Here is a 56,605-nt window from a genome sequence, read left to right on the forward strand (position 1 = left end):
CGCCCCCCCCCCCCCCCGCCCCCCCCCCCCGCGGGGGGGGGGGGGGGCCGCCCCCCCCCCCCCCCCCCCCCCCCCCCCCCCCCCCGCCCCGGTATTTATTTGCGAATGATGTTGTGCTCCGGGCCATACGGGAACCGGGTGATGTTCTCGGCCCCGTGCTCGTTGACGATCAGGATGTCATGCTCGCGGTAGCCCCCTGCCCCCGGCCGCCCTTCGGGCAGCATGATCATCGGCTCGATCGATACCACCATGCCCGGTTCCAGCACCGTGTCGATGTCCTCGCGCAATTCCAGACCGGCTTCGCGCCCGTAGTAGTGGCTCAAGGTGCCGAACGAGTGGCCATAGCCGAAGGTGCGGAACTGCAGCAGGTCATGACGCAGGAAGATCTCGTTCAGTTCGCGGGCGATGTCGCAGCAACGCATGCCCGGGCGTACCAGCTTGAGCCCCGCCTCATGCACCTCGACGTTGGCCTGCCACAGGCGCAGGTACGCATCCGGGCAGTGGTCGAGGAACAGCGTGCGCTCCAGCGCCGTGTAGTACCCGGCGATCATCGGGAAGCAGTTGAGGCTGAGGATCTCGCCCTTGCCGACCTTGCGGCTGGTCACCGGGTTGTGCGCGCCATCGGTGTTGAGCCCGGACTGGAACCAGGTCCAGGTGTCCATCAGTTCGCCGTCGGGGAAGCTGCGGGCAATCTCGCGGACCATCGCCTGGGTGGCATGCAGCGCCACCTCGTACTCCGGCACCTGGTCACGCAATGCTTCGACCACCGCCGCGCCGCCGATATCCGCCACCCGTGCGCCGTGGCGGATCAGCGCCTGCTCCTCGGCCGACTTGATCATGCGCAGGCGCATGCAGGGTGCGCCGATGTCCAGCAGTTCGGCCTTGGGGTAGCAAGCCGCGAGCTTGGCGTGGTTCTGCAGGTTGAGATGGTCGTACTCGACGCCGATACGCGAGGCCAGCGGCAGTGCCTGCTGGATGGCGACGAAGTAGTTGTCGCGCTGCCAGTCGGTGTAGACGATGTTGTCGGTGCCGACGGTGCGACGCCAGGGCTGGCCACCGTCGATGTTGGCACTGATGGTCACCACCTTTTCCTGGGTCACCACCAGGGCGTAGGGGCGGCCGAACGAGCAGTAGAGGAAGTCGCTGTAGTAGTTGACGTTGTGGTACGAAGTGAAGACCGCCGCCTCGATGTCCTGCTCGGCCATGTAGGCGCGCAGGCGGGCATGGCGAGCGGCGTACTCCTGCGCGGAGAAGGTCGGCTTGACCTTGTCGCCGTTGCGGATCTTCAGGGTCTGGGGCATTTGCATGGTCGGTGTTCCTTGTCGTTGTGAGCACGCTTTCAGGCCGGTTGCCTGAGATGCATTGCAGCAGAACGAACGAGGACGCTTTTGTATCTATCCGACCTGGAATTGGCGATATCGCCATTGGGCCGGGGGCTGCTCTGCAGCCCTTTCGCGACACGAGGCCGCTCCTACAGGGCCGCGCCGCATCTGAATGCGGTGATGGCCTGTAGGAGCGGCCTCGTGTCGCGAAAGGGGCGCAAAGCGCCCCCCGCTGCAACCACCGTTACTTCAAATCAAACCTGTCGAGCTCCATGACTTTCTCCCAAGCCGCAACGAAGTCCCTGACGAACTTGTCGTTGCCATCACTGCTGCCATACACCTCGCTCAACGCCCGCAGCTGGGCATGGGAGCCGAACACCAGGTCGACCCGGGTGCCGGTCCACTTCACTTGCCCGGTCTTGCGGTCGCGGCCTTCGAAGGCTTCGTTGTCGGCCGAGGTCGCCTTCCATTCCACGCCCATGTCCAGCAGGTTGCGGAAGAAGTCGTTGCTCAGGGTGCCGGGCTTGTCGGTGAATACGCCGTGCTTGCTGCCACCATGGTTGGCGCCCAGCACGCGCAGGCCGCCGATCAGCACGGTCAGCTCCGGCGCGGTCAAGGTCAGCAGCTGGGCCTTGTCCAGCAGCAGTTTCTCGGCCTTGACGCTATAGCGGGCCTTGCTGAAGTTGCGGAAGCCATCGGCCAGCGGTTCCAGCACGGCGAACGACTCGACGTCGGTCTGCGCCTGGGAGGCATCGACACGCCCCGGGCGGAAGCCCACGCTGACGTTGTGCCCTGCATCCTTGGCGGCCTTCTCGACGGCGGCGGAGCCGGCGAGGACGATCAGGTCGGCCAGGGAGATGTGCTTGCCATTGTTCTTGAAGTCGCCCTGGATCTGCTCCAGCGCCTTGAGCACCTTGTCGGTCCCCTGGTTCGCCGCCCAGTCCTTCTGCGGTGCCAGGCGCAGGCGGCCACCATTGGCCCCGCCGCGCTTGTCGGAACCGCGGAACGTCGACGCTGCGGCCCAGGCGGTGGACACCAGCTCGGCGACGCTCAGGCCCGCAGCCAGCACCTTGGCCTTCAGCGCGGCGATGTCCTGCTCCCCTGCCAGCGGCTGATCGGCCTTGGGCAGCGGGTCTTGCCACAGCAGCTCTTCGTTGGGCATTTCCGGGCCCAGGTAGCGTGCCAGCGGGCCCATGTCGCGGTGGATCAGCTTGTACCAGGCACGGGCGAAGGCATCCGCCAGCTGCTCGGGGTTGTCCTTGAAGCGCCGGGCAATCGGCTCGTAGGCCGGGTCGAAGCGCAGCGCCAGGTCGGAAGTGAGCATCGACGGGGCATGGCGCTTGCCGGCGTCGTGGGCATCGGGCACGGTGCCCGCGCCCTTGCCGTCCTTGGGCCGCCATTGATGGGCGCCGGCCGGGCTCTTGGTCAGTTCCCACTCGAAGTTGAACAGGTTGTTGAGGTATTCGTTGCTCCACTTCGTCGGGGTCGAGGTCCAGATCACTTCCAGGCCGCTGGTGATCGCGTCGCCACCCTTGCCGGTGCCGAACTTGTTGTGCCAGCCCAGGCCCTGCAGCTCCAGGCCCGCCGCTTCCGGCTCGGCGCCGACGTTGTCGGCAGGGCCGGCGCCGTGGGTCTTGCCGAAGGCGTGGCCACCGGCGATCAGGGCCACGGTTTCCTCGTCGTTCATGGCCATGCGGCCGAAGGTTTCACGGATGTCCCTGCCGGAAGCCACCGGGTCGGGGTTGCCTTCGGGGCCTTCCGGGTTCACGTAGATCAGGCCCATCTGCACCGCGGCCAGCGGGTTTTCCAGGTTGCGTTCGGCGCTGAGCTGACGGTTCTGTTCCTCCCCATGCTTGGCCGGCTCGGCCACCAGGTCACCCTGGCCTGGCGGCTGGGCCTTGACCTGGTCTTTGCCGTAGCGGGTATCGCCACCCAGCCAGACTTTTTCCGAACCCCAGTACACGTCTTCATCGGGCTCCCATACATCGGCGCGCCCGCCAGAGAAACCGAAGGTCTTGAAGCCCATGGATTCCAGCGCGACGTTGCCGGTGAGCACGATCAGGTCGGCCCAGGAGATCTTGTTGCCGTACTTCTGCTTGATCGGCCACAGCAGGCGCCGGGCCTTGTCCAGGCTGACGTTGTCGGGCCAGCTGTTGAGCGGGGCGAAGCGCTGCTGGCCGGAGCCGGCGCCGCCGCGGCCGTCACCGATGCGGTAGGTGCCGGCGCTGTGCCAGGCCATGCGGATAAACAGCGGGCCATAGTGGCCGAAGTCGGCCGGCCACCAGTCCTGGGAATCGGTCATCAGGGCGGTCAGGTCTTTTTTCAGGGCCTGGAAATCGAGGCTCTTGAACGCCTTGGCGTAGTCGAAGTCCGGGTCGGGGCTGGACTTGGACGAATGTTGATGGAGAATCCTGAGGTTGAGCTGGTCAGGCCACCAGTCACGGTTGGTGGTGCCGCCACCTGCGGTTTGATGGAACGGGCATTTCGATTCGTTCGACATCTGCTGTTACCTTTTGGGTCGGTTATCCAGATTTCCGGTCTATGCCAGGTGTTCTTTCAGCCGAGCACTGGGCTCATGCCTACCCCTCATCAGGTCAGGTCGGTCTTGTGCCGACACGGGGCTTGCGAAGCTGTCACGCTTGCGGCGACGTGGTCTTGCACGCAGGTGCTGGCACGCCGCCCGCGCGCGGAATTCGCGGGGCCAGGGGAAAGACTAGCCGAGCTTGGGCAGAGGTCTAATAGAGGCAGTATTGATCGGCGATAGGTTGGCTCTTTCAGGCCTCCTGTGCCGGCCCCTTCGCGGGTAAACCCGCTCCCACAGGGGACCGCGATCCCTGTGGGAGCGGGTTTACCCGCGAAGGGGCCGGCACATCCATACAAGGCAACCAGGCCAGCACCGTGCTTCAATACACCGCCAACCCTTCAGCCCCGGAACTCGCCCGCCCATGAACCGCAACGACCTGCGCCGCGTCGACATGAACCTGCTGGTGCTCTTCGAAGCCCTGATGATCGAACGCAACCTGACCCGCGTCGGCGAGAAGCTGTTCATCACCCAGTCCACCGTCAGCGCCGCCCTCGCCCGCCTGCGCGAGCTGTTCGACGACCCGCTGCTGATCCGCAGCGGCCGGGCCATGGAGCCGACGCCACGGGCCATGCAGATCTTCGCCGAACTGGGCCCGGCGATGGACGTGATCTCCTCGGCCATCAGCCGCGCCCGCGAGTTCGACCCGGCCAGCAGTTGCAACCAGTTCCGCCTGGGCCTGTCGGACGATGCCGAATTCGGCCTGTTCCCCGCCCTGCTCCAGGCCCTGCGCGAGGAAGCGCCGGACATCAGCGTGGTGGTGCGGCGGGCCAACTTCCTGCTGATGCCGGGCCTGCTGGCCAGCGGCGAGATCTCGGTGGGGGTGAGCTACACCACCGACCTGCCCGCCACCGCCAAGCGCCGCAAGCTGCGCGACATCGGTGTGCGGGTGCTGCGCGCCGACGACCGCCCCGGCCCGCTGAGCCTCGACGAATACTGCGCCCGGCCCCATGTGATGGTGTCGTTCTCCGGCGACATGAGCGGCAACATCGACCTCGATCTGGCGCGCATCGGTCGCTGTCGCAAGGTAGTGCTGGCGGTGCCGCAGTTCGGCAGCCTGCGTGCCCTGCTGCGCAACACCGAACTGATCGCCACCGTGCCGGACTACGCCGCCTGCGCCCTGGCCGACGACGGCAGCCTGCGCGCCGACCCGGCACCGTTCGAGATCAGCGAGGCCGAGCTGTCGATGGTCTGGAGCGGCGCCCAGGACAACGACCCGGCCGAGCGCTGGCTGCGCGAGCGCATCCTGCAGTTCATGGCCACCCAGTGATGCATCGATCGCGTCGATAACCATCATGAAAGCCATCAAGTTCCGCCCGGGGCCACCCAGGCGGAAGATGACGGCATTCACTGATCGACGAGGCGCCACCCATGAAATCCGCAATGATCGCTGCCCTGCTTGCCCTGTTCGCTGCCCTCGGCGGATGCGCGGCGCCGGCCAGTCATTCGGCAGCCCAAGGCCACTTCTACTCGGCCACGGCCCTTTCCGAGGTGTCGCTGGCACCGGGGCAGCATGTCGCCGTACTGCTCGGGCGCAACAGCGACGCGACGCTGGACTACCTGCAGCGCCACCGTGCTGAAGCGGGCAGCAAGCCTGCCAACGGCAAAGTGCCGGTGGCGACCCTCAATGGCGGCAGCCAGGCCTACGACTGGCTGGCCCGTTCGCTGGCGCAGCAGTTCGCCGACGTGACCTTCTACGACGACCTCGACACCCTGCTGGCCGACCACCCGGATGTGATCGTGCTGCTGGACACCGAGAGCCGGCTGGCCAGTGCCGATATCGAGAGCCGGGTGGTGGCGCGGTTCTTCGATGACCAGCTGACCTACATCGGCCGGGCTGAAGGGCGGGCACACAAGCCGCTGAGCGATGTGGCCAGGGTGGTGGAGGATGAACAGGCGGCGCAGGCCGATGCCTTGCGGGATTTCGATCAATCGTTGCTGGGGCTGCTCAAGGGTAAGGTTTGAGGGCCTCTTCGAGGCGTCGAACCGCCGCGAAGAAGCCGACACCGAACTCACTTCTTGCGCTGCATCCAGGCCGCCCCCAGCCCGCTCAGGCAGATGATGGCAATCCCCAGCAAGCTCGCATCGTCCGGCACCTGCCGGTAGATCACCAACCCGAGCAACCCGGCAAACACGATCTGGCAGTAGCTGAACGGCGCCAGCAACGCCGGCGCGGCATGGCGGAAGGCCTGGGTCAGCAGCAGGTGCGCGCTCATGCCGAAGCCGCCCAGGGCCAGCATCAACAGCGCGTGATCCCAGCGCGGCACCTCCCAGAAGAACGGCACCAGCACGCTCATCACCAGCGTGTTGCACAACCCGGCGTAGAAGTTGCTGGTGGTCGGGCTGTCATAGGCCGACAGGATGCGCGTCAGCAGTTGGTAGAAGCAGAAGCCCAGCGCCGAGCCGAACGGGTACAGGATCGCCGGGGTGAACATCGAGCCGCCCGGGTGCACCACCACCAGCACGCCGATGAAACCCAGCACCACCGCCACCCACTGCCCGGTCGTGACGCGCTCCTTGAGCAACGGCGCCGACAGCGCGGTGACCAGCACCGGGGCCAGGAAGTTGACCGAGGTCGCCTCGGCCAATGGCAGGTACTGCAGGCCGGTGGTGAACAGCAGGCTGGTGCTCAGCAGGCTCAGCGCACGCAGGGTCTGCAGCAGCGGGCGGCGGGTGCGCAGCACGGCGAGGCCTGACTTGGGCAGGAAGATGCCCGCCATCAGCAAGGTGTGCACCACGTAGCGTGCCCACACCACCATGACGATCGGGTACAGCCCACCGAGGAACTTGGACAGGGCGTCGTGGCTGGCGAACAGGAACGTCGCCACCACCACCAGGGCAATGCCACGCAGGGGGTGATTGACTCCGGACAGCGGTGTGCTGGAACTCATGGCGGTCTCGATGGTGGCGCGGCAAAAGGCTGCGCCAAGGGGCAGGTGCGACAGGCGGAATTCTAGAAGAGATACGACGACTTAAGGAAGATCAATTACCCAAGTTCCGTAAGACGTTTCGCTTTCCGTTCGCTGATCGACCACTATTCCCCCTCCCCGCATGGCCCCTGCCTGGCAAAGCGCGCACCATCGGCTACGGACCCTCGACCCCGAACAAGGAGTTTTCATGCAAAGGCTCACCACCCGCAACGGCCTGGACCTGCCCTGCATCGGCCTGGGCACCTGGCCGATGACCGGCGCCGAGTGCACCCGTGCCGTGCACCAGGCCCTGGAGCTGGGCTATCGCCACATCGACACCGCCACCGCCTACAACAACGAGGACGCCGTCGGCCAAGCCCTGCGCGACAGCAGCGTGCCCCGCGAGCAGATCCACCTGACCACCAAGGTCTGGTGGGACCGCCTCGCCCCCGAAGCCCTGCGCCAGTCGCTGGAAGACAGCCTGCGCACCCTGGGCACCGAGCAGGTCGACCTGTTCCATATCCACTGGCCCGGCAAGGACTGGGACCTGGCCCGCAGCATCGAGACCCTGGTAGCCCTGCGCGACGAAGGCAAGGCGCGCAGCATCGGCGTGGCCAACTTTCCGCTCGGCCTGCTGCGCCGGGTGATCGAGGAGCTGGGCGCGCCGTTGTCGGCGATCCAGGTGGAATATCACGTGCTGCTGGGGCAGCAGCCGCTGCTCGACTATGCGCGCCAGCATGACCTGCTGCTCACCGCCTACACCCCGCTGGCCCGTGGGCGTGCGGCCGAACGGCCGGAGATCCAGGCGATTGCGCGCAAGCATGGAGTGTTGCCGAGCCAGGTGGCGTTGAAGTGGTTGCTCGACCAGGATGGCGTGGCGGTGATTCCCAAGGCCAGCAGCCGGGAGAACCAGTTGGCCAACCTGGCGGCGCTTGAGGTGCGGCTGGATGATGAAGACCGGGCGGTGATTGCCGGGTTGCCGAAGGATCAGCGGGTGGTCAGCCCGGACTTTGCTCCGGACTGGAACAGCTGAGAACTGTGCGGGCCCATTCGCGGGTAAACCCGCTCCCACAGGGCCCGCACATTTTTCAGAACTTGCGCCATACCTGTGGGAGCGGGTTTACCCGCGAATGGGCTGCGCAGCAGCCCCCAGGGCCGTCAGCCAGGCACCGCCACCACCTGCATCAAGCGCTCGCTGGCCGGCGCCGGCCGCCCATACAGATACCCCTGGAAGTGCGAGCACCCCTCGGCCCGCAACCGCTGCATCTGCTCCTCCGACTCCACCCCCTCCGCCGTGGTCTTGATCATCAGGCTGTTGGACAGCTCGGTGATCGCGCGGATGATCGACATCGCCTCGCGGCTCTCGCACATGTCGTGCACAAACGACTTGTCGATCTTGATCCGGTCGAACGGGAACGAGCGCAGGTAGCCCAGCGACGAATACCCGGTGCCAAAGTCGTCGAGGGAAATCGACACGCCCAGGTCCTTCAACGCGCGCAAGGTGCGCACGTTCTCCTCGCTGTTGCCGAGCAGCACCGATTCGGTGATTTCCAGCTCCAGGCGCTGCGCCGGCAGGCCCGAATCGGCCAGGGCCAGGGTCACGGTGTGGACCAGGTTGGCGTTCTTGAACTGCACCGGCGACAGGTTCACCGACACGGTCTGCTCGGTGCCCCAGCTGGCCGCCTCCTGGCACGCCAGGTTCAGCGCGCGGGTGCCGAGTTCATGGATCAGCCCGGTCTCCTCGGCGATGGGAATGAAGTCCATCGGCATGACCATGCCGCGGGTCGGGTGCTCCCAGCGCAGCAGCGCCTCGTAGCCGGTCACGCTGCTGGTCAGCTGGTCCACCACCGGCTGGTAGTGCAGCTGCAACTGGCCCAGGTGCAGCGCGGTGCGCAGGTCGGTCTCCACCAGGCGGCGCTGGCGCGCGGCGACATCCAGCTCGACATGGAAGCACTCGTAGCGGTTGCGACCGTTGCGCTTGGCCTCGTACAGGGCCATGTCGGCATAGCTGAGCAATTGCTCGGCGTGGTCGTGGTCGTCCGGGGCAATGGCGATGCCGATGCTCACCCCCACCGAACACTGGTGGCCTTCGATCTGGAACGGCGGGCAGATCGCGGCGATCAGGCGCTGGGCGGTGTTGCAGGCTGCGTCGCGGCTGTCGAGGTGAGTCAGGACCACGGCGAACTCGTCGCCTCCCAGGCGCGCCAAGGTGTCGTGCTCGCGCAGTTCGCGGCGCAGGCGCTTGCCCAGGGCGCGCAGCAGCTTGTCGCCGAAGGCATGGCCCAGCGAGTCGTTGATGTTCTTGAAGTTGTCCAGGTCCAGGCACAGCGCGGCGGTGAGCTTGTCGTGGTCGTCGCCGCGCACCAGGGCCTGCTTGAGGCGCTCGTTGAACAGGGTGCGGTTGGGCAGCCCGGTGAGCGCGTCGTGGTGCGCCATGTGGTGGATCTGCGCATGGGCGGCCAGTTCTTCGGTGGCATCCTCGGCGACGAACAGCACGTAGTCGGCCTGGCCTTCGCAGTGCTGGCTGAGCAAGGCGCGGCTGCGCAGGGTGCGCGGGCCGCAGGCGGTGTCGACGTGGGTTTCGGCGGCAAAGCCCTTGCTGCTGCGGGCGCCGCGGCTGAGCTGGGTTTCCAGGTAGTCGGCGGCGGCGGCCGACAGACACTCGTTCGGTGTGTGGCCGATCATCGGCTTGCCACGCCCGCCGAACAGGCGCTCGGCCTGCTGGTTGGCGAGCAGGATGCGCTGGCTCTGCAGGTCCTGGACGATGACGCTGGCGGGGATGTTGGCGATCACCGAGTCGAGGAACTGCGACAGGTTGCTCATTTCCTGACTGTACTGCTCGGCCAGTTCCTTGGCCTGCAGCAACTCCCGCTCCTGCTGGCGGCGCTCGCTGATGTCGCGAGTGACCTTGGCGAAGCCCACCAGGTGGCCGTTGTCGTCATGCACCGCCTCGATCACCACATGGGCATGGAACGCCGTGCCGTCCTTGCGCAGGCGCGCGCCGACTTCTTCGAAACGTCCGGTACTGCGGGCCTGCTCCAGGTTCTGCTGAGGCAGCCCGGCGGCGCGCTCGGCCTCGCTGTAGAACAACGAGTAGTGCTGGCCGACGATCTCGTCGGCGAGGTAACCCTTGGCCCGCTGGGCGCCTGGGTTCCAGTTGGCGACGATACCGTCGGGGGTGAGCAGGTAGATGGCATAGTCCACCACGCTCTGGATCAACAGCCGGTACATGATGTCGGGGCTTGCGACTAGCGACATGAAAATTACCTGAACCTGCGACGCGCACGAGTAGGAAACCCCGGCCAGGGCGGCCGAGCCTGAAGAAGCAGTGCTGGCATTATGCCGCGCGAGCGCGTTTTGTGAAGTGGTTCACATAATTTTACTGGCACGTCAGTGCAGGGCCGAGCTGACCCGGTAGGTGAGCAGCTGCGGATCGTCGTCGAGCACCACCTGCTGCACCGGGCGTTGCAGGTCGGCCACGGCGGCCCGGCAGAAGGCCACGGCGACCGCGTCCTGGGTATGGCAGCGCAGCAGCCAGTCGCCGGGGCTGGACAGCAGCTGTTCGGCGACGGCGCGGCCGATGCCCTGGCGGCGGTAGCGTTTGAGGATGAACAGGTCGGCCAGCTCCAGTGCCTCGATGCCGGGCAGCTCACAGCCCTCGACCAGCACGAAACCGGCGATGAAGCCGTCCACCAGCACCAGGCTGGCGCTCCAGCCAGGGGACTGCCAGTAGCGTTGCAGGTGCTCTTCGTGGATGTAGAAACGGCCGTCGACCTCGACGTCTTCCTGCTCCCAGTCGGAGGAATCGTAGGCATAGAACTGGTAGAGGTTGCGGATCAGGTTGGCCTGGTCGGGGGTCGTTTGCAGCAGCTCGATGGGGGGCATGGGGTGGCTCGGGAAAAGGGCCATTCTATGGCTTTTGGGGTGGTTTTGATGGCCCTTTCGCGGCGGTTAGACGCCTCGATAAACCCGCTCCCACACTGCGAAAAGGCCGGTCCTGACTAAAACGATACTAGATGTAGGAGTTTTCACCAGATCCGCCTGCCGCCCTCAACACCCCGTTCCTGGGCGCAGGCGATGCGGCCCGCTTAAAGTGCGACTTCCGGCACGGAGGCCAGTCACCGACTGTCAAGGAGCTGTCATGAGCAAGTCCTATTCCTTCCAACTCGCCTACACCATCAGCCCACTCACCGACGCCGATGAGCCGCACGCCGAAAAAGCGCGCCATCACATGCGCACCAAAATGGGCTGGGAGACCATCGAACACCTGCAGACCACCCTGCTCGGCGAGCTCAGCCTGCAGCCGGGCGACATCGATGCCAAGCGCCGCGAAGCCCGCAGCCTGGTGCGCAACGGCATCCGCAAGGCCTTCCGCGAACTCGAGGTGGACAAACGCATCACCTTCGAGAGCAGCCTGTTCGTCAACGGCCTGGCGCCGGCCATGGAACTGAACATCCCCGACTGACGCCAGCGCGCCCCAGGCACCTGCGGCCTGGGGCTCGCCGTTTCATTTTTCCTGCAGCACGTGGCGGCCCTTCACCGCCCGCGGCCCGCGCCAGACCCAGAACAGCAACCCGGGAAACGGCGCATAGACCACGAACACGATCCACAGCATCTTGCGCTCGGCCCGCCGCTCGCTGCCGATGATGTGCCAGATGGCGAAAATCTCCAGCAGGATGACCACGGCTGCGACAATGATCCAGATCGTTCCGATTTCCATGAGCACTCTCCCGTTGGCATGTAAGGGTTTGGGTTACCGCCAACGGTGAGGGTTCATTCGGATTTGCTACCGGTGCAGGGCCTGGGACACTGCGTTGACGAAGACTGCCTGCTCGTCATACAGCGAACTCGGGGTTTCGGCGTTCTTCCAGGTCGACCATTGCACCATCACCAGCTTCTCGGCCGGATTGATCGCGATTGTCTGGCCGTAGATGCCCAGGGCCCAGAAGGTCTGCGCGCTGGTCGCGGTGTGCTTGGGCTCGAGCTTGGCATCCGGGGCCGGCGCGTTGTACCACCACTGGTAGCCGTACTGGCCGTTCGGCGCCGCCGCCGTCACCGAACCCTTGGCCTGGGTCCAGTGGGTGGAGCGGGCGATCCAGTCCTCCGGCAGCAGCTTCTCGCCAGTGGGCAACTGCCCGCCACTCATGACGAACTGGCCAAAGCGGCCCCAGTCGCGCAGGGTGGCGTTGAAACCGTGGCCGCCCATGTCGACCTTGCCCGGCACCAGCGCATGCCAGACGCCGTCCTGCTGCATGCCGTAGCGGCTCCAGACCTGCGATTCGAGGTTCTTGGCCAGGGTCATGCCAGTGGCGTTTTCCAGCACCCGGCCGACCAGCCAGGCGCCGCCGGTGTTGTATGACCAGACTTCGCCGGGCTTCACCCCGGGCTTGCGCTTCACCGACTTCACCAGGTTGAACACGCAGGTATATGGATCCGGCGTGGCTTCACACTGGGTCATGTGGGAGAAGTCGGAATCCTTCGAGGCATAGTTCTCGTCCCAGACCACGCCCGAGGTGTGCTGCAGCAGCTGGTGCAGGGTCACATCCTGCCAGGCGGTGCCCTGGAGTTCCGGTATGTAGCGGGTGATCTTGTCATCCACCGAATGGATCTTGCCCTGCTTGATCGCCACCCCGACCAGCACGCTGACCACGGATTTGGCCACCGAGCGTGAGGTCCACAGGGATTGCGCGGTGTTGCCCTGGGCGTAATGCTCGTAGGCGATCTTGCCGTCCTTGAGAATCAGCAGGCCGGTGACGCTCTGGTTGCGCTGGTAGTCGGCGATCCCCTGCGGCTTGCCGTCCAGGGTGTAGTGCACCTCGGTCAGCGGCTGGGCGGCTTGCGCCAGCGGGAACGGCTTGGCGCCGTGGCTGCTGAACACATCGCCGCCGTACAGGCGGTAGGTGTTGCGGAAACCGACCACACGGGTCGCCTGGTCCCAGCTGAGCATGTCCTTGGCGGCCGGCAGCGTCTTGTCGAAGGGTTGCGGGCAGGTCTTCAGCCCGGCAACGCCACAGGGCCCCTGGTCACCCTCGGCGTGAGCCACGCCGGTCATGGCGGCCACGATGGCCAAGGCGCTCAGGGAAGTTCTTATTGTAGGTAATGCCGGCATGGGGCCGCTCCTCGCAAGGTAGGGAAGTACGCCCCAGCGAGTCTGGCGAGGTTGCCTGGCCTGGAAAAGCACAATAAATTTGCAGCCACTGTTAAAAAAACTAACAAATGCAGGCCTCCCCATGTCGATCGACCGGCTCCCTCCCCTGAACGCCGTGCGCGCCTTCGAAGCCGCCGCCCGCCTGGGCAGCTACGTCGCCGCCGCCCAGGCCCTGCATGTCACCCAGCCCGCCATCGGCCGGCACGTGAAGATCCTCGAGGACTGGCTGGGCGTGCGCCTGCTCGATCGCTCGTCGCGGGGAGTGCGCCTGACCCCGGAGGGCGCCTACTACTACCAGTGCGTGTCGCAAGCCCTGAAGATGCTGGCCCATGCCGACCAGGTGGTCAGCCGCCGCGCCCCGGAGCGCTGGCTGCGCATCCTCTGCGTGCCGGCCTTCGCCTCGCGCTGGCTGACCCCGCGCATCGAAGCGCTGAAGGCCATCCGCCCCGAACTGAAGATCGCCATCGAGCCCAACGCCACCTTCACCAGCGTCGACGCCCGCCAGGCGGACCTGGCCATCGCCTATGGCCTGCCAGGTGAATTGTCCGGCGTGCACGAAGTGCTGATTCGCCCCGAGGTGTTCGCCGTGTGTTCGCCCGCGTTCAGGGCCACGCTGCCGTTGGCGCTGGAGGTCGCCGACCTGCTGCGCTGCAGGCTGATCCACGTCGACAGTGGCGGCTGGTGGAACAGCTGGTTCGCCGCCCAGGGCGTGCGCCAGTGCGTGCAGGCGGACACGTCGCACGTCAGCAACGACATTGTCCTGAACCTGGCCAAGGCCGGCCATGGCATCGCCCTGGCCACCGAGGTACTGGTGGCCAACGAGCTGGCCGAGGGTAGCCTGGTGCGCTGCGTGGCCCGCGGCGTAGCGCTGGAAAGCTACCAGGTGCTCACCCCCACCCAAGCGCCCGGCGAGGATGCCCTGTGGTTCATCGCCTGGCTACGGGAGCAACTGCGCACAGGCTACCCGGACGCTGCCTGGCAAAGCCCGACAGGTGGCGTGCAGACGGCTAAAAATTGCCTATCTTAAAAGTCTCCACCGGACGAAGAGTGGCTTGCCATGGATATCTCTACGCTGTTTGCAGAGTTGCACAGTCTCCCCAGCATTCCCCAGGTCGCCCTGGAACTGGTGCAGCAGTTCGACAACCCCCACGAAAGCCTGGAAAAAGTCGCCCGCAACATCGAACGTGACCCGGTGATCGCCGCCAAGGTGCTGCGCCTGGCCAACTCGGCGCGTTTCAAGGGCGCCCGCGAGTCGTCCAGCATCGAGGACGCGGCCATGCGCCTGGGCATCAACGTGCTGCGCACCCTGGTGCTGGCCTCGGCGGTGACCGGCGCCTTCAAGTCGGCGCCAGGCTTCAACCTCAAGCAGTTCTGGGGCCGCAGCTTCCAGGTCGCCAGCATCAGCCGCCTGCTGGCCCGCCAGGCCCTGCTGGACGGTGAGGTGGCGTTCACCTGCGGGGTGATGCACGACATCGGCGAGCTGCTGATCCAGACCGGCGCACCGGACTATGCCGCACGCATCAAGGGCGCCAGTGGCACCGCCAGCCGCGCGGCCAGCGAAAACCAGCAACTGGGTTTCGGCTACCCGGAGGTCGGCGCGGAGCTGGCCAAGCGCTGGAACCTGCCGCTGACCATCCAGTCGGCCATCCTGTATCAGGCCCAGCCTCACAAAGCTCCGGATGGGCAGCCTTATGCGCGGGTGATTGCCCAGGCGATGGAGATCTTCGATGCGCTGGAGCAGCATGGCGGGCCGACCGGCGAGGCGCGGGACGCGCTGGGGGGGCCGCTGTTCGAAGGCGTCGACCTGGATTTGCTGTTCGAGAAACTGCCGTTCGTGCTGGAGCAGGACAAGGCGTTCGCTGATTTCCTGGCCTGACCGCACCGGCCTCTTCGCGGCGTCGAACCGCCGCGAAGAGGCCCGTCCAGGCAACCTCGATGCCTCGGCACCTGCGCCAGAGCAGCCTGCATCGAAGCTCTCCATGACAGGCTCACCAGCTTACCCGACTTGCCTCTACACGACCTGCAACACGACACGCGCCCACTGGAGATTGTCTTTCCCGCCACCGCCCGCCACACTCTGCGGGCCAGCCAGGAAGCGGAGTCAAGAGTGCCCACCCCACGTCAGTTCAGCAAGAAGACCAGCACCAGCAACATGCTGCGGCTCAAGGCCAACGCCGGCAGCCCCGAGGCGCCGTACCGGGTCGATTTCATCCTGCTCGAGCACTTCTCGATGGCCAGCTTCACCGTGGCCATGGACGTGCTGGTCACCGCCAACCTGCTGCGTGCCGACAGCTTCCGCTTCACCCCGCTGTCGCTCGACGGCGACCGCGTGCTCAGCGACCTGGGCCTGGAGCTGGTGGCCACCGAGCTGTCGGCCGAGGAGCTCAAGGAACTCGACCTGCTGATCGTCTGTGGTGGCCTGCGCACGCCGCTCAAATACCCCGAGCTCGACCGCCTGCTGGACGACTGCGCCGCCCACGGCATGGCCCTGGGCGGCCTGTGGAACGGCGCCTGGTTCCTCGGCCGCGCCGGCGTGCTCGACGACTACGGCTGCAGCATCCACCCCGAGCAGCGCGCCAGCCTCTCCGAACGCAGCCCGCAAACCCGCATCACCCCGGCCAGCTTCACCCTCGACCGCGACCGCCTCAGCGCCGCCAGCCCGAATGGCGCCATGGAGCTGATGCTTGGCCTGGTCCGTCGCCTGTATGGCGACGGCCTGGCCGAAGGCGTGGAGGAAATCCTCTCGTTCTCCGGCGCCCGCTACCGCCAGGTCGGCCCCGGCGCGAAAAAGTCCATGAGCCTGCACCTGCGCACCATCGTCGAGCTGATGGAGAACAACCTCGAAGAGACCCTGAGCCTCGACCAGCTGGCGTCCTACAGCGGCCGCTCGCGCCGCCAGATCGACCGCCTGTTCCAGGCCCAGCTCGGCACCTCGCCGCGGCGCTACTACATGGAGCTGCGCATCACCAAGAGCCGCCGCCTGCTGCAGTATTCCGACCTGTCGGTGATGGAAGTGGCGGTGGCCTGCGGCTTCGTCTCGGTGTCGCACTTCAGCAAGTGCTATGCGGCCTACTTCGGCTACCCGCCGTCGCGCGAGCAACGGCTGGGCGAGTGAGGGGGATCAGGCGCGGATGTAGCTGAGCACCACGTCGCAGATCATCTGCCGGTGGCGTTGCTTGACCTCGTCGGCGGCCAGGTCGATCTGGAAGATGTCGCCAAAGGTGTGGCGGTTGGACACCCGGTAGAAGCAGAACGAGCTCATCAGCATGTGCAGGTCGATGACCTCGATGCCCGGGCGGAACACCCCCGCCTCCACGCCGCGCTTGAGGGTGCTGCCCAGTGCGTCCAGCACCAGGCTGCTCATCTCGCGGATGGCCGGGGACTTCTTCACGTACTCGCCGTAGTGGATGTTCTCGGTGCAGACCATGCGCACGAAATCGACATTGCGGTCGTGGTGGTCGAAGGTGAACTCGGCCAGGCGGCAGATCGCCTGCTCGGCCGGCAGCGATTCCAGGTCCAGGCTCTGCTCGGTCTTGCGGATGTCGCCGTAGAGCTTGACCAGACACTCGACGTAGAGCTGCTCCTTGCTGCCGAAGTAGTAGTAGATCATGCGCTTGGAGGTGGCCGTGCGCTCGGCGATGGCATCCACGCGCGCGCCGGCCAGGCCTTGCTGGACGAACTCGTTGATCGCGGCCTGGAGGATGTCCTCGCGGGTCTTCTCGGGGTTGTTCTTGCGCGGTTGGCGCGTAGCCGAGGATTCAGGCGGGCTGAGGGGGGCTACGGGGTTGCTCATGGGGGCTCACGGGGTATTTTTTGGGATTTGGGGGGGATTATCCGTGAGTGACGGGGGGCTGGGAAGCAGGCTTTTGGTTTAGGCCGACTCAGCGTGCTGGAAATGGCGGCAATACACCGCCTCAAGACCAGCACGGTACCTGTAGGTAGGAGCGGCTTTAGCCGCGAAAGGGCCGTGTCAGGTTTAAGATAATTCAAAGGGCTGTGCGTAATGGCCACCCGGTGTACGGCGACAGGTTTGCAGCGCCTGTGAGATCGAGCGCCGCCCGCGCGGCGCATCGCGACCAAGGTCGCTCCTACATTTGTTGCAACGTGGCCACGCTTGGGGGGCCATGGTTGCCCGCCTTGGCGCCTGGCGGCAGAATGTGGCGCGGCTGCCAGGGGCTCTAACCTGGGTCTTTTATCGATTGCGCTGATGATTACTATCGAACGGCTTGCCTGTCGATGGCGCAGCAGCGACTTTTATAATCGCCTGCAAATTCTCCCCCCGCTCCTTTCGCCTGCTTCAGGCGCCATCTCCTTTGGAACCCAAACCATGCCAAGCGGCCAGTCCGACCCCAATCAACGCAGCGTGCTCCAGCAATGGCTCGCCATCCTCTCCGTCGCCGTGGGCGCGTTCGCCCTGGTCACCAGTGAATTCCTCCCGGTCGGCGTGCTCAACGACGTCGCCAGCGACCTGGGCATCAGCGCCGGCCAGGCCGGGCTGATGGTCACCCTGCCGGGCATCATGGCCGCGCTCGCTGCGCCGTTGCTGTCGGTCGGCATCGGCGCCATGGACCGGCGCTACCTGCTGGTCGGCCTGACGCTGATCATGATCGTCGCCAACGCCGTGGTGGCCTATGCCAGCGACTTCAGCCTGCTGCTGTTCGGGCGTGTACTGCTGGGCATCAGCATCGGCGGCTTCTGGGCCACGGCCATCGCCCTCAGCGGCCGGCTGGCGCCCAAGGGCGTGGGTGTGGCACAGGCGACGTCGATCATCATGGTCGGCGTGACCCTGGCCACCGTGCTCGGGGTGCCGGTCGGCACCTGGCTGAGCAACCTGATGGGCTGGCGCATGACCTTCCTGGTCACCGCGATCGTCGGCGTGCCGGTGTTGCTGGCGCAGGTGTTCCTGCTGCCACGGCTGGACCCGGACAAGGCCATCCGCGTCAGTGACCTGCCGGCGCTGTTCATCAACCCGCAGGCGCGGGTCGGGCTGATCGCCGTGCTGCTGATCGGTCTCGCGCACTTCGCCGCGTACACCTATGTGGCACCGTTCTTCAAGGAACGCTCCGGCTTCGATGGGCCGACCATCGGCTCGTTGCTGCTGCTCTACGGCATCGCCGGTGTGGCCGGCAACCTGTTCGCCGGTTTCGCCGCCAACCGCAGCGTGCGCCACACGCTGATGCTGGTGGCGCTGATGATCGCCATCAGCACCGCGCTGTTCCCCTACTTCGCCACCCACCTGACGGGCGCGGCGATGCTGATCGGCCTCTGGGGCTTCGCCTTCGGCGCCTTCCCGGCCTGCTCCAGCATCTGGATGTTCGTGGTCGCGCCCAAGGATGTGGAGCGCGGCATGCCGCTGTTCGTCGCCATGTTCCAGGTCATCATCGCCCTGGGCTCGTTCTTCGGCGGGCGCATCGTCGACCAGATGGGCAGCGCGGTACTGATGAGCCTGGCCACGGCGCTGGTGGGCTGTGGCTTCGTCACCGTGCTGGTGCTGGGGCGCAACGTCAGCAACCGCCTGGCGGCGCAGCTCGGCTAAGCGCCTGCGGCGCGGCAAACCCTGGTTTGCCGCGCCGTGTCGACGACTACAACAGCGCAGCAAGCCTGTCAGGTTTTTCCCGGCGTCAACCCCTCTCCGTCAGTGTTCCCCTCATGGTGTGAACGCCCGTCCATCAGTAAAATTTCGCCTTCACGGACCACCTGGGACCTCCTGTCCCTTGCCTAAGGAAGGCTATTTCTGATGACCGCTGTACCCTCCGATTCCGCGCCCAGCGAGCGCGAAGTCCAGATCGCTGTCGCCCCGCTCGACACCCTGCTCAGCGAAGACCTCGGCGCCGCTGCCGCCAACAATCGGTCGGCCCGCTGTTTGAGGTAACAACCAGCACACACAGGGCTGCAAAAGGTCGCGGACGAGAAGCCTTGCACCCGCACGGAAATAAGAAAAACCCAGACTTCCCTGTTGATCGCGACGCTTTTGACATTGACCGAGGCCAATATTGGAAAGATCGTGCGACAGAAGCAAACAAATCGAGAAAAGGAGGCTGCAGCATATGATTCCGGTGGAAGTTACAAAATACTTAGGTAAATACACTGGCGACATTACCAGAACAGACTCCAACAGGGCAGCATCGGCGCTTCAGCGCTTAGGAGTCTCAACAGACTCTCAATTCGGTGAGTTCTACCTTAATTATCAAGGTAGTTTCATAAGCCCTCGACCTATCGCTGAACTGCTTGATATTGAAGGCCCTGACATCCCTGCAATCCCAGATCAAACCGATTATGTCTGGGATAGATACGAGATACCCACACATTACCTGGCCATAACTTGCGACGAAAGCGAAGGGATGTACCTATACAACATAAACAATGGCGCCGTTTACGACCTTGACATCAGAGACTTAGACAAATTCATAACAGGAGAGCTCCCTGCCCGCTGGGAAAATTTCAACCAATTTCTAATCTGGTACTTCGAACCACCCATTTAAACCGCAGGCACGACCACTCCATCGAGCCGGGCCTTAAGTTAGCGATCGCTACAACAACTGTGGTGATCGCGCTTGAGCTAAACCTTACACGCCAATTTCCCGACACAAGCACGAGTGCAGGGCTATTAAGATTTACATTGAGGGACGTAAAAAGACTGGAAGGTCACGACAGAGGCCTGCAACTGCCCTTAAGTCCAGAATGAGCGAAATGCAGAACTTCGAAGAACTCTTCATAACCTTACAGGCCGCCACTGGGAAAAAAGTCAGAAAAGAAGCATCCAAATTAACAGATGAGTACGAACATATGCTCACAATCTACGAGGGCACTTGCGAAGACTCAGTAGAGTTTCTGCTCTCAGTTTTTCGCGATAAAGACCTATGCGACAAGCCAGGAGTAGACATGTTCGCAATGATGGCAGGAAACGAACTATTCCTAATGTCAGACGCTCAGAAGAAATCAATTTACAGCACGCTACGCAACATGTATCAAAATTACAATAATCTAGATTTTTGTTGGGTTGTGGGCGATTTGATTGCAAGAAACTATGAACGAAAGGAAGCGATGGACTTTTTTTCCAGCGAATTCCCAAAGTCGACCCACAATGGCAAGGAAGGGATTGCATTAGGCTTGGACATTATTGCTCGCCAAGAGGGACGTAGCGCCGAAGTCAATAAAATGATAGATCGCATTTTGAAAACTTGACCGCTCACTCGGAAATTATTGATACCCAAGGGGTGCTGATCAACCTATGCCTGACGAGTCAATAGTCGCAGCATCCTTAGGCAGCGTGCAAAAGCCAAAACCCAGGCTAATGGACATGCGCGCCCAAAGCAATGTCCACTGGAACACGAAAACCTGTATCGAACCACAAATTAAAATCTCAACGCATTTGGATTGTTTTCACGGACATTCGCAGCAGGAAATGCACCGAGCACAATAGGCTGAGCCTGGAAGCGGGTGATGTAAAAGTCCAAAACGAAAAACCCCAAGACTAAGTAGGCATGGCCGGACGCAACTATTCAACTCAAAAGGCAAAGCAAACTACAAAAGCGAGTGCAATTGTGAAACCTGACGCGTATCGAAGAGAAATATTGTTCAGACGCTTGGAGGGCAAGCAGATCATAAACCAATTCAAATCTCAAATAGAGGCGCTTACTGAGGAAAATTTCGATGAAAGCAAGAGGCTCAGCCGGAGGACAGTGACAAACTTATCGACCTCGACATGAATCTGCTCTACACCCTTGAATTCCCTTCATTCGCCGCATGCCTCGACGAACTGGCGCAAGAAGAGGGAGGAAGCGCGTGCTATCTATTAATTAGCGAAGGCTGGCAAGCCTGCGGCGCGTACCTAACAAATCCGCACCATCTAAACAAAAATTTCAGCTTCCATACCACACAAATACATGCAATTAGGCTTATATACCCAGAATGGGACCACGAAATCTGGATTGATTTACTCCTTGATCGCCAAGGTGATTATTTTGAGTATCAAAAATACAAAAGAAGCGTTATCGCTGGAGCATAATAAAGCAATTCTTCGGCCATGATGGAAACGGCAAGCTTATCCAGGCCGTCAACGCCGGCAGTAAATTGCAGTGGTTCCATGACGATGCGGGTAATCTCACGCATGAGCACCAGCATTACCTGAACACCGGCAAACCGATGGTTGCCGTGTGGCAGCATGCGTACGACGTGCTTAACCAGCGTATCTCGACAGTGCGCCCGGACGGGCACAAGGTCAGCTGGATGACCTATGGCAGCGGTCACTTGCTGGGCATGACGCTCGATCACGAGATGCTCGCCTGTGAGCGCGACGACTTGCACCGCGAAGTGATCCGTCATCAGGGCAACAAGCTCATGCAGACCCAGGCCTTCAACCCTGCTGGCAACCTGCTCGACCAGAAAACCCAAGAGCTGAACCGCCCACTGCAGGCGAACCCACGTCGTAACAAGTTGATGGACAACCTGCTGCGAAAATTATCTCTCAAGATCCAATCGGCTACTTAGGAGGCCGAAACTTCTATCAGTACGCCCCTAACCCAATATTGTGGACAGACCCACTTGGGCTAGCTCGTGACCTATCAGGTTGTGACAAATCAAACCGTCCATTAGGCAGCAGCCAATACTCTGTGCTTTATGAAGTACAACTTGCGCCAGGGCAACAAGTAGGAAGCGCCCCCTCTCATTTCAGAGAGCCCAATCGACAGTTGGATACAGCAATGAGGAGCGACCCACAACTCAAGGATATGATGGACCAGCACTACCCAGGTATTGGCGACCATGTTGCTTCCGGTCCAAGAGGAGGTTACAAGTCAAGTGCACCAACTGGCTTCTCCTGGCATCATCACCCCTGCCGTAAGGGAGTTCTGCAATTGGTACCAATGCCTCAGCATCAAGCACCGGGGCCCGTTCAGGGTGTACTGCACCCAGGTGGACAGGGTGGTAAAAAAATTGGGGTGGAGGACGTACAAGGTAATGAAAATCGAAACGCTTGAAACAATACTGAACAGCATAAAAAATCAGCCCTGGGATTTCGCAATTTATATGCCCCATGGAGTTCCATGGAATGAGCACACCAAGTGCGCAGTGCTAGACCCTGATGACTTCGAAAATGAAGAAGACCCTGAAAGACCAAAATTTGCAACTGAGAACAATTTACATTACGCGCTAGGCATAGAATTGACTAAAAGCATCATCGAATACGCGCTAGCACAGAAACCGCAGGCCACCGCACATCAGCTAGCAAGCGCCTTTACCTATTACTATGACAATGATGCGTACCTTGACTGGGCAAAAACAGAATGATCTGAAAAAGACAAACAGAAGACATGCATGAGCACAAAGATAGTTTGCGCAGGAATGTCTTTTACAGACCTCTTGATCATCGACCCAAGTACAGACAAATAGGCATAACACCTCAAAAGTCGAGTCCCCTTGAACGGTCGTTCTATAAGGACGAGCAACCAGTGGCCAGTGGCCCCTGGGAAAGTCTGGAGGGTCATCCGGGGGTCTGCAAACGATATAGAGAACCTAAAGAAACAAATTGCAAATGCCATGCAACATCTTTAATCGATCCTGCAGGGCCAGCAGCCAGCGCCGCTCACCCCGCCCCAGCGCAAAATCTCAGAACGCCGGCACCACGTCGCCGTGATAACGGTCCAGGATGAACTGCTTCACCTGCGCCGAATTCAACAACGCACCGAGCTTCTGCACGGCCGGGTCGTTTGCTTTATCCCTGCGCACGTACAGGTAGTTGGCGTAAGGCGATTCCGAACTTTCGATGAACAGCGCATCCTTGTGCGGCTCCAGCTTGGCCTCCAGCGCGTAGTTGGCGTTGATCAGGGCCATGTCCACCTGGCCGAGCACACGCGGCAGCATGGCCGCTTCCAGCTCCTTGAACTTCAGGTGCTTGGGGTTGCTGGTGATGTCGGCCGCGGTCGCCATGATATTGCTGGGGTCCTTGAGGGTGATCAGCCCCTGCTTGGCGATCAGCAACAGGGCACGCCCGGAGTTGGTGGGGTCGTTGGGGATCGCGATGGTGGCGCCGTCCTTGAGTTCGGCCACCGACTTGATCTTGCTGGAGTAGGCGCCAAAGGGCTCGATGTGCACCGCCACCACGGGCACCTGGTCGCTGCTCGGGCGATCTTTCTGGTACGCCTCGTAGTACGGCTTGCTCTGGAAGTAGTTGGCGTCCAGCCGGCCTTCGTCGACCTGGCGATCGGGCTGGATGTAGTCGGTGAAGACTTTCACCTCCAGCTCGACGCCCTGCTTGGCCAGTTCAGGCTTGAGGAACTCCAGGATCTCGGCATGGGGCACCGGCACAACGGCGATCTTGAGCGTTTCAGCCTGGGCTGTAGCGATCGAGGCCGCCAGCAGGGCAACGGAGAGTGCAATGCGTTTCACAGGTATTTTCCTTTGAATCGTTCAAGGGTGAAGGCGGACAGGTCCAGGTCGGTGGTGCCTCGGGTGCACCATTGCGCGAAGGCCTCGCCCAGTGCGGCGGAGTGCTTGAAACCGTGGCCCGAGCAGGCTGACACCACCAGGGTGTGCTTGAGGGAGGGGTGCGCGTCGATGATGAAATGCCGGTCCGGGGTGACGGTGTAGGCGCAGACCGCCGACTTGAGGACTTTGCCAGTCACCCCAGCGATACGGCCCTGCACTTGCTGGGCATACATCTCGCGCTCTTCGCCAGCGGAAACCGTGCGGTCCAGCTGGTCGGGCAGCGACGCGGTGTGGTATTGGGCCGTGGCGATCTTCAGGCTGCCCTCACCGGGTAGCGCCGGGAAACCGTAGTTGATCTTGTCGTCACCCCGCCCGTGGGTGAGGATGAAGGTGGGCGAGGCACCGACCAGGCCGGCATCCGGCTCGAGTTCGAACCAGAACAGCTTCTGCCGGTACACGCTCAGCAAGCGGTCGAACGGCTCGCCCAGCAACCCGCCAGCCCAGTTGCCAGCGCTGAACACCAGCTTGCCGGCCCGCACCGTGCGCCGGTCGGTGGTGAGCGTGACGCCATGCTCGTCGGAATCGATCTGGGTGACCGTTTCGCCCGTGTGCAAGGTCGCGCCATGCTGCACCGCCAGGCGCAACTGCACCTCGATGCAACGCTCGGGGCGCACGAAGCCGCCACCTGGCTCGAAATAGCCGATGGCATCGTCGCGCACCTGGGCAAATTGCGCGAAGCGCTGGCGGATCTGCTCGGCATCGAGCACCTCGTGTTCAATGCCGTAGGTCTGCGCCAGGCCGATGGTGCGCAGGGTGAAGTCGCTTTTGTCCTGCGGGTCGAAATCGGGGCTGGAGGTGAGCGCGAGCAAGCCGGACTGCTCGAACAACGACTCACCGGACAGCCCTTCCAGTTCCCGCCAGATCTGCTGGGCGCGTTTCACGATAGGGACGTACTGCGCACCCTCCCCCACCGAAAGCCGGGTGATCCGCGTGTCACCATGGCTCGAACCCAAGGTGTGCGGTGGATGGTAGCGGTCGATGCCCACCACATCGACGCCCGCCTTGGCCAATTGATAGGTGGTCGCGGCGCCCATGGCGCCCAGCCCTACGACGACTACTTCACAGTGCTCCACTGCAGACGCTCGCTCAAAAAAAGCGATAGTTGAAAGTAAGTCATGCCCGGACACAAAGAACTAAAGCGCATAACCATATGCCCGTCAGGCCCGGCGTTCGGTGGCAGTGATCGAGGGCAAATCCCAGGTGCTTGTCAGACGCCGAAATTGAACGCGATGGAGACGCGGGGCCGCGTTCCGTTGTATCGCTGCACAGCGTGCATCAGCCACGAGGGAAACATGATGAAGGTGCCGGTCGCGGGCGCCACGGTGGTGCTGTAGCCCGCGGTCAGGCAACCCTCGATGCGCATTCGCAGCTCCGGGTTGTAGAGCGAGGGCATCATCCCGCGCGGGTCGGGGAACTCTAGGTCGCCGCCGACCTCCGGGTTTTCCTGGCGCCCGCCGTCGTCCACCCAGTACACCCCGGACCAGAACGCGCCCGGGTGGCCGTGCAGGTGGTTGGCATGGCCCGGGAAATTCACGTTCGCCCACGCGGTATGGCGCCACGCGAAGGCTGGCTCGATCAGGCCATGTTCGGCGCTGTGCACGGCAGTCAACTGGTTGGCGAAAGCACGGCCGAACTCCAGCAGGCGCTGCGCCGCCTCACCGCCCCACTCGGTGAAGTCGGTCGCCGATTGCCACCCGCCCTCGTTGCTGTGGGTGGTTCCCGGGTCCATCTGCATCCGCTGGGCAATGGCCGCCTGAAGCTGTGCATTGAGGGACTCGGCATCCGGGTGGACGATGCGCGCGACGGGCGTGGCGAAGAAGTTGTGGATCTGGATGGCGTCGGGGTTCAGATCGGGCTTGGGCGGCGTGGATTCACTCATCGGATCCCTCGTGGAGTCGGTCAGGCGCAGCCATGGACCCGCTGCAGCGAACTGCGAAATTAACCGCAGAATGTGCAGAAACGATGGAGTTGGTCGGGCGTGCCTTCAGAGCAGGATGTAGTCGCTGCGGGCCACCGTGTCTGCATGCTCACCGTGCACCAGGTGCACATGCAGGCCCGCGACCTGGTCGATCGCCAGGCAATCGTCGACATCGAGCACGGCATCGGTGTGCGGTTTCAGCCAGCCGCGCTGCATGCGCTGCTTGCCCATGGCCTTGGCTTGCACCTTGTTGGCGGCGGCGACCAGCAGGTAGCGGTGCGCTTCGCCGAAGACGTTCGGTTCGTAGCCCCCGAGGTTGATGAAATACAGGCGCAGCGCATCCTTGGCCGGCGACGCTGGTTGCAGCGTCACGCGATAGCCGTCCACGCCGTGGACCTCCAGCCAGGAATCGATATGCAGGCCCTTGGCCGCCCCGAACCAGGCGCTGCGCAATTGCGGGTAGGCCTGTTCGAGCGTGTCGGCGTGGGCGAACACCACATCGTGTACTTCGATCTTGGCGGCCGGGTGGCGGCCGCCGAGCATGACGACGTAAAGCATCAACGGTCTCTGAATGAACGGTTTGCGTGGCTACCTTACACTAACGTGCGCCGGCCTGCGGCGTGTGGCATTTCGCGGCGCGGCGACACCTCTCGGAACAGTAGCGCACCTCGCCCCAACAGCGCGCCCAGCGTTTGCGCCAGGTGAATGGCAGGCCACAGACGACGCAGACCTTGCTCGGCAGGTGTTGCTTGTTCATGGCAGCAGATCACGGCGTGCCTTGCGGCATGCGGCGGAAGAACAAGGTGATCTGCCCGACCTCGACACCGAGCTTGCTCATGCGCGTGCGGTTGATCAGGGTGTCCTCGTCCATCAGGTACATCCAGTCATCCATGTCCATGGTCCAGTGCCGGCCATCGACCGGCAGGTCCAGCTGGTAGCGCCATTGCAGGGCGTTGCCCGCCACCACGCCGGTGGCCTCGCCGATCACGTCGCCGGCCGTGCCGCGCCAGCGGTTCGGGCCTTCGGGGGTGAGTGTCCAGGTGCGCTGCTGGCGGGTGCCGTCGCTGTAGACGAAACGTTCGTCGAGGATCAGCCGCTCGCCGTCACGGCGGCTGTCGATACGCACGTGGAAGCGCTTGACCACCTCGCCCGAGCGCTTCTGGAACATGCCCCAGGCCTGCACCGGCTGGGAGAAATACGCCACCAGGTCCAGGCGCGGTCGTTCCTGGGCGTAGTGCTCGACCCCGACCTTGCAACTGCCCAGCAGCAGGCAGGTGATCAGCAGCAGTGCCTTGTACATGTTTCAGCCTCCTCGGTCGCGCCCGGCCTGCCCGATCAGACGCTCGCGCAACTGCGCATCGCGGGACCGGGGGTCCAGCCAGATGGAAAAGAACGCGCGGGCGAAGGCCGGGTCGGGCTCTGCCTGGGTCAGCTGGCCATCGACATAGAAGCGGCTACCTTGCCCGGGCAGGTACAGGCCGGTGATGCGCATGCCAGGGCGCACGTCGACGAAGGCCTGGGCCAGGGAAGTGGACCATTGTCGGACGGTGTCGGCGGGCAAGGGGCGGTTCGCCAGGCGTTGTATTTCATCGATGCTGGCTTGCACCAGGGTGTTCCGCGACAGCGACCGGTGGTAGGTCAGCTCGAGGGCAAAGGGGGCGTCCCAGCTCCAGGGGCCATCGGCGCACCACAGGCGGGCGGTGTAGAGGCGCAGGCCGAACCAGGTGAAATCGCCGCTGCCGGAGAGCTGGGCGCTGGGCAGGCTGGAGCGCCAGTCAGCGGCTGCGGGCTGGGCCAGGGTGATCAGGGTGGCCAGGGCGAATGCGTTGATGGCCGAGGATATGCGTGCCACGGGCGCTGCACCGTGAGGGAGGGATACTGTACAAGAATAGTTTTATGTACAGTTTTTGGAAGGCGCCTGGCACGGGCTTCGCCCGTGTTCGCGGGTAAACCCGCTCCCACAGGGCCTGGGCTGCCCCCAAGAAGTTGGATACCCATCCAACCGCTGTGGGAGCGGGTTCACCCGCGAACACCGGCGAAGCCGGTGCCACGCGGGCCGCGATCGATGGTTACAGCACCGGCTTGCGCGCCGCCCCGCTACGCCGCTTGGCCATCGCCGCCAGGCGCACCGCCACGTTCGCCGCGCCATACCCGGCATAGCCGCCCTTGCGCTGGATGATCTCGAAGAAGAAACGCTCCTCGAAGGGCTCGGTGTACACGTGGAACAGCTCGCCACCCTGGGCATCGCGGTCGTACAGCACGTTGTAGTACGCCAGCTCGCTGAGGAACTCGTCGTTGAAATCGAAGCGCGCCGCCAGATCGTCGTAGTAGTTCAGCGGGATCTCCAGCAATGGCACACCCGACTCTTTCGCCCGCGCCACTTCGGCGAAGATGTCCGCGCAATCGAAGGCGATATGGTGCACGCCCGAGCCTCGATAGCTCGACAGTGCGTGGGCGATGGCGGTGTTGCGGTTTTCCGAGATGTTCAGCGGCAGGCGCAGGCTGCCACACTGGCTGCGCAGCGCGCGGCTCTTGACCAGGCCGTAGGGGTCCGGCAGCACCACTTCGTCATCCGCCTCGAAGTCGAACAGGCTCTTGTAGAACAGCACCCAGCTGTCCAGCGATTCGGCCGGCAGCGCCAGGGCCATGTGGTCGATGCGCTGCAGGCCGCCGCGGGCGCTGGCGGCCGGGTCCAGGCGGAAGTCGGTGTCGTACAGCGATGGGCCTTCCTTGCCCTGCTCCACCAGGTAGAGCAGGCTGCCATCGGGCGCACGCACGGCCGGCACTTCGCATTCGTTGGGCCCGACCAGGCCGCGGAACGGCTGGCCACGATAATCGGTGGCACGCTGCAGCGCGGCGTGCTCGTCCTTGACCCGCAGGGCGGTGGCGCACAGCGACGGGCCGTGGGCCTCGAAGAAGTTGTGGCCGAACGAGTACGGCTCGGCATTGAGCACGATGTTGATGTCGTTCTGGCGCAGCAGGCGCACGTCCTTGCTGCGGTGCTTGCCGGCTTCGGCAAAGCCCAGGCGCGTGAGCCAGCTGCCCAGGCGCGCGCCGACAGCTTCGTCGACGGCGAATTCGAGGAACTCCACGCCCTCATAGGTGCTGGCCGCGGGCGGCGTGAACAGCACGCCCGGCTCGATGGCGGTGCCCTCCTGCTCCAGGCGCAGGCGGGTCTGCTCTTCGAGGTACAGCAGCGAGCGCAGGCCGTCGGCAGCGTTCTGCCGAGGCGGCGCGGCGCGGAAGCCGTCGTTGAAGATTTCCAGCGACAGCGGGCCGCGGTAGCCGGTGGCGAGGATCGGCGCGAGGAACCCGGCCAGGTCCATTTCGCCCTGGCCCGGGAAGTTGCGGAAATGCCGGCTCCACTCCAGCACGTCCATGTTCAGGATCGGCGCGTCGGCCATCTGCACGAAGAAGATCTTGTCGCCGGGAATGTCGCGGATGGCGGCCGGGTCGCCCTTGAGCGACAGGGTGTGGAAGCTGTCGAGGATCACCCCCAGGGCCGCGTGGTCGGCCTGGCGCACCAGGTTCCAGACTTGCTGGTAGGTGTTGACGTGGCGGCCCCAGGCCAGGGCTTCGTAGCCGATGCGCAGGCCGCGTTTGCCGGCGTGCTCGGCAAGCAGGCGCAGGTCGTCGACCAGGATCCGTTCATCGCCCAGGGCGTCGGCCTGGACATTGCTGCACACCAGCACCAGGTCGGTGCCCAGCTCTTGCATCAGGTCGAACTTGCGCTCGGCGCGGTCGAGGTTTTTCTGCAGGCGGTCGCGGCGGCAGCCTTCGAAATCGCGGAACGGCTGGAACAAGGTGATGGCAATGCCTAGGTCGGCGCACATCTGCCGCACTTCGCGGGGGCTGCCGGCATAGTAGAGCAAGTCGTTCTCGAAGATCTCGACGCCGTCGAAACCGGCGGCGGCGATGGCTTCGAGCTTTTCCGGCAGGGTGCCGCTCAAGGACACGGTGGCTATCGAACGCTGCATGGGGAAGTTCCTTGTTATTGGACGGACGACGGGCCGAAAAACCTGATGGGTTTCTGGCACGTTCGATTATTCGCAGGTAGAGTCGACCCGGCAATCTGTTTGTACGAAATGGTTAGTTTTGCGTTCGATTACCGCACAAAACCGATTTCGACGAATTGATTCAGTGCCGACCCTGGGCAAACATGAACCCAGACGCAGGCCAACCGATCGCCCTTTCTGCCCCAGGCCATTCGGCGCAACCTGCGTAGAAATACCCAACGTCACACCATAATAAGTTCAATAAATTCGGGTACCGACCTATGCACACCTCCTTCGCCTTGCTATCCGCACCTTCTCGTTCGTCCATTGCTTGCAGACACCGCCTGCCCGTGCACGCGCCATAACCTACGCCCTACTTCCGTAAAGCGCCTGCACAGCCTCTGGCCGCCCCTGGGCGACGCCAGCCGTGCGGTGACCAACAAGAACAACGGAGACAACGATGGCTCACTCCAGCTCTCAAGCCAAGAAAGCGACCGCCAGCGGTTGGATCGGCTCGGCACTCGAATACTACGATTTCTTCATCTATGCCCAGGCTGCGGCACTGATCTTCCCGCAGATCTTCTTCCCCAATACTGACCCGAAAATGGCCATCATCGCCTCGCTGGCGACCTACGGCGTGGGCTACCTGGCGCGCCCGATCGGTGCCTGCGTGCTGGGCCACTGGGGTGACACCCGCGGGCGCAAGAACGTGCTGCTGCTGTGCATGTTCCTGATGGGCCTGTCGACCATGGCCGTGGGCCTGCTGCCGACCTACCACGACATCGGCCTGCTCGCCCCGGCGCTGCTGGTGGTGCTGCGCCTGGTCCAGGGCTTTGCCGTGGCCGGCGAGATCTCCGGCGCCAGTTCGATGATCATGGAGCACGCCCCGCTGGGCCGGCGCGGCTACTACGCCAGCTTCACCCTGCAAGGCGTGCAGGCCGGCCAGGTACTGGCGGCGGCGGTGTTCCTGCCCCTGGCCTACTTCATGCCGAGCGAAGCCTTCAACGACTGGGGCTGGCGGATTCCGTTCCTGATGAGCGCCGTGGTGCTGATCGCCGGTTTCATCATCCGCAAGGAAGTCCACGAGACCCCGGCCTTCGTCAAGGAAGAGAAGCAGGACAAAGTGGCCAAGTCGCCGATCAGCGAGGCCTTCCGCCACAGCTGGAAGCACATGGTGCTGGTAATGTTCATGGCCCTGATGAACGTGATCCCGGTGGTCGCCACCATCTTCGGCGCGGCCTACGCGGTGCAGCCGGCCTACGGCATCGGCTTCGACAAGAGCGTGTACCTGTGGATCCCGGTGGTGGGCAACATCGTCGCGGTGCTGGTGATTCCGTTCGTGGGCAACCTGTCCGACAAGATCGGCCGTCGCCCGACCATGATCGCGGGCTGCCTGGGCTCGGGCCTGCTGGCCTTCGTCTACCTGTATGCGATCAGCATCCAGAACGTGCCGCTGGCCTTCGCCGCCTCGATCGTCATGTGGGGCATGGTCTACCAGGGCTACAACGCGGTGTTCCCAAGCTTCTACCCGGAGCTGTTCCACACCCGCTATCGCGTGTCGGCCATGGCCATCGCGCAGAACGTCGGCACCATGCTGACCGCCATGCTGCCAGCGCTGTTCGCCCTGGTGGCGCCACCGGGTTCGGAGAACATTCCGCTGGTGGTGGGCGGCCTGGCGTTCTTCATCACCTGCGTGTGTGCACTGGCGGCCTACATTGCGCCAGAGACGCACCGCATGGCGATGGAAGACCTGGGCAATCCAGATGCCAAGCCGATGGAGAAGGAAGCCTTCGAGGCCAGCCGTAAAGGCAGCGTTCAGGCGGTGAGTCACTGATAGATTGGATGGGGCTGCTTTGCAGCCCCAACCATTTCAGCCTTTAACCACTTCCTGCAATTCCACCCAAAGCTTCTCCACATGCTCCCGCTCGGTCGGCAGAGCCCCCACCGACACCCGCACCATCCATCGCCCGTCCAGCGTCGCCGGCGTCACATACGCCACCCCGGACGCATTCAACCGCTCGGCCCAGGCCCGGGTATGTGCATCCAGCGCCTCCCCCTCCAGCCCCGCAGGCTGGTGGCGAATGCACAAGGTCTGCAGCTGCACCGGCGCCAGCACTTCCCACCCCACCGCCGCCTCGACCTGCGCCGCCAGCCAGCGGGCATTGTCCAGGTCCCGGCGCAGGCGCTGCTGCAATGCCTCGACCCCTTCGCTGCGCAGCATGAACCACAGCTTCAACGCGCGGAACCGGCGCCCCAGCGGGATGCCCCAGTCACGCAGGTTCTTCACCTCGCCATCCACCGCCGATTGCAGGTAGCTCGGGTTGGTGCTCATCACCCGGATCAGGTGCTGTGGGTCGCGCACGTAGTAGATCGAGCAGTCGAAGGCCACCCCCAGCCACTTGTGCGCGTTGACCACCAGCGAATCGGCCAGCTCGATGCCGTCCCACATCCAGCGGCATTCCGGGAGGATCATCGCCGAGCCGGCCATGGCCGAATCCACATGCAGCCACAGGCCGTTGGCCTGGGCGATCTCGCCGATCGGGCGCAATGGGTCGAGCGCCGTGGTGGTGGTGGTGCCGGTGGTGGCGACCACCACGCACGGCCGGTTGCCGGCCGCCAGGTCCTGCTCGATGGCCGTCTGCAGCGCCTGCGGGCACATGGCGTAGCGTTCGTCGGTGGCGATCAGGCGAATGTTGGCCCGACCGAACCCGGCCAGCAGCGCGGCCTTGTCCACCGAGCTGTGGGCATGGGCGCTGACGTAGACGATCAACGGCCTGGCTTCGGCCTGCAAGCCACCGCGTACCAGCGCGTAGTCGGTGGCGCGCTCGCGGGCGCTGATCAAGGCGACCAGGGTGCTGCTGGACGCGGTGTCCTGGATCACCCCACTCCACTGGGCCGACAGGCCAAGCAGCTGGCGCAGCCAGTCAAGGGTGGTTTCCTCCAGCTCGCTCAGCGCCGGGCTGGATTGCCACGACAGGCCCAGCACCCCCAGGCCAGTGCTGAGGAAGTCGCCGAGTACCGATGACAGGGTGCCGTTGGACGGGAAGTAGCCGTAGAAATCCGGGTGCTGCCAGTGCGACAGGCCCGGCATGACCAGCTGGTTGACGTCGGCGAGGATGGCCTCGAACGGCTCGCCCTGCTGCGGAGCGCCCTGGGGCAATTGGGCCTTGAGGTAGCCGGGCTCGACCTGGGCCATGACCGGGCGTTCGCCGACGGATTGGCGGTAGTCGGCGATCAGGTCGATCAGCTGGTGGCCGTACTGGCGGAATTGTTCTGGGGTCACGCGCGGCTCTCCTGTGGGTATTCATTCGCCTGTACCGGCCCTTTCGCGGGTAAACCCGCTCCCACAGCGATCCCACAAAGCTAAAGACCTGCAGAGAACCCTGTGGGAGCGGGTTTACCCGCGAAAGGGCCGGTACAAGCGACACGATGCCCCCAGTCTAGGCGCCCAGGCCCAGGCGAATAAGCCCCGCTTCACGCATACCTGCTATGGCAAACCCGCAACCCCGCCCTGCACCCCGAACTGCGACTGCCGCCACAGCTCGAACACCCGGTTGCGCAACCACCTGTGCTCCGCCGACGCCTGCAAGCGCTGGTGCCACACCACCCAATAGCGCTGGGTATGCTCGACAAACCCCAACGGCCGCCATGCCAGCCCATGCAAGCGGCACAACTGCCGGGCGATATGCTCGGGGACGGTGGCCAGCGCCTGGCTGTTGCCGATCACCTGCACGGTCGCCGAGAAGAACGGCACCTCCAGGCTGACCCGCCGCTGCAGGCCCTGGCCGCGCAGGTGGCGGTCGATGAAGCTGTCCTTGTCGCCGCCACCCGAGATGCGCACGTGCTTGCAGGCCAGGTAATCGTCCTGCCCCAGCACTTGCAGGGCCGTCAGCGGATGGTCGGCGCGCATCAGGCACACCGCCCGGTCCTCACCCAGCAGGCGCCCGTGCAGGTTGGGTGGCGATTCGTCGAACAGCGTGGTCGCCAGGTCGATCTCGCCACTGGCCAGCAACGCATACTGCCCGGCCTGCCAGGTGCGGTACTCGATGGACACGCCCGGCGCCTCCTGCTCCAGCGCCGCCACCAGCAACGGCAGCATGTGCTCGGCCACGTAGTCGGAGGCGGCCAGGCAGAAGCGCCGCTCGCAGCGGGCCGGGTCGAAGGCGGCGGGTTGGCGCAGGGCCTGCAGTTCCTCGAGCACCTGGCGCAGGGGCTCGACCAGTGCTTCGGCGTACTCACTGAGCACGTAGCCGCGGCCCTGGCGCACCAGCAGCGGGTCGTCGAAGGCTTCGCGCAGGTGGGCCAGCTGGCGGCTCAGGGCCGATTGGCTGACACCCAGGCGCTCGGCGGCGTGGCTGAGGTTCTTGAGCTGCAGGAGGTAGTCGAGGGTGCGCAGGTGGGCGAGGCTGAGGGAGGCGAAAGCGGGGTTCATGCAGGCTCCCTTCTGTAGATTTTGCTGGCCTATTCGCGGGTAAACCCGCTCCCACAGGGATCTCCACAAGGCTCGAGTCCTGTGGAGATCCGTGTGGGAGCGGGTTTACCCGCGAATGGGCCGCAAAGCGGCCCCAGCTTTTTAGGCGGTCAGGCCAACGTAGACGTTCTGCACGTCATCGTTCTCGTCGATCGCCTCAAGGAATGCCTCAACCTCAGCCAACGCTTCGGCACTCAGGCTGGCCGCACTCACCGGATTCTTCGGGGTGTAACCGATCTTCGCCGAGGTGACGGTAAAGCCCTGCTCCGGCAGCGCCTTCTGCACGGCGTCCAGGTCGGTGGTGTCGGTAATGAACAGGGTCGAACCCTCTTCCTCACCTTCCTCGAAGTCCTGGGCACCGGCTTCGATGGCGGCCATTTCCGCGTCGGCATCGCCTTCCGGAGTGGCTTCGATCAGGCCGACATGGTTGAAGTCCCAGGCCACCGAACCGCTGGCACCCAGCTGGCCCTTGCGGAACAGCACGCGGATCTGCGCCACGGTGCGGTTGACGTTGTCGGTCAGGCACTCGACGATCAGCGGCACCTGGTGCGGAGCGAAACCTTCGTAGCTGACGGCATGGTACTGCACCGCCTCGCCGTCCAGGCCAGCGCCTTTCTTGATCGCACGCTCCAGGGTCTCGCGGGTCATCGAGGCTTTCTTGGCCTGGAGAATGGCCAGGCGCAGGCGCGGGTTCATGTCCGGGTCGGCGCCGGACTTGGCGGCGATCTGGATTTCCTTGGCCAGCTTGCCCATGATCTTGCCCTTGGCATTGGCAGCTGTTTCTCTATGTTTGGCTTTCCACTGTGCGCCCATGTCGACTCTCTTTGTTTCAGCGGCCGGTTCAGGAAGCGACCGGCCAAAAGTGGGTGCAGTTTATACGCCCTCGGGCGGTGGATCGACAAGTAATCTCACGCTTTGTCGGCCTTGCCGGCCGCCGCCGCGAAGCGCGCCAGCCGCACATCCAGGTGGCGCGGCCGCAGGCCGCGGTCTTCGGCGCGCTCCTTGCGGCGGATGGCATTGCGCACCATCAGCGAACCCAGGTAGCGGATCGGCTCGGGCGGGAACAGCCCCAGCGGCCCCTTGACCAGCGGCGAGCGGGTCCACGGGTTGTCCATCCCCAATGCCAGCGACGAAAGGATCTGCCCACCCATGTGGCACGGCCCCACCCCGCTGCCGGAATAGCCGAAGCCGTAGAACACGTTGCCCTGCCCGTCCAGCTTGCCGAAGAACGGCAGCCCGGTCACCGAGCGGTCCGACGGGCCGTTCCAGCTGGCCGCCAACGGCACCTCGGCCAACGCCGGGAAGAACCCGCCCAGGCTTTCGCGCAGCAGCGGCCGGTAAGGCGATGGCTGATCGAACACCGGCAGCATGCGCCCGCCATAGGCGAAGGTGTTGCCGCCCTTGCCGAGCATCAGTCGGCCATCGGAGGTGTTGTGGTAGTAGTGCACGAAAATCCGCGAATCGAGCACGCTGACGCCGCTGTCGAGGCCGATCTCGCGCAGCAGCTGCGGGCACGGTTCGGTGATCACCATGTCGCTGGAGACAATCGCCACGCTGCGCTCGAACTGCGGGAAGGCCCGCGCCATCCAGGCATTCAGGCCCAGCACCACGCGGTCGGCACGCACGACACCCTGGGCCGTGCGCACCTGAACCGGTGCCCCGTGCTCGAGGCCGGTCATGGCCGTCCCTTCATGGATACGCACGCCGCGCTGCAGAGCCACCCGGCGCAGGCCGCGCACCAGCTTGCCCGGCTGCACCGTGGCGGCGGCCGGCGAGAACCAGCCCTCCAGGTGCCGCGTCGAACCGGCCAGGCGCTGCACCTGGTCCAATGGCAGGCGCTCGAACGAATTGATCCCCTTCTGCTGCAACGCCGCGATCACCGCATCGGTGCCGCCGACCTGGGCCTGGTTGGTGGCGGTGTACAAGGTGCCATCCAGGCGGAAGTCGCAGTCGATGCCATTGGCCGTGCAGAAATCGCCGATGGCCGCGATGCTGCGCTCCGACTCACGTACCAGGCGCACCGCCTCGGCCACGCCGAACAGGCGTTCCAGGGTGAAGTACTTGGCCGACCACGACAACGCGCAACCGCCGTTGCGGCCACTGGCACCGGCGCCGCAGATATCGGCCTCGATCAGCAGCACATCCAGCGCCGGCACCGCCTCCTTGAGCATCAACGCGGTCCACAGCCCGGTGTAGCCGCCGCCGACGATGCACACGTCGCAGCGGGCGTCGCCTGGCAGCGGCGGGCATACCGCGTCCTGTTCCGCTTCCAGGGCCTGTTGCAGCCAAAAGGGTCTCATTCGCTCGCTTTCCTTCAGGTACGCAGTGGCTTGATCGCCATGCTGGTGTTGGGTGCCAGGTCATTGGCCTGGGGCGTGCCGGCCGGGCGGCTGTTCCAGTGCGGCAGCAGCACCAGGGCCGAGAACAGCGCGCAGCCGGCGAACACGATGAACACCGTGACGCTGTCGAAGTAGCCCGGCAGCAGGCCGCCGAGCACCGCGCCCACCGAGCCGCAGCCGTTGACGAAGCCCGCCGCCGTGGCGCCGGCCTTGGCCGTGCCGAAGTCGATCGCCGCCGCGCCACTGATCATCGAGTCCGGGCCGTACAGGGTCAGGCCCATGCAGAACAACAGCGCCACCACCAGCACGATGCTGCCGCTGTGCATGGCGGCCATGAACGCGGCCAGGGTCACGGTCAGCAGCACCAGGCTGATCACGCAGGCCGGCATGCGCCGGGCACCGAACAGCTTGTCCGAGGCCAGGCCGATGATGATCGGGCCCAATAGCCCGGCCAGCTCGAAGGCGGTGGGGATGATCGCCGCGCCGACCTTGCCCACCGAGGGCATCTGCTCGAAGACGATCACCGGGCCCCACAGCAGGATGGCGTAGCGCGCAGGTTTCAGCAGGAAATACGCCAGGCCCAGGGTCAGCACCGTGCGGTTGCGCAGGATCTCGCGCAGCGGCGCCCAGACGCTGCACAGGTTGCCGGCCGGGGCCATGCTCTGCGGCTCCGGTTCTACCGCCGGCAGGCCGACATCCTCTGGCTTGTTGCGCTGCAGGAAGAAGAACAGCACGGCCACGCCGGCCACCACCGCGGCACTGGAGAAGAACGCCGCGTGCCAGGTGCCGACCAGGGTGTAGGCCCACCAGCCGGCGAACGGCGAGGCGACCAGGCCGCCGAAGGCGTAGCACGAACTCCACAACCCCAGCACCCGCCCACGCTGGGAGGCCGGGAAGAAGCTGCCGATGTTCTTGCACAGCCCGGCCCAGCCGGTGGACTGCGCCAGGCCCTGGATCAGCATGCAGGTGGCGAAGATCGGGAAGGTCGCGTAACTGCCCATCACCACGGCGGCGGCGGCGGAAATCAGCAGCCCCCCCAGCACCACCACACGCGGGCCGAAGCGGTCGGCGAGCATGCCCCAGGTGAACTGGCCCACGGCATAGGCGGCCAGGTAGATGCCGTCGAGGTTGGCCATGGCGGCCTTGTCGAGCATGAACGTCGGGTCTTCGCCGATGCCGAGCTTGGCCACCGAGAAGGCTTTGCGGGTGAAGTAGAAGGCGGCATAGGCCAGCCAGGTGATCGCGAAGATCTGGATGCGCCAGCGCTTCAGCGCGGCTAGGGATTGATTCATTGACTCTGACCTCTTGCTCAAGTGTGCCGGCAGATTGTTAAAAAACGCCTGTCTTGTTGTTGTGTTGCGCACTGCATGACGGGGCTCGTCATCTGGTCAGATGGCGCCGGTGTGCGGGCCATGGCCCGGCCGCCGCTTGTGGCGGCGGCCTTGGGTTGCAAAGTATGGAAACAGTTGCTGACTGATAAATAAAATCGATTTATCGTATTTCACACATAAGCTCAGCTTGTTAATGGAGTGCCCATGTCGGTGTCCCACGCTCAACTCAAGGCCTTTCACGCGGTGGCCGTGCACGGCAGCTTCACCCGCGCCGCGCAGAAGCTGTTTCTCACCCAGCCGGCGGTGTCCGACCAGGTGCGCAAGCTCGAGGAGCGCTTCGGCGTGCAGCTGTTCCAGCGCAACAAGCGTTCGGTACAGCTGACCGACCTGGGCGAGCGTTTGCTGGGGATCAGCCAGCGCCTGTTCGCCTGCGAAGCCGAAGCCCATGACCTGTTGCAGGACTCACGCGCCCTGCACACCGGCAGCCTGGTGCTGGCGGTGGATGCGCCGGTGCACGTGCTGCCGCAGATCGCCCGCTTCTGCCAGCGCTACCCGGGCATCCAGGTCAAGGTCGAGACCGGCAACACCGACGAATCCCTGTCGCGACTGTTCAGCTACCAGGCCGACCTGGCGCTGCTGGGGCGCGATGTGGATGACCAGCGCCTGTACTGCGTGCCGCTGCGCCGCGACCCGATGGTGGCGTTCGTCTCGCACAACCACCCCTGGGCCAGCCGCGGCTCGATCAGCCTGGCCGACCTCGACGACACGCCCCTGGTGCTGCGTGAACCGGGGTCGGTGACGCGGCAGACGCTGGAAGAAGAGATGCAGCGCGCAGGCCTGCGGATTCGCCCGGCGATCCAGGTCGAAGGCCGCGAGGCGGCGCGCGAAGCGGTGGTGGTGGGGATTGGCGTGGGGGTGGTGTCGGCCGCCGAGTTCGGCGCGGATGCACGGGTATGCGCGTTGCCGATCGTCGATTGCCAGCGGCACCTGACCGAGACCCTGGTGTGCCTGAGCGAACAACGAAGCCGCCGGGTGGTGGCGACCTTCCTGCAGATGGTTCAGGAAGCTTTGTAGCGCCTGTACCGGCCTCTTCGCGGCTAAAGCCGCTCCTACGGATTCAAGCCTGCCACTGTACCTGTGGGAGCGGCTTTAGCCGCGAAGAGGCCGGCAAAGGCAATACAAAAATCAGCGGGTCGCGATCACGAACAACCGCGGAAACGGCAGCAACACCTTGCCGTCGGTCGCCGCCGGGTAATCCTGCTGCATCGCCTGCAGGTACATCTGCAGGAAACTCTCCTGCTCCGGCTCGTCCAGCCTGGCCAGGTAAGGCCGCAACGCCGACCCCTTGAACCACTCCACCACCGCCTCGGCCCCTCCCATCAAGGGATGGTGATAGGTGGTGCGCCACACATCCACCCGCGCGCACAGCGGGCTCAGCAGGTCGTAGTAGAACGCCGCATTGTGCCGCGGCGGCAACTGGAAGCCGGCGAACTTGTCGGCCCAGGGCCCACGGCTGGCGATATCGCGCAGTTGCCGGTGCGCCGGCTCGTCGAGGTTGTCCGGGGTCTGTACGGCCAGGCTGCCGCCCTCGCTCAACTGGCGCACCAGGTGCGGATACAGCGAGCCGTGGTCCGGCACCCACTGCAGCGAGGCGTTGGCCAGGATCAGGTCCTGCGGCTCGGGCGCCGACCAGGTGCCGATGTCGGCGATCTCGCAACGCACCCGCGGAATATGCAGGCGCTTGCGCTCGCGGGCCTTGTCGATCATGTCCTTGTCGCTGTCCAACGCCGTTACCTGGGCATCCGGGCAGCGCTGCAGCAGTACTTCGGTGGAGTTGCCGGGGCCACAGCCCAGGTCGGTGGCGTGGCGCACCGGGCGCGGTGGCACGGCGGCGAGCAGGTCGCGCACGGCGCGGGTGCGTTCATCTTCGAACAGGGAGTACTGGGTGGCGGACCAGGCCATGGGGGGCTCCTTTTGGGCGGGCGATGGCTTGAGCATAAGCCATCTTCGCGCCGGAACCGACCACCTATGCTGGAAGTCAGTCCCTGTATGCGAATGCCCATGAAACCATTCCTGGCCCTGGCCATTGCCGCCCTGATCGCCGCCGCCGCCCTGCTCGGCTCGCCCTGGATGAACCAGCGCTTCCACATGCCCGAGCAGAAAACCCAGGCCGCACAACGCGAAACGGCCGGGTCCCCGAGGGAGCCGGCCGTTTCCAACAGCGATTGACGCTTAGTGCTGCTTGCCCATGCGCAGCTGGTGCACCACGCCCATGGCCACCACGACAGCCGCGGCGATGCCGGTGGAGATCACCAGGATCTGGTAGTCAGGCATGAAGGCCATGGTCACCAGGGCGGCGATGATGAAGCCGATCACCAGGTAGGTCAGCCATGGGAACAGCCACATCTGCAGGCGTACTTCCTTGCCTTCGGCGATCAGCTTGCGGCGCATGCGCAGCTGCGAGAAGGCGATCACCAGGTACACCAGCAGGGCGATCATGCCGGTGGTGTTCATCAGGGTTTCCAGCACGTCTTTCGGGCGCAGGGTCTCGCTGAAGTTGATCAGCGCGCAGACCACGGCCACGGCGCAGGAACCGATGATCGCGTACACCGGTACACCGGTGCCGGCGCGGGTGATCTTGAAGAACGACGGCGCGTCGCCACGCTGGGCCAGGGAGAACAGCATGCGCGAGGCGGTGTAGTGGCCCGAGATCAGGCAGCTGCTCACCGAGGTCAGCACCACGAAGTTCATCAGCAGTTCGGCGTGCGGCACGCCCAGCAGCTCCAGGGTACGGCGGTAGGCGCCATAGCCGGAAACGCCCAGCTGCGGGTCGTTCCACGGTACCAGGCAGACGATCAGGAAGATCGAGCCGACGTAGAACAGGCACACGCGCCATACCACCGAGTTGGTGGCCTTGACGATCTGGGTGGCCGGGTCTTTCGCTTCGGAGGCGGCGATGGTGACGATTTCGGCGCCGAGGAAGGCGAACATCACCCCCAGCAACGCGCCGATTACCGTGGTGATGCCATTGGGCATGAAGCCTTCGGCGGTCAGGTGGCTGATGCCGCGCACTTCACCGAACTGCCAGATGTTCATCACCGCAGCGCCGCACACGATCAGGAAGCAGACGATCGCGATCACCTTGATCAAGGCGAACCAGAATTCGAACTCGCCGTAGTGCTTGACGTTGAAAAAGTTGACGGTGATCAGCAGCAAGGTCGTGGCCAGCACGAACACGTTGACGCTCACGTCGGGGAAGAAGCCATGCAGGATCTTGCCCGCCACATAGGCTTCCCAGGCCATCAGGATGACCCAGTACCACCAGTACAACCAGCCGATGGTGAAACCGGCCCAGCGACCGATGGCGCGGTCGGCGTAGGTGGAGAACGAGCCGGTGTCGGGCGAGGACGTCGCCATTTCACCGAGCATGCGCATGATCAGGACCACCAGGATGCCGCCGGCCAGGTAGGCCAGCACTGCGGCCGGGCCGGCGCTGTGGATCACGCTCCCGGAGCCGACGAACAAGGCGCCGCCGATCACCCCGGCGATCGACATCATCGTCAGGTGGCGCGACTTGAGCGAGGCACTGAGCTTGCTCTCGTGCCCGCTTTTCGCGGTGGTGGTTGTGGATGTTGCGTCCATCAGTTGTGTACCCCGTGCTTCTTTTTATCCAAGGAAAACTGTGAAGCCGCGATGGTCCTCGGCCTCACCTGTACATCAGTGCTAATGCGGGCAGGATGGTGTGCGCAAGCACACGCAGGCCTTCCATGGCGGCCTGCTGACGCGCCCCAGGGTTTGCCCCTGGGACGAACTGAACATGCTTTATGTGGCGATATCTGACACCTAATGTAAAAATGTCCGACGTAGAGAGCCATGCACAGTGGCATGAATCTCGCACTGCACTGTACAGGCCGCCGATGCAATACACCCCGCTGGCGCTTGGCATTCCGCACTCCTGAAGGCCCCGAATGCTTGAATTACATCCCGACTCCTCGACGCCGCTGGTCAACCAGATCATCGATGGCCTGCGCGAGCTGATCGACAACCAGACCCTCAAGCCCGGCGCCAAGGTCCCGTCCATCCGCGCCTTCGCCGCGACCTACTCGGTGAGCACCTTCACCGTGGTCGAGGCCTACGACCGCCTGGTCGCCCAAGGGTTGCTGGTGAGCAAGGGCAATGCGGGGTTCTTCGTCAATCGTGCGGCGAACGAGCTGCTGGACAGCAGCAGCGGCGAAACCGAAAGCGGCCGCCCGACGTTCAACTCGGAGTGGTACCTGCAGCAGATCTTCGAAATCCGCCAGTTGCCGTTCAAACCCGGCTGCGGCTGGCTGCCCAACGACTGGATGTACGAAGACGGCCTGCGCCGCGGCTTGCGCCAGGTCGCCGGCAGCCCGCTGGAGCTGTCTGGCTACGGCGACCCGATGGGCCTGCCGGAGCTGCGCGCGTTGACCGCGCAGAACCTGCAGCAGGAACTGTCGATCGTCTGCAACCCGGCGCAACTGATGCTGACCCACGGTGCCAGCCAGGCCCTGGACCTGGCCGTGCGCACCCTGGTGCGCCCGGGCGACGTGGTGCTGGTGGACGACCCCGGCTACCCCAACCTGATGAGCATCCTGCGCACCCAGGGCGCGACCCTGATCGGGGTGCCGCGCACCCCGAACGGCTACGACCTCAACCACCTGGAGCAGCTGCTGGCGCACCACCGCCCCACCGCCTTCTTCACCCAGCCGCACCTGCACAGCCCGACCTGCTCGCGCACGCCGCTGCCGCAACTGCACCGCCTGTTGCAACTGGCCAGCCAGCACGGCTTCCGCCTGGTGGAAAACAACCTGTACGCCGACATGGTCGCCGAAGCGCAACCCTGCCTGGCCAGCCTCGACCACCTGCAGCAGGTGGTGTACGTGGGCAGCTATTCGAAGAGCATTTCGCCCAACGTGCGGGTCGGCTACCTGCTGGCCAACCCGCAGCTGATGCAGCAGCTGCTGCACCTGAAGATGCGCTCGGGCCTGACCACCTCGCAGGTGATGGAGCGTGTGGTGTATGCCGCGATCATCGACGGGCGCTGGCGCAAGCACCTCAAGCGCCTGCGCCAGCGCCTGGCCGAGGCGCATCAGGAAGTGGGCCGCCACCTGCATCGGCTGGGCTTCGAACTGTTCATCGAGTCGGATGAGGGGATGTACATCTGGACCCGCCATCCAGCGATACCGGACAGCGCGGCGTTGCTGGACGACGCACTGGAGAAAGGCATCATGCTCGGGCCCGGGCAGCTGTTCATGGTGGATGCCAAGGCGACCGGGTGGATGCGCTTCAACGTGGCGTTCAGTACCGACCCGGCAATGTGGGAATTGTTGGAGAAGGTGTTGGTGAAGCATGTGCGGCGGGGTGGGATTTAGAGCGCTCACCTTTGGTTTTTCAGCGCCTGTGAGATCGAGCGCCGCGCGGGCGGCGCTCGATCTCACAGGCGCTGAAAACCTCAAGGCATGCACCTGTACGCCCTGATGCCCCCTAAAGACAAGCACCTGATCCCCCCATCCACCTACCTCCCCTGGCGCGATGATGGCTAACGGCTACGCTCTCCATACCCCCCTGGAGCTGCGCGCATGCCCCACGCCCCTCGCTTCTTCGAACACTACCGCAAGGCCGACCGGATCATGCTCGGCCTGACCTGGCTGATGTTCCTCTTTTCCCTGGCCCTGGCATTCTGGCATGACACCTTTCTCCAGGCCTTGGCGGTCGGCGGCGGCACCTGCCTGGCATTGACCGGCCTGTACCGTACCCTCGGCGGCACGCGCACGATGCGCTGCTGCCTGGGTTTCGGCCTGATGCTGATGGCGGCGCTGCACATCAACCAGGCCGAGGGCATCATCGAATCGCACTTCGGCATCTTCGCCCTGCTCGCGGTACTCACCTTCTACCGTGACTGGCTGCCGATCCTGGTCGCGGCGCTGACCATCGCGCTGCACCACGTGATCTTCCATGTGCTGCAGCACCAGGGCTATCCGGTGTTCGTCATGGCCCACCACGGCGGCTGGACGATGATCTTCGTGCACGCCTTCTACGTGGTGATGGAAACCGTGGCCCTGCTCTACCTCGCCGTGCACAGCCGGCGGGACGCCGAAGAGAGCCAGGACATGCTGGACAAGATGCTGCTGACCACCTCGCAGCTCACCGCCGATGCCGGCAGCGACAGCACCGTGCATGTCTCGCTGGCCCAGCGCTTCGACCGCTTTCTCAACCAGATCACCGGCCTGGTCGACGGCGTGGTGCGTGACGCCCAGGGCCTGGGCGAGCTGGGCCAGGAACTGGCCAAGACCAGCAGCACCCTGGAAAAAGGCGCTCAGCACCAGCTCAACGAGATCGCCCAGGTCACCGGCTGCATGCGGCAGATGGGCGATGCCATGGGCCATATCGCCGTGCACGTCGAGCACGCCGCCGAACACGCGGGCCAGGCCAGCACCCAGGCCAGCCGCGGCCAGCAGAGCGTGGACCGCGCCCAGCAGGAAATCGCCCTGCTGGCCTCGCACCTGCAAGGCACCAACGACACCGTCCAGGCCCTGGCCGGGCAGGCGCAGCAGATCGGCACGGTGCTGGAGGTGATCAGCAGCATCGCCGAGCAGACCAACCTGCTGGCCCTGAACGCTGCCATCGAAGCCGCCCGTGCCGGCGATCAGGGCCGCGGCTTTGCCGTGGTCGCCGACGAAGTACGCAACCTGGCCAAGCGCACCGCCGTGTCGACCCTGGAAATCAAAGGCATCGTCGAAGCCTTGCAGCAAGGCAGCCGGCAGGCGGTCGAGGCCATGCAGCATAGCCGCGAAGGGGTCGAGCGGTGTGTCGAGGACAGCCAGCAGGCGGCGGCGATGCTGCAGGCGGTGAGCAGCGACATCGCGCAGATCGATGCGCTGAACGGGCAGATCGTCACCACCACCCGCGAGCAGTCGGCGGTGAGCCAGGAGATTGTCGGGAGGCTGCAGTCGGTGCAGGGGATTGCCCAGGGCACGGCGCAGGACATGCAGACACTGGCGTCGAGCAGCCGGCGCTTACCGCCGATCGCTACACGGCTGGATGCCTTGGGGCGCACGTTCCACCCTTGAGATTGAGGTCGAGGCCGCCACCACTGCCAGTGTTCGGGTGAATACCTTCTGGCCCATTAATATTGGCCACAAGCATCAGTCATGAATAGATTCCATCTTAGCCCTTGGAGAAGATGCCTACAGCCTTTCTCTTTCCGAACCTGACTCACAGGAAAGAGACATGACTAACCGCGAAACCCTGACCCGTACGCGACTTCAAGAAATACAACAAAAATCCGGAAGCACTCGAAAGCAACACCATTACCTTGAAGTTAAACCCCACCATTCAATTGGGTACAACTCAAGGTCCAGTCAAAACAAGCCCACACCTCGAATTTGCATTGCAATCCGCTGGACGGAGGCTGGTTGAGTTGGCCCAGGCTGCAGCATTGCGGATATTCAGGCTGGGTATTGGAGGTGTATTTTACTCCCCTGAATTGGGAAACTCCGACCTCTACCATGAGTCGGCTCTGAGCATCCCGGCACAATGGCTCATACCTGACTTACCCGAAAATATCCATGAGCTCGCTGCAATCGAAGGTGTACTTGATGCCCCGTTTCGCATCCACACCGAGCTCGACACCCACGTCCTTTCGAAGCATCTGAACGCAGCAAATGCAGCGCATAAAATTCCTGTGCGCGCCCTGATCTTTGACGAAGCGAGCAACAGTTACATCTCGCTTCCTTCAAGGGATCTCCCGATACGACTTACATTCCCTATACATGCCGCAGGAGACGCTTCGACGATACTTCCTGGCGTACCAGTCGAGCCCAATCCCTATGAGGGTACAACACTCGAAACAGCCACCAGAGCGGCAACACCTCTCCCCGCAATCGAACCGCAAAACCCGAAAGATTGCATTTATTGTTTCCCAGTAGACTCTGGCCTTCCGCTGTTGTACATCGTATTCAGTACACCTTATCCGGGAGCAACTACGATAGGCACATACAGCGGTCGGTTCTACAACCCTGAAAAAGCGGGCGGACCTATCGAGCGCTTGGATTGGCGAGAAGCCACCTTTACCCGAGCGGGAGTCGACCTTGTGAAATTACATATAGGTCGCTTCGATCCATCTGACGCCAATATCGTCATGATAGATCGGCTGGAAAAAATCCTACTTGGCACTATAGAATTGACTGACACAGACAAACGGTTTATCACCCATGAATTGAGAGAACTTGAGCGTTTTCGCGCCTTGGGAATCGCTGATAAATTTTGCCGGATGATCGTGGAGAAGCCTGGAACAATACCCACGCCGCCACATTGGAAGACTATCAGCTAAGCTCGAAAGCCGAGCTACTATATACCCCGGAGGCGCTGGAAGCAGACCGAAAACAACTTCAGCGAGAATACTAATGCACACTATTCACGACGTAGTTCAAAACGAAACGCCTACTGACGTAATTTTGTTCCTCACCAGAGGCACCGGCATCTCCCATCCGCAAATAGATAGACTATATGAACAAAACAACTGGATCCATCTCGGCAATTGCCTAGAACTGATCGCACTAATAAAACAAATGTGCTCCGCGGGATTAATAGAAGAAACTGGCGGCGGATATTCGAAAGGTCCTCAATGGAGAGCGCCCAAATTTCTCCTTGAGAAAAAATATAAATTCGATCAAGCCTAAGCACAAGGATCACGCTCAAAGTTTGACATTACAAAACGGCGCCAGCAGTTGCACTCTAACTGCTGGCACCTGAACATTTATCGCCAACTAATTCTATCTGCAAAAAACGCCCGCGCATTCGCCTCCAGACTTTCCAGGTGATACCCCCCCTCCTGCACGATCAGGCACGGCAAGCGCAATGCCCGAATCCGCTCGCCCAACGCCGCAAACCCTTCAGTCGTCACCGCTACCTTGCTCTGGGGGTCCAGTTCATGGATATCGAACCCGAGCGACAACACCAGCACCTCGGCGCCAAAGTCCTTCACGGCATCCAGCGCGATCTCCAGCTGCCCCATGAAGTCCGCTTCGCTGGCCCCGTGCGCCATCGGCAGGTTGACGTTGTACCCCTCCCCCGCGCCGCTGCCACGCTCGTCTTCGAAGCCGGCAACGCCCGGGTAGAAGTTGGTCGGGTCGCCGTGGGTGGACACATACAGCACATCGTTACGTTCGTAGAAGATCTCCTGGATCCCCTGCCCGTGGTGCATGTCGGTATCGAGGATCGCCACGCGGCTGTAACGGCTGCGCAAGGCCTGGGCAGCCACGGCCGCGTTGTTGAGGTAGCAAAAGCCCCCGGCCGCATCGAACCGCGCGTGGTGCCCCGGTGGACGGCATAGCGCGTAGGCCGCCGGCTCGCCATCGAGCAGGGCCTTGGCCCCGGCCACCGCACTCTGCGCCGACCAGTACGCCGAGCGCCAGGTGTGCTCACCGACCGGGCAGCTGCCATCGGCCAGGTAGCGCCCGGCCTGGGCGAGGATGCCGCGCAGGGCGTTGGGCTCGCGCACGAAGATGTTCGACATCACCTCGTCGCCCCAATCCTCGGGCACCTCCTTCCAGCGCGCATGGGCTTCTTCGAGAAACGCCAGGTACGCCTCGCCGTGCACGGCCTTGAGCGGTTCGAGCCCGGCATCCTCGGGCTGGCGGATGTCGAAGCCCAGGCCCTTGGCCGCCTGCAACAGGCGCTGGGCGCGCTCGGGGACTTCCTGCGGGGTGCGCATGGCGCCGCGCGAGTAGTAGCTGCGCGGGTGGTGCAGCAATTGTTCGGGGTGGAAGTAGCAACGCATCAGGCTTCTCCTTGTTCGACTTTGCCGGCGCGCGCCAGCACCGCGTTGAGCAGCACGTCGACGCCTTGGCGGGCGTCCTCGGGCAGCACGTCTTCGGCTTCGTTGTGACTCAGGCCGCCGACGCAGGGGATGAACACCATCGCCGTCGGGCAGTAGCGGGCCAGCAGGATCGCGTCGTGACCAGCGCCACTGACGATGCGCTGCTGGGCGTAGCCGAGGCCGTCCACCGCCTGCTGCACGGCGGCCACGCAGTCGGCGTCGAACGGCGTCGCCGGGCTGACCCAGTGGCGCTCGATGCGCACCTGCAGGCCGCGGCCGTTGGCGATGGCCTGCAGCTTCAGGGCCAGGTCGCGCTCCATGGCTTCGATGGCCTCGTCGCGGTGGTGACGCAGGTCGACGGTGAAGCGCAGCGTGCCGGGGATGGTGTTGCGCGAAGACTTGGCGATCGACAGTTCGCCGACCGTGGTCAGGCCTTCCGGGGCGAAGTCGGCGGCCAGTTGTTCAACGGCCTGGATCATCCGCGCGGCACCGTACAGGGCGTCCTTGCGCAGCGGCATCGGCGTGGTGCCGGCGTGGGCGGCCATGCCTTCGACGGTCACGTCCAGCCAGCGGATCGCCTGGCCGCCGGTGACCACGCCGATGGCCTTGGCGTTGTCTTCGAGGATCGGGCCTTGCTCGATATGCGCCTCGAAGTAGGCATCGACCTGGCCGCCCAGGGGACGCTGGCCGGCGTAGCCGGTGCGCTGCAGCTCGTCGGCGACGCTGATGCCGTCGGCATCGCGGATGGCCAGGGCCTGCTCCAGCGCCAGGCTGCCGGTGAACACCGCCGAGCCGAACATGGCCGGGGTGAAACGGGCGCCTTCCTCGTTGGTCCAGACTGCGATTTCCAGCGGCTTGCGGGTCTGGATGCCGAGGTCGTTGAGGCGGCGCGCCACCTCGAGGCCAGCCAGCACGCCATAGACGCCATCGAAACGGCCGCCTTCGGGCTGGGTGTCGAGGTGGCTGCCCATCATCACCGGGGCGGCGCTCGGATCGCTGCCGGCGCGGCGGGCAAACAGGTTGCCGATGGCATCCACGCTCAAGGTCAGGCCGGCTTCGCGGCACCAGTGGCTGAACAGTTCACGGCCAGCCTTGTCCTCGTCGCTCAGGGCCAGGCGGCAGCTGCCGCCGCGGGCGGTGGCGCCGATCTCGGCCATGGCCATCAGGCTCGCCCACAGGCGTTCGCCATTGCTTTTCAACATGTGCGGGTACTCCAGAGTAAAACGAAGGATTCAGGCCAGTTCCAGGCGCTGGCTGCGGGCGTACTGGCGTGCCAGGGCGAGCACGCAGACCAGCGAAACGGTGGCGATCAGGGTGTAGAACACCGCCATCGGCCACCACTGGCCGCTGAAGGTGTGGGCCAGCCAGGTGCCGATCAGCGGCGTGAGGCCGCCGGCGATGGCGCCGCAGACCTGGTAGGCCAGGGAAATCGCGGTGTAGCGCACGCGGGTTTCGAACATGCCGCTGACGTAGCCGGCGATCACCGCGTAGAACGAGGCCATGCAGGCCGCCGCCAGGGCGATGCCGAGCACGATCAGCGGGCCTTCGCCGGAGCTGACCAGCACGAACATCGGGTACGGCGAGGCCATCGCCAGCAGCGCGACCAGGGCCAGGAAACGGGTGGCGCCGAGCTTCTCCGACAGCCACGCGGCCAGCGGCTGCACGCAGAACTGGATGATCGCCACGAAGAACAGGCACTCGAGGATCAACGACCGCTCCAGGTGCAGCTGCTGGGTGGTGTAGCTGATCATGAAGGTGTTGGTGAAATAGACCCCGGCGATGCCCAGGGTATTGGCGCCGATGCACAGCAGCAGCGGCCGCCAGGCGGTGCGCAGCACTTCCAGTACCGGTGCCTGCTCCTTGCGCTGGGCCTTGGCCGCCTGCTCGCGGCTGGCGATGAACTCGGGCGACTCGTTGACCCCCAGGCGGATCGCCAGGCCCACCAGCAGCAACAGCGCGCTGGCCAGGAACGGCAAGCGCCAGCCCCAGCTCATCAGATCCTCTTCCGGCAGGCGGGTGACCGCGCCGAACGCCAGCAGCGACAGGATCAAGCCGGCCGGGCTGCCCAGCTGGGCGAACGAGGCGAAGAAGTTGCGCCGGCCCTTGGGCGCATGCTCGCCGGCCATCAGCACGGCGCCGCCCCACTCGCCACCCACGGCGATGCCCTGGATCACCCGCAGGATGATCAGCAGCACCGGCGCCGCACTGCCGATCTGCGCGTAGGTGGGCAGCAGGCCGATGCACACGGTGACGATGCCCATCATCAGCAAGGTGATGATCAGTGATTTCTTGCGCCCGATGCGGTCGCCCACATGGCCGAACACGATGCCGCCCAGCGGCCGGGCGAAGAAGCCCACGGCGAAGGTGCCGAACGCGGCCATGGTGCTGAACAGGCTGTTGTCGGAGGGGAAGAACAAGGCGCCGAACACCAGGGCGGCGGCGGTGGCGTAGATGTAGAAGTCGTACCACTCGATCATGGTGCCGATGAACGCGGCGGCGGCAGCGCGGCGCGGCTGGGGCGAGGCGGATGGATTCATGGGGGCTCCCTTGCTTGTTTTTCTGGCAGGAGTTGAGGGTCACGGTGGCGCTCTGATGGCGCTTGGCCCTTCGATCAGTGCTGGCTTCTTCGCGGGTAAACCCGCTGCCACAGGGGACTGCACGAGGCTAGAAGGTTGCGCCGTACCTGTGGGAGCGGGTTTACCCGCGAAGAAGCCAGCACTGATGTCACAGGCCTCAATGGCTGTGATTTATCGTCCCGGGGCTATGATTAGTCAATTTTCTATTTATTATTCGCACTATTACCCCTGCTTATCATCGAGCCCGCCATGTCCGACCGCCTGCTCAACGACCGCCTCGACTGGAACCTGCTGCGCACCTTCCGGGTAATCGGCCAGGAGCTGTCGATCAGCCGCGCCGCGGCTCGCCTGCACCTGACCCAGCCGGCAGTGAGCCAGGCGCTCAAGCGCCTCGAGGAACAGCTCGGCCGCCAGCTCATCGCCCGGCGGGGCCCGCGCTTCGTCCTCACCGACATGGGCGAGCAGCTGTTTCTGCTGGCCGGCGAGGTCTACGGGCAGATGTCGCAGATCGGCGGCCTGCTGGAGCAGCCGGCGGACGAGCTGGTGGGCAGGGTGCGCCTGCTGATGATCAGCCGCATCGTCAGCGAACGCTTCGATGACTTCCTCGCCGACTTCCATCGCCAGCACCCGCGGGTGGACCTGGAAATCGACGTGATGCGCAGTTCCGACATCGTCGCCGCGTTGCAGGAAAAAACCGCCACGGCCGGCCTGAGCCTGAACCGCCGGCCCCAGCCACGGCTGGAACAGCGCCTGTTCCTGCGCCAGCGCTACGCGTTCTTCTGCGGCAAGCACCATGCCCTGTTCGGCCAGGCCGAGGGCAACCTGCAGCGGGAAAACTTCGTCAGCTTCACCAGCGACCAGATTGGCGGGATGCTCTCGCCGCTGACCATCTTCCGCGACCAGCAAGGGTTCTCCGGCAGGATCGTGGCCTCGTCGCCGAGCCTTGAGGAAGTGCGCCGGCTGGTGATCGCCGGCTTCGGCATCGGCTGTCTGCCCGAGCATGTGGTGGCGCCCGACGTGGCGGCAGGGTTGCTGTGGAAACTGCCGCCGGGCGAAGGGATTGCCGATGTCGACATCCACCTGCTGTGGAACCGCGAACAGCGCCTGAGCCGGGCCGAAGAGGTGTTCATCGAGGCATTGCAGGCCTGCCTCGACTGAGCGTCAGAGCTGTTGCAAGCGCTCGCGCAGGAAGTTCACGAACCCCTGCACCGGCCGCGCCACCTGGCGGTGCTGCGGGTACACCGCCGAGAGCTGCAACGCCGGTGTCAGCCATTCATCCAGCACGGTGACCAGGCGCCCATCGGCCAGCGCCTGGCCGACGATGAAGGTCGGCAGGTAGGTCACGCCCATCCCGGCAATCGCCGCGTCCCGCAGCATCTCGCCGTTGTTGGCGCGCATGCGCCCACTCACCTGGATCGCCTGGGCCTTGCCGCCCTGCCTGAACTGCCACTGCACCTGGCGCGAATGCCCATACGGCAGGCAATCGTGCCCGGCCAGGTCTTCCGGCCTGGCCGGCACGCCCCGGGCCTGCAGGTAGGCCGGGCTTGCGCAGTACACCCGCTCGACATCGGCGATGCGCCGGGCAATCAGGCTGGAGTCTTCCAGCGCGCCGATGCGCAGCGCCAGGTCGTAGCCCTCGCCGATCAGGTCCACCGCGCGGTCGCTGAGGTCCACCTCCACATCCACCTGTGGGTGCAGTTGCAGGAATTCGGTCAGCAGACAGCCCAGGTGGGTCATGGCGAACGACAGCGGTGCACTCAGGCGCAAGGTGCCGCGCAGCGCCTGGGTCTGGCCGCTGATGTCGTGCTCCACCTGCTGCACCTCGCCCAGCAGACGCAGCGCCGACTGGTAGTAGTGCTGGCCCAGCGGCGTGGCGTCCAGGCGCCGGGTGGAGCGGTTGAGCAGGCGCACGCCGAGGCGCTCTTCGAGCTGCATCAGGCGGCGGCTGACCGATTGCTTGGACATGCCCAGGCGGTCGGCGGCGGCGGTGAAGCTGCCGGCTTCCATGACCTGGGCAAAGATGCGCATGTCTTCGTAGGGGTTCATTGTCTCGATCTTGGTGACAGTAAAACGCTTTATAACTGCTTTTTCCCGTGAGTGCATCTGCCTAATCTACACACAGGTCGCAGCGATGGCCCTGGAGGCCAGGCAAGACGCCCACTACCCACACTTGCACAGAAAAGGATTCGCTCATGAACATTGTCCACAAAGCCCTCACCGCTTCCCTTCTCGCCCTGTCCGTGTCCAGTGCCTTCGCGGCCGGCAGCCCTGGCGTCGAACAGCACACCCAGGCCTTCCTCGAAGCCCTGGAACAAGGGGGCGGCAAGCCGCTCGAACAGCTCAGCCCGAAAGACGCCCGCGCCGTGCTGACCGGCGCCCAGGCCTCGGTGAAGGTCGACCTGTCCGGGATCGAGGTCAAGGAGCGCACCATTCAGGCCAACGGCCAGTCGATCAAGCTGCAAGTGGTGCGCCCGGCCAATGTCAAAGGCGACCTGCCAGTGTTCATGTTCTTCCACGGCGGCGGCTGGGTACTCGGCGACTTCCCGACCCACCAGCGCCTGATCCGCGACCTGGTGGTCGGCTCCGGCGCGGTGGCGGTGTACGTGGACTACACCCCTTCGCCAGAGTCGCACTACCCGACCGCGATCAACCAGGCCTACGCCGCGACCCAATGGGTGGCCGAGCATGGCAAGGACATCGGCGTCGACGGCAAGCGCCTGGCCGTGGCCGGCAACAGCGTCGGCGGCAACATGGCCGCGGTGGTGGCGCTGAAGGCCAAGGAAGCCGGTACGCCGAAGTTGCGCTTCCAGTTGCTGCTGTGGCCGGTGACCGACGCCAGCTTCGAGACCGGCTCGTACAAGCAGTTCGCCGAGGGGCACTTCCTCACCACCGGCATGATGAAGTGGTTCTGGGACAACTACACCACCGATGCCAAGGCACGGGCAGAAATCTACGCCTCGCCGCTGCGTGCCAGCAGCGAACAGCTCAAGGGCCTGCCGCCAGCGCTGGTGCAGACGGCCGAGTTCGATGTGCTGCGCGATGAAGGTGAGGCGTATGCCCGCAAGTTGAATGCGGCCGGTGTGACCGTGACGTCGGTGCGGTACAACGGGATGATTCATGACTATGGCCTGCTCAATCCACTGAGCCAGGTGCCGGCGGTGAAGGCGGCGATGCGCCAGGCGGCTGGGGAGTTGAAGGTGCATTTGCAGTAATCTGATAGATACGAAAATACCCGCTTAGGCGGGTATTTTTGCTTTTGGCGTTTGGGCATACAGGTGCCTGGCGCAAGATTTTCAGTGCCCGTCAGATCGAGCGCCGCCCGCGCGGCGCTCGATTTCAAAACCGCCAAAACCCTCAAGGCGAGCACTCGCAAGCACCACTCAAATTGTCACAGAAAAAGAGACACTAAAACTCATAAAGCCATATTTATCATCATCAAGGCTGACAGTAAAATTCTCCCATCAACAGCCCGGCAGCCGCTCCCGGCCCCGGCCTTTCAAGGAGAATCACCATGCTCACCGTCCGTAACGCCCAAGACCGCGGCCTGGCCTTCCACGGCTGGCTGAAATCCTTCCACACCTTCTCTTTCGGCCACTATCGCAACCCCGACGAGCAGGGTTTCTCCGACCTGCTGGTGATCAACGACGACCGCGTCATCCCCGGCAAAGGCTTTGGCGAACACCCGCACCGGGACATGGAGATCTTCTCCTACGTGCTCGAAGGCGCCCTGGAGCACAAGGACACCCTGGGCACCGGTTCGGTGATCCGCCCGGGCGACGTGCAACTGATGAGCGCCGGGCATGGCGTGGCGCACAGCGAGTTCAACCACAGCCAGGCGCAGCCGGTGCACTTCCTGCAGATCTGGATCGTGCCCAACGTCAAAGGCGCGACACCGCGTTATCAGCAGCAGCACTTCAGTGCCGAGGAGAAGCGCGGCAGGTTGCGCCTGATCATCTCGCCGGATGGCGCCGAGGGGTCATTGCAGGTACGCCAGAACGCGCGGGTGTATGCCGGGCTGTTCGACGGTGCGGAGCGTGCCAGCCTGACCTTGCCGGAGAACCGCCATGCCTATGTGCATGTGGCCCGGGGCAGCATCGAGCTTAATGGCCAGGTGCTCAATGAGGGGGATGGGGTGCGGGTGCGGCAGGAACAGGTGCTGGAGCTGGGCAATGGGGTGGATGCCGAAGTGCTGGTGTTCGACCTGCGGCCGCATGAGTTGCCTGGCATGCCGTAAGGCAGGCCCGGCCTCTTCGCGGCGGTTCGACGCCTCGATAAACCCGCTCCCACAGGGACAGCACGGTATTCAAGACTTGTGCTGTACCTGTGGGAGCGGGTTTACCCGCGAAGAGGCAATCAGCCGTCACTCAAGGCTCGAACCCTTCGACGATGATCACATCAGCCTTCGCCACCCCTTGGCGATGGCTGCACGCCTCCTGGTACAGCGCGGACCGGTAGCACGCCACCGCCTGCTCGTACGAATCGAACTCGATCACCACGCTACGCTGTGGAGTGGGCCGCCCCTCCATCGCCTCGCTGCGCCCGCCTCGGGCCAGGAAGCGGCCGCCGAAGGCCTTGAAGGCCGCCGGCGCGCGCTGGGTGTATTGCTGATATTGCTCGGGGTCGGTCACGTCGACGTGGGCGATCCAATAGGCCTTCATCCGCGGGTTCTCCTGTTGCAACGATATTTGTGTATGATGGTATACCATAAAAATCACCCCACCACAGTGAGCGTGCAGCATGGCTTTCAACAGCATCGAAGAACTTCTCGAGGACTACCGGCAAGGCAAGATGGTCCTGCTGGTGGACGACGAGGACCGGGAAAACGAAGGCGACCTGCTGATCGCCGCCGAGCGCTGTGACGCCCAGGCCATCAACTTCATGGCCCGCGAAGCGCGCGGCCTGATCTGCCTGACCCTGACCGACGATCACTGCCAGCGCCTGGGCCTGGAGCAGATGGTGCCGGCCAACGGCAGCGTGTTCAGCACCGCCTTCACCGTGTCGATCGAAGCCGCCAGCGGCGTCACCACCGGCATCTCCGCCGCCGACCGCGCGCGCACCGTGGCTGCGGCCATGGCCCCCGACGCGCGCCCCGAAGACCTGGTGCAGCCGGGCCACATCTTCCCCCTGCGCGCCCGCGAAGGCGGCGTGCTGACCCGCGCCGGGCACACCGAAGCCGGTTGCGACCTGGCGCGCCTGGCCGGTTTCACCCCAGCCTCGGTGATCGTCGAAGTGCTCAACGACGACGGCACCATGGCCCGTCGCCCTGACCTGGAAGTGTTCGCCGCCCGCCATGGCATCAAGATCGGCACCATCGCCGACCTGATCCACTACCGCCTGAGCACCGAGCAGACCATCAAGCGCATCGGCGAGCGCGAGCTGCCGACCGTGCACGGCACCTTTCGCCTGGTCACCTATGAAGACCGCATCGAAGGCGGTGTGCACATGGCCATGGTCATGGGCGACATTCGTCGCGAGCAGCCGACCCTGGTGCGCGTGCACGTGATCGACCCGCTGCGCGACCTGGTCGGTGCCGAATACGCCGGCCCCGCCAACTGGACGCTGTGGGCGGCGTTGCAGAAGGTCGCCGAGGAAGGAGCCGGGGTGGTGGTGATCCTGGCCAACCACGAATCCTCCCAGGCCCTGCTCGAACGCGTGCCGCAGCTGACCCAGCCGCTGCGGCCCTATCAGCGCGGGCAGTCGAAGGTGTATTCGGAGGTGGGTACCGGCGCGCAGATCCTGCAGGACCTGGGCGTGGGCAAGCTGCGTCACCTGGGGCCGCCGCTCAAGTATGCAGGCTTGGCCGGGTATGAGCTGGAGGTGGTGCAGAGCATTCCGTTCGAGCCTGGGATGGTCGGCTGAAACACGTAAACAACTCATTTGGCAGGGCCCTGTGGGAGCGGGTTCACCCGCGAATGCGATGCTCAAGCCACCGACGCATTCGCGGGTGAACCCGCTCCCACAGGGCCTGAGTTGCATGCAAGAAAGCGGAGTGATGGCCGGTAGCCTCATCCCCCTTGCCAAAAGTTTGGAATACCATAATATGATCTACCGTAGACCTTGAATCTGCAGGCCGGCACCTACACTCACAAACGGCCGCAACGCACTTTGTTTTAGCTGCTCCCCGAACACAGTTGGCGGGCGCACCAAAAAGCCCCGCCTCGAATAACAAAAGCAACGAGGGCGTAACCATGCTGTTGAGCAAACGTGTAACCGCAGTGCTGTCCGCCAGCCTGCTGACCCTGGCCTGTCAGGCCGCCCAGGCTGCCGACAGCCTGAACTTCGTCAGCTGGGGCGGCACCACCCAGGACGCCCAGAAAGAAGCCTGGGCAGTCCCCTTCAGCAAGGCCACCGACATCAAGGTCGTGCAGGACGGCCCCACCGACTACGGCAAGCTCAAGGCCATGGTGGAGAGCGGCAACGTGCAGTGGGACGTGGTCGACGTCGAAGCCGACTTTGCCCTGCGCGCCGCCAGCGAAGGCCTGCTCGAACCCCTCGATTTCAACCAGATCAAGCGCGACAAGATCGACCCGCGGTTCGTCTCCGACCATGGCGTCGGCTCGTTCTTCTTCTCCTTCGTGCTCGGTTACAACGAAGGCAAGCTCGGTGCCAACAAGCCGGTCGACTGGACCGCGCTGTTCGACACCAAGACCTACCCCGGCAAGCGCGCCCTGTACAAATGGCCGAGCCCC

General features: G+C 64.1%; 52 protein-coding genes and 1 pseudogene (1 of these 53 running past the window's edge). 25 read left to right on the top strand and 28 right to left on the bottom strand.

The annotated features are described in order from the left end of the window. Window positions 1-95 precede the first annotated feature (95 nt). Window positions 96-1,307, bottom strand: coding sequence for a M24 family metallopeptidase (locus ACIP21_RS09770; protein WP_400686829.1), 1,212 nt, complete (start codon window positions 1,305-1,307; stop codon window positions 96-98). Between the two features lie 259 nt (window positions 1,308-1,566). Then, complete coding sequence (gene katG / locus ACIP21_RS09775) at window positions 1,567-3,822, bottom strand: catalase/peroxidase HPI (RefSeq protein ID WP_400686831.1); 2,256 nt, start codon at window positions 3,820-3,822, stop codon at window positions 1,567-1,569. Window positions 3,823-4,267: 445 nt separating this feature from the next. Between katG and ACIP21_RS09780 the strand changes: the two genes are divergently transcribed. Further along, entirely contained in the window at window positions 4,268-5,173 is a 906-nt protein-coding gene (locus ACIP21_RS09780) for a LysR family transcriptional regulator (protein ID WP_400686833.1), read from the top strand. 101 nt (window positions 5,174-5,274) lie between these two features. Further along, window positions 5,275-5,868 carry an ATPase gene (locus ACIP21_RS09785; protein ID WP_400686835.1) on the top strand — a complete coding sequence of 198 codons (594 nt, stop codon included), beginning with the start codon at window positions 5,275-5,277 and terminating at the stop codon, window positions 5,866-5,868. Window positions 5,869-5,915: 47 nt separating this feature from the next. Here ACIP21_RS09785 and ACIP21_RS09790 read toward each other — a convergent pair whose 3' ends face one another. Continuing rightward, complete coding sequence (locus ACIP21_RS09790; protein ID WP_400686837.1) at window positions 5,916-6,794, bottom strand: DMT family transporter; 879 nt, start codon at window positions 6,792-6,794, stop codon at window positions 5,916-5,918. 226 nt (window positions 6,795-7,020) lie between these two features. On the opposite strand from ACIP21_RS09790, the gene ACIP21_RS09795 reads away from it, so the two are divergent. Next, window positions 7,021-7,845, top strand: coding sequence for an aldo/keto reductase (locus ACIP21_RS09795; protein WP_400686839.1), 825 nt, complete (start codon window positions 7,021-7,023; stop codon window positions 7,843-7,845). Window positions 7,846-7,970: 125 nt separating this feature from the next. On the opposite strand, the gene ACIP21_RS09800 is transcribed toward ACIP21_RS09795, so the two are convergent. After that, window positions 7,971-10,070 carry a putative bifunctional diguanylate cyclase/phosphodiesterase gene (locus ACIP21_RS09800; protein WP_400686841.1) on the bottom strand — a complete coding sequence of 700 codons (2,100 nt, stop codon included), beginning with the start codon at window positions 10,068-10,070 and terminating at the stop codon, window positions 7,971-7,973. 132 nt (window positions 10,071-10,202) lie between these two features. Next, the gene (locus ACIP21_RS09805) at window positions 10,203-10,697 is read right to left on the bottom strand and encodes a GNAT family N-acetyltransferase (protein ID WP_400686843.1); all 495 of its coding nucleotides are present in this window, start codon (window positions 10,695-10,697) and stop codon (window positions 10,203-10,205) included. A gap of 256 nt (window positions 10,698-10,953) precedes the next feature. On the opposite strand from ACIP21_RS09805, the gene ACIP21_RS09810 reads away from it, so the two are divergent. Then, a complete protein-coding gene (locus tag ACIP21_RS09810; RefSeq protein ID WP_400686844.1) occupies window positions 10,954-11,277 on the top strand; it encodes a hypothetical protein in 324 nt (107 codons plus the stop codon). Between the two features lie 42 nt (window positions 11,278-11,319). On the opposite strand, the gene ACIP21_RS09815 is transcribed toward ACIP21_RS09810, so the two are convergent. Together ACIP21_RS09815 and ACIP21_RS09820 are read right to left on the bottom strand one after the other, a co-directional pair. Then, window positions 11,320-11,532, bottom strand: coding sequence for a hypothetical protein (locus ACIP21_RS09815; RefSeq protein WP_400686846.1), 213 nt, complete (start codon window positions 11,530-11,532; stop codon window positions 11,320-11,322). 66 nt (window positions 11,533-11,598) lie between these two features. Beyond that, window positions 11,599-12,921 (bottom strand): serine hydrolase domain-containing protein, encoded by a 1,323-nt coding sequence (locus ACIP21_RS09820; protein WP_400686848.1) that lies wholly within the window; start codon window positions 12,919-12,921, stop codon window positions 11,599-11,601. A 121-nt stretch (window positions 12,922-13,042) separates the two neighbouring features. Between ACIP21_RS09820 and ACIP21_RS09825 the strand changes: the two genes are divergently transcribed. The 3 genes from ACIP21_RS09825 (at window position 13,043) to ACIP21_RS09835 (ending at window position 16,075) form a co-directional block, all read left to right on the top strand. Next, window positions 13,043-13,987: a LysR substrate-binding domain-containing protein gene (locus ACIP21_RS09825; protein WP_400686850.1), complete on the top strand. Its 945-nt coding sequence runs from the start codon at window positions 13,043-13,045 to the stop codon at window positions 13,985-13,987. A 30-nt stretch (window positions 13,988-14,017) separates the two neighbouring features. Next, complete coding sequence (locus ACIP21_RS09830) at window positions 14,018-14,836, top strand: HDOD domain-containing protein (RefSeq protein ID WP_400686852.1); 819 nt, start codon at window positions 14,018-14,020, stop codon at window positions 14,834-14,836. 231 nt (window positions 14,837-15,067) lie between these two features. Beyond that, window positions 15,068-16,075, top strand: coding sequence for a GlxA family transcriptional regulator (locus tag ACIP21_RS09835; RefSeq protein WP_400686854.1), 1,008 nt, complete (start codon window positions 15,068-15,070; stop codon window positions 16,073-16,075). 6 nt (window positions 16,076-16,081) lie between these two features. Here ACIP21_RS09835 and ACIP21_RS09840 read toward each other — a convergent pair whose 3' ends face one another. Continuing rightward, window positions 16,082-16,753 carry a TetR/AcrR family transcriptional regulator gene (locus ACIP21_RS09840; protein WP_400686855.1) on the bottom strand — a complete coding sequence of 224 codons (672 nt, stop codon included), beginning with the start codon at window positions 16,751-16,753 and terminating at the stop codon, window positions 16,082-16,084. 534 nt (window positions 16,754-17,287) lie between these two features. Here ACIP21_RS09840 and ACIP21_RS09845 point away from each other — a divergent pair. The 7 genes and pseudogenes from ACIP21_RS09845 (at window position 17,288) to ACIP21_RS09875 (ending at window position 22,248) form a co-directional block, all read left to right on the top strand. Beyond that, window positions 17,288-18,496, top strand: coding sequence for an MFS transporter (locus ACIP21_RS09845; RefSeq protein ID WP_400686857.1), 1,209 nt, complete (start codon window positions 17,288-17,290; stop codon window positions 18,494-18,496). 201 nt (window positions 18,497-18,697) lie between these two features. Beyond that, entirely contained in the window at window positions 18,698-18,832 is a 135-nt protein-coding gene (locus ACIP21_RS09850; protein ID WP_400686859.1) for a hypothetical protein, read from the top strand. Between the two features lie 175 nt (window positions 18,833-19,007). Beyond that, window positions 19,008-19,442, top strand: coding sequence for a hypothetical protein (locus tag ACIP21_RS09855; RefSeq protein WP_400686861.1), 435 nt, complete (start codon window positions 19,008-19,010; stop codon window positions 19,440-19,442). Window positions 19,443-19,650: 208 nt separating this feature from the next. Then, window positions 19,651-20,145 (top strand): hypothetical protein, encoded by a 495-nt coding sequence (locus tag ACIP21_RS09860; RefSeq protein WP_400686862.1) that lies wholly within the window; start codon window positions 19,651-19,653, stop codon window positions 20,143-20,145. A gap of 520 nt (window positions 20,146-20,665) precedes the next feature. After that, entirely contained in the window at window positions 20,666-20,968 is a 303-nt protein-coding gene (locus ACIP21_RS09865) for a hypothetical protein (RefSeq protein WP_400686864.1), read from the top strand. A gap of 11 nt (window positions 20,969-20,979) precedes the next feature. Then, window positions 20,980-21,420: pseudogene (locus ACIP21_RS09870) on the top strand (hypothetical protein); the annotation flags it as partial. 498 nt (window positions 21,421-21,918) lie between these two features. Then, window positions 21,919-22,248 carry a hypothetical protein gene (locus ACIP21_RS09875; RefSeq protein ID WP_400686866.1) on the top strand — a complete coding sequence of 110 codons (330 nt, stop codon included), beginning with the start codon at window positions 21,919-21,921 and terminating at the stop codon, window positions 22,246-22,248. A gap of 318 nt (window positions 22,249-22,566) precedes the next feature. Here ACIP21_RS09875 and ACIP21_RS09880 read toward each other — a convergent pair whose 3' ends face one another. The 8 genes from ACIP21_RS09880 to quiC all read right to left on the bottom strand — a co-directional run bounded on the left by ACIP21_RS09880 (window position 22,567) and on the right by quiC (window position 29,340). Next, window positions 22,567-23,346, bottom strand: coding sequence for a MetQ/NlpA family ABC transporter substrate-binding protein (locus ACIP21_RS09880; RefSeq protein WP_400686868.1), 780 nt, complete (start codon window positions 23,344-23,346; stop codon window positions 22,567-22,569). Continuing rightward, complete coding sequence (solA, locus tag ACIP21_RS09885) at window positions 23,343-24,518, bottom strand: N-methyl-L-tryptophan oxidase (RefSeq protein WP_400686870.1); 1,176 nt, start codon at window positions 24,516-24,518, stop codon at window positions 23,343-23,345. Before solA ends, ACIP21_RS09880 begins: the two co-directional genes overlap by 4 nt. Before the next feature lie 134 nt (window positions 24,519-24,652). Further along, complete coding sequence (locus tag ACIP21_RS09890) at window positions 24,653-25,324, bottom strand: TIGR02466 family protein (RefSeq protein ID WP_400686872.1); 672 nt, start codon at window positions 25,322-25,324, stop codon at window positions 24,653-24,655. 105 nt (window positions 25,325-25,429) lie between these two features. Next, on the bottom strand, window positions 25,430-25,921 hold the full coding sequence (locus ACIP21_RS09895) for a DUF1543 domain-containing protein (RefSeq protein WP_400686874.1): 492 nt from the start codon (window positions 25,919-25,921) through the stop codon (window positions 25,430-25,432). A gap of 40 nt (window positions 25,922-25,961) precedes the next feature. Then, the gene (locus ACIP21_RS09900; protein ID WP_400686876.1) at window positions 25,962-26,120 is read right to left on the bottom strand and encodes a DUF2256 domain-containing protein; all 159 of its coding nucleotides are present in this window, start codon (window positions 26,118-26,120) and stop codon (window positions 25,962-25,964) included. Window positions 26,121-26,129: 9 nt separating this feature from the next. Beyond that, a complete protein-coding gene (locus tag ACIP21_RS09905; protein ID WP_400686878.1) occupies window positions 26,130-26,663 on the bottom strand; it encodes a DUF3833 domain-containing protein in 534 nt (177 codons plus the stop codon). Between the two features lie 3 nt (window positions 26,664-26,666). Then, complete coding sequence (locus ACIP21_RS09910) at window positions 26,667-27,206, bottom strand: chalcone isomerase family protein (protein ID WP_400687115.1); 540 nt, start codon at window positions 27,204-27,206, stop codon at window positions 26,667-26,669. Between the two features lie 226 nt (window positions 27,207-27,432). Continuing rightward, complete coding sequence (quiC, locus tag ACIP21_RS09915; RefSeq protein WP_400686880.1) at window positions 27,433-29,340, bottom strand: 3-dehydroshikimate dehydratase QuiC; 1,908 nt, start codon at window positions 29,338-29,340, stop codon at window positions 27,433-27,435. A gap of 478 nt (window positions 29,341-29,818) precedes the next feature. On the opposite strand from quiC, the gene ACIP21_RS09920 reads away from it, so the two are divergent. Continuing rightward, window positions 29,819-31,192, top strand: coding sequence for an MFS transporter (locus ACIP21_RS09920; RefSeq protein WP_400686882.1), 1,374 nt, complete (start codon window positions 29,819-29,821; stop codon window positions 31,190-31,192). Window positions 31,193-31,228: 36 nt separating this feature from the next. On the opposite strand, the gene ACIP21_RS09925 is transcribed toward ACIP21_RS09920, so the two are convergent. From ACIP21_RS09925 to ACIP21_RS09945, 5 genes are all read right to left on the bottom strand, one after another. Beyond that, complete coding sequence (locus tag ACIP21_RS09925; RefSeq protein ID WP_400686884.1) at window positions 31,229-32,641, bottom strand: DOPA decarboxylase; 1,413 nt, start codon at window positions 32,639-32,641, stop codon at window positions 31,229-31,231. Between the two features lie 204 nt (window positions 32,642-32,845). Then, window positions 32,846-33,790 (bottom strand): LysR family transcriptional regulator, encoded by a 945-nt coding sequence (locus ACIP21_RS09930; RefSeq protein ID WP_400686885.1) that lies wholly within the window; start codon window positions 33,788-33,790, stop codon window positions 32,846-32,848. A 141-nt stretch (window positions 33,791-33,931) separates the two neighbouring features. Next, the gene (locus tag ACIP21_RS09935; protein WP_400686887.1) at window positions 33,932-34,642 is read right to left on the bottom strand and encodes a YebC/PmpR family DNA-binding transcriptional regulator; all 711 of its coding nucleotides are present in this window, start codon (window positions 34,640-34,642) and stop codon (window positions 33,932-33,934) included. A 95-nt stretch (window positions 34,643-34,737) separates the two neighbouring features. Continuing rightward, window positions 34,738-36,129 carry an FAD-dependent oxidoreductase gene (locus ACIP21_RS09940; RefSeq protein WP_400686889.1) on the bottom strand — a complete coding sequence of 464 codons (1,392 nt, stop codon included), beginning with the start codon at window positions 36,127-36,129 and terminating at the stop codon, window positions 34,738-34,740. Between the two features lie 14 nt (window positions 36,130-36,143). Next, window positions 36,144-37,460, bottom strand: coding sequence for an MFS transporter (locus ACIP21_RS09945; RefSeq protein ID WP_400686891.1), 1,317 nt, complete (start codon window positions 37,458-37,460; stop codon window positions 36,144-36,146). Window positions 37,461-37,703: 243 nt separating this feature from the next. On the opposite strand from ACIP21_RS09945, the gene ACIP21_RS09950 reads away from it, so the two are divergent. Further along, on the top strand, window positions 37,704-38,573 hold the full coding sequence (locus ACIP21_RS09950) for a LysR substrate-binding domain-containing protein (RefSeq protein WP_400686893.1): 870 nt from the start codon (window positions 37,704-37,706) through the stop codon (window positions 38,571-38,573). A 111-nt stretch (window positions 38,574-38,684) separates the two neighbouring features. On the opposite strand, the gene tam is transcribed toward ACIP21_RS09950, so the two are convergent. Further along, complete coding sequence (gene tam / locus ACIP21_RS09955; RefSeq protein ID WP_400686895.1) at window positions 38,685-39,461, bottom strand: trans-aconitate 2-methyltransferase; 777 nt, start codon at window positions 39,459-39,461, stop codon at window positions 38,685-38,687. 87 nt (window positions 39,462-39,548) lie between these two features. Between tam and ACIP21_RS09960 the strand changes: the two genes are divergently transcribed. Next, complete coding sequence (locus tag ACIP21_RS09960) at window positions 39,549-39,728, top strand: hypothetical protein (protein WP_400686897.1); 180 nt, start codon at window positions 39,549-39,551, stop codon at window positions 39,726-39,728. Between the two features lie 3 nt (window positions 39,729-39,731). Here the strand turns inward: ACIP21_RS09960 and ACIP21_RS09965 are convergent, their stop codons facing one another. After that, window positions 39,732-41,141, bottom strand: a complete 1,410-nt coding sequence (locus tag ACIP21_RS09965) for an amino acid permease (protein WP_400686899.1) — start codon at window positions 41,139-41,141, stop codon at window positions 39,732-39,734. A gap of 326 nt (window positions 41,142-41,467) precedes the next feature. On the opposite strand from ACIP21_RS09965, the gene ACIP21_RS09970 reads away from it, so the two are divergent. The 3 genes from ACIP21_RS09970 to ACIP21_RS09980 all read left to right on the top strand — a co-directional run bounded on the left by ACIP21_RS09970 (window position 41,468) and on the right by ACIP21_RS09980 (window position 45,852). Then, complete coding sequence (locus tag ACIP21_RS09970) at window positions 41,468-42,892, top strand: PLP-dependent aminotransferase family protein (protein ID WP_400686901.1); 1,425 nt, start codon at window positions 41,468-41,470, stop codon at window positions 42,890-42,892. A gap of 1,005 nt (window positions 42,893-43,897) precedes the next feature. Beyond that, window positions 43,898-44,590 (top strand): methyl-accepting chemotaxis protein, encoded by a 693-nt coding sequence (locus ACIP21_RS09975; protein ID WP_400687117.1) that lies wholly within the window; start codon window positions 43,898-43,900, stop codon window positions 44,588-44,590. A 350-nt stretch (window positions 44,591-44,940) separates the two neighbouring features. Beyond that, entirely contained in the window at window positions 44,941-45,852 is a 912-nt protein-coding gene (locus ACIP21_RS09980; protein WP_400686903.1) for an S-type pyocin domain-containing protein, read from the top strand. A 426-nt stretch (window positions 45,853-46,278) separates the two neighbouring features. Here ACIP21_RS09980 and ACIP21_RS09985 read toward each other — a convergent pair whose 3' ends face one another. The 3 genes from ACIP21_RS09985 to ACIP21_RS09995 are packed head-to-tail and all read right to left on the bottom strand — an operon-like array spanning window position 46,279 to window position 49,877. After that, window positions 46,279-47,301, bottom strand: coding sequence for a histone deacetylase family protein (locus ACIP21_RS09985; RefSeq protein WP_400686905.1), 1,023 nt, complete (start codon window positions 47,299-47,301; stop codon window positions 46,279-46,281). After that, the gene (locus tag ACIP21_RS09990; RefSeq protein WP_400686907.1) at window positions 47,301-48,542 is read right to left on the bottom strand and encodes a Zn-dependent hydrolase; all 1,242 of its coding nucleotides are present in this window, start codon (window positions 48,540-48,542) and stop codon (window positions 47,301-47,303) included. Before ACIP21_RS09990 ends, ACIP21_RS09985 begins: the two co-directional genes overlap by 1 nt. Before the next feature lie 30 nt (window positions 48,543-48,572). Continuing rightward, on the bottom strand, window positions 48,573-49,877 hold the full coding sequence (locus tag ACIP21_RS09995) for an MFS transporter (RefSeq protein WP_400686909.1): 1,305 nt from the start codon (window positions 49,875-49,877) through the stop codon (window positions 48,573-48,575). 288 nt (window positions 49,878-50,165) lie between these two features. Here ACIP21_RS09995 and ACIP21_RS10000 point away from each other — a divergent pair, with 288 nt between their 5' ends. Further along, a complete protein-coding gene (locus tag ACIP21_RS10000; RefSeq protein WP_400686911.1) occupies window positions 50,166-51,074 on the top strand; it encodes a LysR family transcriptional regulator in 909 nt (302 codons plus the stop codon). 3 nt (window positions 51,075-51,077) lie between these two features. Here the strand turns inward: ACIP21_RS10000 and ACIP21_RS10005 are convergent, their stop codons facing one another. Beyond that, window positions 51,078-51,962 carry a LysR family transcriptional regulator gene (locus tag ACIP21_RS10005; protein ID WP_400686913.1) on the bottom strand — a complete coding sequence of 295 codons (885 nt, stop codon included), beginning with the start codon at window positions 51,960-51,962 and terminating at the stop codon, window positions 51,078-51,080. Window positions 51,963-52,108: 146 nt separating this feature from the next. On the opposite strand from ACIP21_RS10005, the gene ACIP21_RS10010 reads away from it, so the two are divergent. Both ACIP21_RS10010 and ACIP21_RS10015 read left to right on the top strand, forming a co-directional pair. Beyond that, the gene (locus ACIP21_RS10010; RefSeq protein ID WP_400686915.1) at window positions 52,109-53,128 is read left to right on the top strand and encodes an alpha/beta hydrolase; all 1,020 of its coding nucleotides are present in this window, start codon (window positions 52,109-52,111) and stop codon (window positions 53,126-53,128) included. A gap of 299 nt (window positions 53,129-53,427) precedes the next feature. Then, complete coding sequence (locus ACIP21_RS10015; RefSeq protein WP_400686917.1) at window positions 53,428-54,150, top strand: pirin family protein; 723 nt, start codon at window positions 53,428-53,430, stop codon at window positions 54,148-54,150. A 130-nt stretch (window positions 54,151-54,280) separates the two neighbouring features. Here ACIP21_RS10015 and ACIP21_RS10020 read toward each other — a convergent pair whose 3' ends face one another. Next, window positions 54,281-54,574 (bottom strand): DUF1330 domain-containing protein, encoded by a 294-nt coding sequence (locus tag ACIP21_RS10020; RefSeq protein ID WP_300032411.1) that lies wholly within the window; start codon window positions 54,572-54,574, stop codon window positions 54,281-54,283. Window positions 54,575-54,653: 79 nt separating this feature from the next. On the opposite strand from ACIP21_RS10020, the gene ribBA reads away from it, so the two are divergent. Together ribBA and ACIP21_RS10030 are read left to right on the top strand one after the other, a co-directional pair. Continuing rightward, entirely contained in the window at window positions 54,654-55,775 is a 1,122-nt protein-coding gene (gene ribBA, locus ACIP21_RS10025) for a bifunctional 3,4-dihydroxy-2-butanone-4-phosphate synthase/GTP cyclohydrolase II (RefSeq protein WP_400686919.1), read from the top strand. Between the two features lie 329 nt (window positions 55,776-56,104). Continuing rightward, window positions 56,105-56,605: the 5' portion of a polyamine ABC transporter substrate-binding protein gene (locus ACIP21_RS10030; protein ID WP_400686921.1), read on the top strand. 525 nt of this gene lie beyond the right edge of the window; the window shows 501 of its 1,026 coding nt (coding positions 1-501); it begins with the start codon at window positions 56,105-56,107; its stop codon lies beyond the right edge, outside the window.

Source organism: Pseudomonas sp. NPDC089401 (assembly GCF_044749485.1).
Taxonomy (GTDB): domain Bacteria; phylum Pseudomonadota; class Gammaproteobacteria; order Pseudomonadales; family Pseudomonadaceae; genus Aquipseudomonas.

Coding starts and splice junctions, on each gene's coding strand:
- ACIP21_RS09770 (WP_400686829.1), bottom strand. CDS start 1,307: ATGCAAATGCCCCAGACCCTGAAGATCCGCAACGGCGACAAGGTCAAG.
- katG (WP_400686831.1), bottom strand. CDS start 3,822: ATGTCGAACGAATCGAAATGCCCGTTCCATCAAACCGCAGGTGGCGGC.
- ACIP21_RS09780 (WP_400686833.1), top strand. CDS start 4,268: ATGAACCGCAACGACCTGCGCCGCGTCGACATGAACCTGCTGGTGCTC.
- ACIP21_RS09785 (WP_400686835.1), top strand. CDS start 5,275: ATGAAATCCGCAATGATCGCTGCCCTGCTTGCCCTGTTCGCTGCCCTC.
- ACIP21_RS09790 (WP_400686837.1), bottom strand. CDS start 6,794: ATGAGTTCCAGCACACCGCTGTCCGGAGTCAATCACCCCCTGCGTGGC.
- ACIP21_RS09795 (WP_400686839.1), top strand. CDS start 7,021: ATGCAAAGGCTCACCACCCGCAACGGCCTGGACCTGCCCTGCATCGGC.
- ACIP21_RS09800 (WP_400686841.1), bottom strand. CDS start 10,070: ATGTCGCTAGTCGCAAGCCCCGACATCATGTACCGGCTGTTGATCCAG.
- ACIP21_RS09805 (WP_400686843.1), bottom strand. CDS start 10,697: ATGCCCCCCATCGAGCTGCTGCAAACGACCCCCGACCAGGCCAACCTG.
- ACIP21_RS09810 (WP_400686844.1), top strand. CDS start 10,954: ATGAGCAAGTCCTATTCCTTCCAACTCGCCTACACCATCAGCCCACTC.
- ACIP21_RS09815 (WP_400686846.1), bottom strand. CDS start 11,532: ATGGAAATCGGAACGATCTGGATCATTGTCGCAGCCGTGGTCATCCTG.
- ACIP21_RS09820 (WP_400686848.1), bottom strand. CDS start 12,921: ATGCCGGCATTACCTACAATAAGAACTTCCCTGAGCGCCTTGGCCATC.
- ACIP21_RS09825 (WP_400686850.1), top strand. CDS start 13,043: ATGTCGATCGACCGGCTCCCTCCCCTGAACGCCGTGCGCGCCTTCGAA.
- ACIP21_RS09830 (WP_400686852.1), top strand. CDS start 14,018: ATGGATATCTCTACGCTGTTTGCAGAGTTGCACAGTCTCCCCAGCATT.
- ACIP21_RS09840 (WP_400686855.1), bottom strand. CDS start 16,753: ATGAGCAACCCCGTAGCCCCCCTCAGCCCGCCTGAATCCTCGGCTACG.
- ACIP21_RS09845 (WP_400686857.1), top strand. CDS start 17,288: ATGCCAAGCGGCCAGTCCGACCCCAATCAACGCAGCGTGCTCCAGCAA.
- ACIP21_RS09850 (WP_400686859.1), top strand. CDS start 18,698: ATGACCGCTGTACCCTCCGATTCCGCGCCCAGCGAGCGCGAAGTCCAG.
- ACIP21_RS09855 (WP_400686861.1), top strand. CDS start 19,008: ATGATTCCGGTGGAAGTTACAAAATACTTAGGTAAATACACTGGCGAC.
- ACIP21_RS09860 (WP_400686862.1), top strand. CDS start 19,651: ATGCAGAACTTCGAAGAACTCTTCATAACCTTACAGGCCGCCACTGGG.
- ACIP21_RS09865 (WP_400686864.1), top strand. CDS start 20,666: ATGAATCTGCTCTACACCCTTGAATTCCCTTCATTCGCCGCATGCCTC.
- ACIP21_RS09875 (WP_400686866.1), top strand. CDS start 21,919: ATGAAAATCGAAACGCTTGAAACAATACTGAACAGCATAAAAAATCAG.
- ACIP21_RS09890 (WP_400686872.1), bottom strand. CDS start 25,324: ATGAGTGAATCCACGCCGCCCAAGCCCGATCTGAACCCCGACGCCATC.
- ACIP21_RS09895 (WP_400686874.1), bottom strand. CDS start 25,921: ATGCTTTACGTCGTCATGCTCGGCGGCCGCCACCCGGCCGCCAAGATC.
- ACIP21_RS09900 (WP_400686876.1), bottom strand. CDS start 26,120: ATGAACAAGCAACACCTGCCGAGCAAGGTCTGCGTCGTCTGTGGCCTG.
- ACIP21_RS09905 (WP_400686878.1), bottom strand. CDS start 26,663: ATGTACAAGGCACTGCTGCTGATCACCTGCCTGCTGCTGGGCAGTTGC.
- quiC (WP_400686880.1), bottom strand. CDS start 29,340: ATGCAGCGTTCGATAGCCACCGTGTCCTTGAGCGGCACCCTGCCGGAA.
- ACIP21_RS09920 (WP_400686882.1), top strand. CDS start 29,819: ATGGCTCACTCCAGCTCTCAAGCCAAGAAAGCGACCGCCAGCGGTTGG.
- ACIP21_RS09930 (WP_400686885.1), bottom strand. CDS start 33,790: ATGAACCCCGCTTTCGCCTCCCTCAGCCTCGCCCACCTGCGCACCCTC.
- ACIP21_RS09935 (WP_400686887.1), bottom strand. CDS start 34,642: ATGGGCGCACAGTGGAAAGCCAAACATAGAGAAACAGCTGCCAATGCC.
- ACIP21_RS09940 (WP_400686889.1), bottom strand. CDS start 36,129: ATGAGACCCTTTTGGCTGCAACAGGCCCTGGAAGCGGAACAGGACGCG.
- ACIP21_RS09945 (WP_400686891.1), bottom strand. CDS start 37,460: ATGAATCAATCCCTAGCCGCGCTGAAGCGCTGGCGCATCCAGATCTTC.
- ACIP21_RS09950 (WP_400686893.1), top strand. CDS start 37,704: ATGTCGGTGTCCCACGCTCAACTCAAGGCCTTTCACGCGGTGGCCGTG.
- tam (WP_400686895.1), bottom strand. CDS start 39,461: ATGGCCTGGTCCGCCACCCAGTACTCCCTGTTCGAAGATGAACGCACC.
- ACIP21_RS09960 (WP_400686897.1), top strand. CDS start 39,549: ATGCGAATGCCCATGAAACCATTCCTGGCCCTGGCCATTGCCGCCCTG.
- ACIP21_RS09965 (WP_400686899.1), bottom strand. CDS start 41,141: ATGGACGCAACATCCACAACCACCACCGCGAAAAGCGGGCACGAGAGC.
- ACIP21_RS09970 (WP_400686901.1), top strand. CDS start 41,468: ATGCTTGAATTACATCCCGACTCCTCGACGCCGCTGGTCAACCAGATC.
- ACIP21_RS09975 (WP_400687117.1), top strand. CDS start 43,898: ATGGGCCATATCGCCGTGCACGTCGAGCACGCCGCCGAACACGCGGGC.
- ACIP21_RS09985 (WP_400686905.1), bottom strand. CDS start 47,301: ATGCGTTGCTACTTCCACCCCGAACAATTGCTGCACCACCCGCGCAGC.
- ACIP21_RS09990 (WP_400686907.1), bottom strand. CDS start 48,542: ATGTTGAAAAGCAATGGCGAACGCCTGTGGGCGAGCCTGATGGCCATG.
- ACIP21_RS09995 (WP_400686909.1), bottom strand. CDS start 49,877: ATGAATCCATCCGCCTCGCCCCAGCCGCGCCGCGCTGCCGCCGCCGCG.
- ACIP21_RS10000 (WP_400686911.1), top strand. CDS start 50,166: ATGTCCGACCGCCTGCTCAACGACCGCCTCGACTGGAACCTGCTGCGC.
- ACIP21_RS10005 (WP_400686913.1), bottom strand. CDS start 51,962: ATGAACCCCTACGAAGACATGCGCATCTTTGCCCAGGTCATGGAAGCC.
- ACIP21_RS10010 (WP_400686915.1), top strand. CDS start 52,109: ATGAACATTGTCCACAAAGCCCTCACCGCTTCCCTTCTCGCCCTGTCC.
- ACIP21_RS10015 (WP_400686917.1), top strand. CDS start 53,428: ATGCTCACCGTCCGTAACGCCCAAGACCGCGGCCTGGCCTTCCACGGC.
- ACIP21_RS10020 (WP_300032411.1), bottom strand. CDS start 54,574: ATGAAGGCCTATTGGATCGCCCACGTCGACGTGACCGACCCCGAGCAA.
- ribBA (WP_400686919.1), top strand. CDS start 54,654: ATGGCTTTCAACAGCATCGAAGAACTTCTCGAGGACTACCGGCAAGGC.